The 57,671-nt window shown below is 41.0% G+C and carries 46 protein-coding genes (2 of these 46 cut by a window edge); 32 read left to right on the forward strand and 14 right to left on the reverse strand.

What is annotated here, in order from left to right; all coding sequences use genetic code 11:
- Positions 1-187 carry the 3' portion of a YtxH domain-containing protein gene (locus NRI27_RS01880; RefSeq protein WP_371389321.1) on the forward strand. The gene continues 452 nt to the left of window position 1, outside the view, so 187 of the gene's 639 nt are visible here — the last part of the coding sequence; its start codon lies beyond the left edge, outside the window; the stop codon is at positions 185-187.
- A 331-nt stretch (positions 188-518) separates the two neighbouring features.
- Here the strand turns inward: NRI27_RS01880 and NRI27_RS01885 are convergent, their stop codons facing one another.
- Positions 519-2,648 carry a cell division protein FtsA gene (locus NRI27_RS01885; RefSeq protein WP_371389322.1) on the reverse strand — a complete coding sequence of 710 codons (2,130 nt, stop codon included), beginning with the start codon at positions 2,646-2,648 and terminating at the stop codon, positions 519-521.
- Positions 2,649-2,807: 159 nt separating this feature from the next.
- Here NRI27_RS01885 and NRI27_RS01890 point away from each other — a divergent pair, with 159 nt between their 5' ends.
- On the forward strand, positions 2,808-3,890 hold the full coding sequence (locus NRI27_RS01890) for a bifunctional 3-deoxy-7-phosphoheptulonate synthase/chorismate mutase (protein WP_371389323.1): 1,083 nt from the start codon (positions 2,808-2,810) through the stop codon (positions 3,888-3,890).
- Positions 3,891-4,141: 251 nt separating this feature from the next.
- Positions 4,142-5,140 carry a catabolite control protein A gene (gene ccpA / locus NRI27_RS01895; protein WP_317942783.1) on the forward strand — a complete coding sequence of 333 codons (999 nt, stop codon included), beginning with the start codon at positions 4,142-4,144 and terminating at the stop codon, positions 5,138-5,140.
- A gap of 181 nt (positions 5,141-5,321) precedes the next feature.
- Here ccpA and NRI27_RS01900 read toward each other — a convergent pair whose 3' ends face one another.
- From NRI27_RS01900 to NRI27_RS01910, 3 genes are read right to left on the reverse strand one after another with little or no spacing between them, the layout of a single operon-like run.
- Positions 5,322-6,479 carry an acetoin utilization protein AcuC gene (locus NRI27_RS01900; protein ID WP_371389324.1) on the reverse strand — a complete coding sequence of 386 codons (1,158 nt, stop codon included), beginning with the start codon at positions 6,477-6,479 and terminating at the stop codon, positions 5,322-5,324.
- On the reverse strand, positions 6,476-7,123 hold the full coding sequence (locus NRI27_RS01905) for an acetoin utilization AcuB family protein (RefSeq protein WP_371389325.1): 648 nt from the start codon (positions 7,121-7,123) through the stop codon (positions 6,476-6,478). Before NRI27_RS01905 ends, NRI27_RS01900 begins: the two co-directional genes overlap by 4 nt.
- Before the next feature lie 16 nt (positions 7,124-7,139).
- Positions 7,140-7,772 carry a GNAT family N-acetyltransferase gene (locus tag NRI27_RS01910; RefSeq protein ID WP_317942788.1) on the reverse strand — a complete coding sequence of 211 codons (633 nt, stop codon included), beginning with the start codon at positions 7,770-7,772 and terminating at the stop codon, positions 7,140-7,142.
- Between the two features lie 326 nt (positions 7,773-8,098).
- On the opposite strand from NRI27_RS01910, the gene acsA reads away from it, so the two are divergent.
- Positions 8,099-9,817, forward strand: a complete 1,719-nt coding sequence (gene acsA / locus NRI27_RS01915; RefSeq protein WP_371389326.1) for an acetate--CoA ligase — start codon at positions 8,099-8,101, stop codon at positions 9,815-9,817.
- 739 nt (positions 9,818-10,556) lie between these two features.
- Here acsA and NRI27_RS01920 read toward each other — a convergent pair.
- Entirely contained in the window at positions 10,557-13,661 is a 3,105-nt protein-coding gene (locus NRI27_RS01920) for a transglycosylase domain-containing protein (protein ID WP_371389327.1), read from the reverse strand.
- Positions 13,662-14,024: 363 nt separating this feature from the next.
- On the opposite strand from NRI27_RS01920, the gene tyrS reads away from it, so the two are divergent.
- Positions 14,025-15,290 (forward strand): tyrosine--tRNA ligase, encoded by a 1,266-nt coding sequence (tyrS, locus tag NRI27_RS01925; RefSeq protein WP_371389328.1) that lies wholly within the window; start codon positions 14,025-14,027, stop codon positions 15,288-15,290.
- A 97-nt stretch (positions 15,291-15,387) separates the two neighbouring features.
- Here tyrS and ku read toward each other — a convergent pair whose 3' ends face one another.
- The gene (ku, locus tag NRI27_RS01930; protein ID WP_371389329.1) at positions 15,388-16,215 is read right to left on the reverse strand and encodes a non-homologous end joining protein Ku; all 828 of its coding nucleotides are present in this window, start codon (positions 16,213-16,215) and stop codon (positions 15,388-15,390) included.
- Between the two features lie 99 nt (positions 16,216-16,314).
- On the opposite strand from ku, the gene NRI27_RS01935 reads away from it, so the two are divergent.
- The 3 genes from NRI27_RS01935 (at position 16,315) to NRI27_RS01945 (ending at position 22,763) form a co-directional block, all read left to right on the forward strand.
- Entirely contained in the window at positions 16,315-18,156 is a 1,842-nt protein-coding gene (locus NRI27_RS01935; RefSeq protein ID WP_371389330.1) for a DNA ligase D, read from the forward strand.
- Between the two features lie 175 nt (positions 18,157-18,331).
- Positions 18,332-21,106, forward strand: a complete 2,775-nt coding sequence (locus NRI27_RS01940) for a sensor domain-containing phosphodiesterase (protein ID WP_371389331.1) — start codon at positions 18,332-18,334, stop codon at positions 21,104-21,106.
- 19 nt (positions 21,107-21,125) lie between these two features.
- On the forward strand, positions 21,126-22,763 hold the full coding sequence (locus tag NRI27_RS01945) for a thiamine pyrophosphate-binding protein (protein ID WP_371389332.1): 1,638 nt from the start codon (positions 21,126-21,128) through the stop codon (positions 22,761-22,763).
- 762 nt (positions 22,764-23,525) lie between these two features.
- Here the strand turns inward: NRI27_RS01945 and NRI27_RS01950 are convergent.
- From NRI27_RS01950 to NRI27_RS01960, 3 genes are all read right to left on the reverse strand, one after another.
- On the reverse strand, positions 23,526-24,227 hold the full coding sequence (locus NRI27_RS01950; RefSeq protein WP_371389333.1) for a hypothetical protein: 702 nt from the start codon (positions 24,225-24,227) through the stop codon (positions 23,526-23,528).
- A 388-nt stretch (positions 24,228-24,615) separates the two neighbouring features.
- Entirely contained in the window at positions 24,616-25,218 is a 603-nt protein-coding gene (rpsD, locus tag NRI27_RS01955) for a 30S ribosomal protein S4 (RefSeq protein WP_317942803.1), read from the reverse strand.
- A gap of 25 nt (positions 25,219-25,243) precedes the next feature.
- Positions 25,244-25,378, reverse strand: coding sequence for a hypothetical protein (locus NRI27_RS01960; protein ID WP_317942805.1), 135 nt, complete (start codon positions 25,376-25,378; stop codon positions 25,244-25,246).
- A 190-nt stretch (positions 25,379-25,568) separates the two neighbouring features.
- Between NRI27_RS01960 and NRI27_RS01965 the strand changes: the two genes are divergently transcribed.
- Positions 25,569-27,434 carry a sensor domain-containing diguanylate cyclase gene (locus tag NRI27_RS01965; RefSeq protein WP_371389334.1) on the forward strand — a complete coding sequence of 622 codons (1,866 nt, stop codon included), beginning with the start codon at positions 25,569-25,571 and terminating at the stop codon, positions 27,432-27,434.
- A 94-nt stretch (positions 27,435-27,528) separates the two neighbouring features.
- Positions 27,529-28,737, forward strand: a complete 1,209-nt coding sequence (megL, locus tag NRI27_RS01970; RefSeq protein WP_371389335.1) for a methionine gamma-lyase — start codon at positions 27,529-27,531, stop codon at positions 28,735-28,737.
- 94 nt (positions 28,738-28,831) lie between these two features.
- Here megL and NRI27_RS01975 read toward each other — a convergent pair whose 3' ends face one another.
- The gene (locus NRI27_RS01975) at positions 28,832-29,314 is read right to left on the reverse strand and encodes a GAF domain-containing protein (RefSeq protein WP_371389336.1); all 483 of its coding nucleotides are present in this window, start codon (positions 29,312-29,314) and stop codon (positions 28,832-28,834) included.
- 204 nt (positions 29,315-29,518) lie between these two features.
- On the opposite strand from NRI27_RS01975, the gene ezrA reads away from it, so the two are divergent.
- The 10 genes from ezrA (at position 29,519) to NRI27_RS02025 (ending at position 40,412) form a co-directional block, all read left to right on the forward strand.
- A complete protein-coding gene (gene ezrA, locus NRI27_RS01980) occupies positions 29,519-31,210 on the forward strand; it encodes a septation ring formation regulator EzrA (protein ID WP_371389666.1) in 1,692 nt (563 codons plus the stop codon).
- Between the two features lie 143 nt (positions 31,211-31,353).
- Positions 31,354-32,484: a cysteine desulfurase family protein gene (locus NRI27_RS01985; protein ID WP_371389337.1), complete on the forward strand. Its 1,131-nt coding sequence runs from the start codon at positions 31,354-31,356 to the stop codon at positions 32,482-32,484.
- Positions 32,485-32,487: 3 nt separating this feature from the next.
- Positions 32,488-33,696 carry a tRNA uracil 4-sulfurtransferase ThiI gene (thiI, locus tag NRI27_RS01990; RefSeq protein WP_371389338.1) on the forward strand — a complete coding sequence of 403 codons (1,209 nt, stop codon included), beginning with the start codon at positions 32,488-32,490 and terminating at the stop codon, positions 33,694-33,696.
- Positions 33,697-33,778: 82 nt separating this feature from the next.
- Positions 33,779-33,985: an alpha/beta-type small acid-soluble spore protein gene (locus NRI27_RS01995; RefSeq protein WP_317942814.1), complete on the forward strand. Its 207-nt coding sequence runs from the start codon at positions 33,779-33,781 to the stop codon at positions 33,983-33,985.
- A gap of 189 nt (positions 33,986-34,174) precedes the next feature.
- Positions 34,175-35,758, forward strand: a complete 1,584-nt coding sequence (gene mbcS / locus NRI27_RS02000) for an acyl-CoA synthetase MbcS (protein ID WP_371389339.1) — start codon at positions 34,175-34,177, stop codon at positions 35,756-35,758.
- Positions 35,759-36,238: 480 nt separating this feature from the next.
- Positions 36,239-37,144, forward strand: coding sequence for an EamA family transporter RarD (gene rarD, locus NRI27_RS02005; RefSeq protein WP_371389340.1), 906 nt, complete (start codon positions 36,239-36,241; stop codon positions 37,142-37,144).
- Between the two features lie 104 nt (positions 37,145-37,248).
- Positions 37,249-38,256 (forward strand): signal peptide peptidase SppA, encoded by a 1,008-nt coding sequence (gene sppA / locus NRI27_RS02010; RefSeq protein WP_371389341.1) that lies wholly within the window; start codon positions 37,249-37,251, stop codon positions 38,254-38,256.
- A gap of 12 nt (positions 38,257-38,268) precedes the next feature.
- Positions 38,269-38,853, forward strand: coding sequence for an RDD family protein (locus NRI27_RS02015; protein ID WP_371389342.1), 585 nt, complete (start codon positions 38,269-38,271; stop codon positions 38,851-38,853).
- Positions 38,854-38,886: 33 nt separating this feature from the next.
- Positions 38,887-39,393: a thiol peroxidase gene (gene tpx / locus NRI27_RS02020; RefSeq protein ID WP_317942822.1), complete on the forward strand. Its 507-nt coding sequence runs from the start codon at positions 38,887-38,889 to the stop codon at positions 39,391-39,393.
- Between the two features lie 101 nt (positions 39,394-39,494).
- Positions 39,495-40,412: a class I SAM-dependent methyltransferase gene (locus NRI27_RS02025; protein ID WP_371389343.1), complete on the forward strand. Its 918-nt coding sequence runs from the start codon at positions 39,495-39,497 to the stop codon at positions 40,410-40,412.
- A 57-nt stretch (positions 40,413-40,469) separates the two neighbouring features.
- On the opposite strand, the gene NRI27_RS02030 is transcribed toward NRI27_RS02025, so the two are convergent.
- Complete coding sequence (locus NRI27_RS02030) at positions 40,470-40,922, reverse strand: universal stress protein (RefSeq protein WP_317942824.1); 453 nt, start codon at positions 40,920-40,922, stop codon at positions 40,470-40,472.
- Positions 40,923-41,227: 305 nt separating this feature from the next.
- Between NRI27_RS02030 and ald the strand changes: the two genes are divergently transcribed.
- Complete coding sequence (ald, locus tag NRI27_RS02035) at positions 41,228-42,343, forward strand: alanine dehydrogenase (protein ID WP_371389344.1); 1,116 nt, start codon at positions 41,228-41,230, stop codon at positions 42,341-42,343.
- Between the two features lie 235 nt (positions 42,344-42,578).
- Here the strand turns inward: ald and NRI27_RS02040 are convergent, their stop codons facing one another.
- A complete protein-coding gene (locus tag NRI27_RS02040; RefSeq protein ID WP_371389345.1) occupies positions 42,579-43,679 on the reverse strand; it encodes a M24 family metallopeptidase in 1,101 nt (366 codons plus the stop codon).
- A 103-nt stretch (positions 43,680-43,782) separates the two neighbouring features.
- On the opposite strand from NRI27_RS02040, the gene NRI27_RS02045 reads away from it, so the two are divergent.
- Together NRI27_RS02045 and NRI27_RS02050 are read left to right on the forward strand one after the other, a co-directional pair.
- Positions 43,783-44,463, forward strand: coding sequence for a metal-dependent hydrolase (locus tag NRI27_RS02045; protein WP_371389346.1), 681 nt, complete (start codon positions 43,783-43,785; stop codon positions 44,461-44,463).
- A gap of 167 nt (positions 44,464-44,630) precedes the next feature.
- Positions 44,631-45,938 (forward strand): DRTGG domain-containing protein, encoded by a 1,308-nt coding sequence (locus NRI27_RS02050; RefSeq protein WP_371389347.1) that lies wholly within the window; start codon positions 44,631-44,633, stop codon positions 45,936-45,938.
- 24 nt (positions 45,939-45,962) lie between these two features.
- On the opposite strand, the gene NRI27_RS02055 is transcribed toward NRI27_RS02050, so the two are convergent.
- The gene (locus NRI27_RS02055) at positions 45,963-46,283 is read right to left on the reverse strand and encodes a YtpI family protein (RefSeq protein ID WP_317942832.1); all 321 of its coding nucleotides are present in this window, start codon (positions 46,281-46,283) and stop codon (positions 45,963-45,965) included.
- A 93-nt stretch (positions 46,284-46,376) separates the two neighbouring features.
- Here NRI27_RS02055 and NRI27_RS02060 point away from each other — a divergent pair, with 93 nt between their 5' ends.
- The 8 genes from NRI27_RS02060 (at position 46,377) to NRI27_RS02095 (ending at position 56,353) form a co-directional block, all read left to right on the forward strand.
- Positions 46,377-47,321, forward strand: coding sequence for a DHH family phosphoesterase (locus tag NRI27_RS02060; protein WP_371389348.1), 945 nt, complete (start codon positions 46,377-46,379; stop codon positions 47,319-47,321).
- Positions 47,322-47,340: 19 nt separating this feature from the next.
- Positions 47,341-50,403: a DNA polymerase III subunit alpha gene (locus tag NRI27_RS02065; RefSeq protein ID WP_371389349.1), complete on the forward strand. Its 3,063-nt coding sequence runs from the start codon at positions 47,341-47,343 to the stop codon at positions 50,401-50,403.
- Between the two features lie 183 nt (positions 50,404-50,586).
- On the forward strand, positions 50,587-51,231 hold the full coding sequence (locus NRI27_RS02070) for a FadR/GntR family transcriptional regulator (RefSeq protein ID WP_371389350.1): 645 nt from the start codon (positions 50,587-50,589) through the stop codon (positions 51,229-51,231).
- 1 nt (position 51,232) lies between these two features.
- Entirely contained in the window at positions 51,233-52,090 is an 858-nt protein-coding gene (gene accD / locus NRI27_RS02075; protein WP_317942837.1) for an acetyl-CoA carboxylase, carboxyltransferase subunit beta, read from the forward strand.
- A gap of 1 nt (position 52,091) precedes the next feature.
- Positions 52,092-53,045, forward strand: a complete 954-nt coding sequence (locus tag NRI27_RS02080) for an acetyl-CoA carboxylase carboxyltransferase subunit alpha (protein ID WP_371389351.1) — start codon at positions 52,092-52,094, stop codon at positions 53,043-53,045.
- A gap of 69 nt (positions 53,046-53,114) precedes the next feature.
- Positions 53,115-54,077, forward strand: a complete 963-nt coding sequence (gene pfkA / locus NRI27_RS02085) for a 6-phosphofructokinase (protein ID WP_371389352.1) — start codon at positions 53,115-53,117, stop codon at positions 54,075-54,077.
- A gap of 29 nt (positions 54,078-54,106) precedes the next feature.
- Entirely contained in the window at positions 54,107-55,867 is a 1,761-nt protein-coding gene (gene pyk, locus NRI27_RS02090; RefSeq protein WP_317942842.1) for a pyruvate kinase, read from the forward strand.
- A 102-nt stretch (positions 55,868-55,969) separates the two neighbouring features.
- Positions 55,970-56,353, forward strand: a complete 384-nt coding sequence (locus NRI27_RS02095) for an FxsA family protein (RefSeq protein WP_317942844.1) — start codon at positions 55,970-55,972, stop codon at positions 56,351-56,353.
- Here NRI27_RS02095 and NRI27_RS02100 read toward each other — a convergent pair.
- Entirely contained in the window at positions 56,343-57,317 is a 975-nt protein-coding gene (locus tag NRI27_RS02100; protein WP_371389353.1) for an AI-2E family transporter, read from the reverse strand. The two genes, NRI27_RS02095 and NRI27_RS02100, sit on opposite strands and share 11 nt — an antisense overlap.
- Before the next feature lie 177 nt (positions 57,318-57,494).
- On the opposite strand from NRI27_RS02100, the gene citZ reads away from it, so the two are divergent.
- Positions 57,495-57,671: the 5' end (the start) of a citrate synthase gene (citZ, locus tag NRI27_RS02105; RefSeq protein WP_371389354.1), read on the forward strand. It continues 939 nt past the right edge of the window; the window shows 177 of its 1,116 coding nt (coding positions 1-177); its start codon is at positions 57,495-57,497; its stop codon lies beyond the right edge, outside the window.

Consider the following 57,671-nt stretch of genomic DNA (forward strand, 5'->3'; position numbering starts at 1 on the left):
TGATGGTACAGTATCATCTGAAGGAGAAGAAGCTACTGATTATGTAGACAATTCAACTGTCCAAGATAAAAAGGCTGCAGACGACCAGACGACGAAAAACAGTGAAGTATCCTACGATAACAGTGACAATGTAGGAGAAGAAAAAAACATGAACCAAAATTACGTCTCTGACGAACAAAAGAAATGACCAAAGAGCCAGGCAACCCATAATGGATGCCTGGCTCAGCCTGTTGACAAACGCTCGCATCCGTTGTTGCTCGTCTCGCTCGTCCGCTCATGAACTTTAGTTCTATTCGCGTCTTCGCTCGACTTCGCGCGGGCCTGCACGAAGCAGGTCATGCAGTCGTTGGGACAGGACGTCCCGAACTTAGACTGCCTCCCACCTGACAAGCGTTTTCAATCAGGCTGAAGAACTTTCTTTCTATACAAATCTCATAAAATAAGTGTAGACAAAGTAAAAATCGACTTTGTCTACACTCTGAGCCAGGCAACCCGTAATGGATGTCTGGCTTTTCCTATTAAGGGGTATAAATGATTGCTAATTCGTCACCGTCAGTAATTGTATCGTTGAACCCTATCATCTGGCCATTACATAGCAGCTGATAAGAACTTGCACTACTCGGCAATGTATACTCAATGAACTTAAACACATCACTGAATACAGGCGCATGTTGTGGTAGTTGCGTAATAGTGAGCTCATCGTGACGACGGATCTTAGTTGCAAGAGAGACTTTTTGTCCATTTACTAAGACTGAAGCGTTTGTGTGAATGATTGTGACTGGGTCTCCATTAAATGTGACTTTTGTGATCGATTGATGTTTTTCACCTATTGTCTGAAGTAAATCATTGACAGTTGGCGGTTGCGGACAAACTGTATGAATACAATCACCATGACTGAGTTTGTAGTTGCCGCCAATTTGCTGTTCACCAATGAAAATCTTTGGTGTATAGTCATCTACGACTACTTTTTGGTCATTGATAGAGACCTCAAAAGGTTCATATAGAACTTCTTCCTGTTGTGATAAGAAGTCCTTAACGGTTGTCAGTGGGTGATAAATGATCTCATCACTATCATGAATCTGTTGTGAAAGGGAAGCTTGTTTACCATTCACAAGAACGTGAGGAGTTATCGTATGTAGGCGCCCATTCAGTTGCACTTCCAAGGATGACAGATCGCCAATAATCTTTTCAAGCGTTACTGAAGCATCTTCACCGTCTTTCCCAGGTTGTAGTGAAAATACATCTCCATTGGATATAGGATCTTTCGTACTAGCAGGTTGACCGTTCTGTAAAATGACGGATGGCTTCCCGTGTTCCCCTGGAATGATGAGTCGATTGCCATTTACAGTGATGGATATCCCCAATCCAGGTTTACCATATAATTGTTTAGCTTTAATATTTGCTGCTAGTAAGGCATCCCCGACAGTCATTTCTTTCAGCTCAAAAAGCCGAATTGTCCTTTCGTTCACTATGACAGTCATATAGTGAATCGGCGCACGTTTCGCAGCGATTGCAATTCCGATTGGCGTAATGAGTGCAGGTGAGGATGGGATCGCTTCTCCTAAACTGACAGAAGCAAGAGCATCCAAACCTCTTATGCCGACTCGATTTTCCGGTAAGTCCAAGTGCATGCTAAGTTCTTTTGTGAGTTGCGGAGTTAAACTTCCACCACCTACTAACATGATTGCTTGAGGAGGTTTACCATTGTTCAGTTTTTTAATTTCTGTTCCAATCGAATCCGCCAATTTTTCAATAGAAGGCTTAATCTTTGAGATTACTTCTGAGGCAGCAATTTGTTGTTCAAACCCTAATATGTCGTTGAAAGTGACGAATTCTTCTGTAGTTAATGCACGTTTTGCAAGTTCAGCGACAGGGAAGTCGAGTAAGTACTCATTGCTAAGCGCTTCAGTTATTTCGTCACCAGCGATTGGTACCATCCCGTAAGCTACCACAGTATTATTATCTGTTAGGGCAATATCCGATGTACCTGCCCCTATGTCCACAAGAGCGACATTCAGTCTTCGCATGGAAGGGGGGATGAGCACATTAATGGCAGCAATTGGTTCCAATGTTAAGGCTTCCATTTCCAAATCAGCCCGTTTTAATGCCGATAAGAGGGACTCGACTACGACGCGCGGTAGAAATGTGGCGATAACATGTGCTGAGGCAGTTCGTCCAGACTGATCAATTAAGCTTCCGATTCTCTCGCCGTCAAGTTCATAATGTAATACAGAATAGCCGACACAGTAATAATAATCGTCAGTTGTTGATGCAGAACTTAACAATTTTTGTTGAGCTTGTTGTACAGCCGCCAATTCTAATCGGTTAATATCTTCAATGGAAAACAGCGCTTGATTGGAAATATCTATCGCCATTGAACCGTTTTCGGTCTTCAATGCACGGCCTGCGGCAGCGACACTCACTCGCTCTAGTTTGCCATGGCGTTCTTCGAGTTGCTCTTTAATGTCCGTGATCACTTTTGCAACGCTTACAATATTATGTATTTGACCGTCAATCATCGAGCGTTCTTTATGTTCAATTATGAGGAGATCTTCCACATGAAAACAATCTTCCATTTCCGTGAGGATAATTCCGACAACTGAGCGCGTACCGATGTCCAGTGCAAAAAGTTTGTTAGACAGAATCATACACCCTTTCATCGTCAAATAATGCGAATCTTTGACAATTTGCAGAAATGACGTGACTTTTTAAATGGTATTCATTATACTTGGACTATTATATAAAAATGTATCATAGATTTCCCACTTCGAAAAGGGAATGACATGTGCGGGGAAGGAGTCATATTGATGAGACAAAATGAGCTAGATGAGCTAAGAGTTCAAGTGGATGCGTTAAATACGAAAATCTTGGACTTGATTAATGAACGTACTGCGGTTGTACAAGAAATCGGGAAAGTAAAAGAAAAGCAAGGTGTAAATAGATATGATCCGATCCGCGAGCGGGAAATGCTAAATGCGTTAGTGGAATCCAATAACGGTCCAATTCCAAATAAAATTTTGGAACAAATCTTTAAAGGTATTTTCATGTCTGCCCTTGAAATTCAAGAAGATGAACAACGGAATGCTTTACTCGTTTCCCGTACACGGAAGCCTGAAGATACAATTGTAGATGTGAACGGCGAAAAAATCGGGGATGGAACGCCAACATTTGTGTTCGGTCCATGTGCGGTAGAATCTTATGAACAAGTTTTGGCTGTTGCGCAATCCATTAAAGCAAAAGGGTTGACGATGATGAGAGGCGGGGCATACAAACCACGTACATCGCCATATGATTTCCAAGGACTAGGTCTTGAAGGTTTGAAAATTTTGAAGCGTGTTTCAGAAGAAACGGGCCTGTCGATTGTTACAGAAATCATTACCCCTTCGCATTTGGAAGAAGCATTGGATTACATTGACGTCATCCAGATTGGTGCTCGGAACATGCAAAACTTCGAATTATTAAAAGAAGCTGGTATGGTAAACAAACCTGTCCTCTTAAAACGTGGTTTAGCTGCAACGATTGACGAGTTCATCAATGCTGCAGAGTACATCATTTCTAAAGGGAATAGCCAAATCATGCTATGTGAACGTGGTATCCGTACATACGAGCGTGCGACACGTAATACATTAGACATTTCTGCTGTCCCGATTTTAAAACAAGAAACACATTTACCGGTATTTGTAGATGTAACACATTCTACTGGCCGAAAAGATCTGTTACTTCCGACAGCAAAAGCTGCGATTGCAGTAGGAGCGGACGGCGTGATGGCTGAAGTACATCCTGATCCAGCAGTGGCATTATCAGACTCTGCTCAACAAATGGATATTCAGCAATTTGATGAGTTCTATAAAGAAATTCAACGTTTCATGAAAACACATCAAACCGTTTGATGAATAGGTTATACAAAACTCATTCGATTTATTGAATGAACGTTTGTCTACATGAAAAGATACAGGACATTTGTATGAACCTACATGTCCCATTACAATGGTTTAAAGGGGGTAGCTCTTTCGTTACCTTCTCGTAAATTGACATAGGCGTAATTAAATTGTTCTGTAAATAACGCCGGACCTTTTAAGGTTCCGGTGTTTTGTTTATACTAAGAGTAAACGATTACATACGTAGGGAAGGAGATTCGACAATGTCAGTAACAATTTATGATGTTGCTAGAGAAGCGAATGTTTCAATGGCTACTGTTTCACGTGTCGTCAATGGCAATCAAAATGTCAAACCTGCAACACGGAAAAAAGTATTGGAATGCATTGAGCGATTAGGCTATCGACCAAATGCCGTCGCTAGAGGACTTGCAAGTAAAAAAACGACAACTGTCGGTGTCATCGTTCCTGATATTTCAAAAAGCTATTATGCGGAACTGTCTAGAGGGATAGCAGATATTGCTACCATGTATGAGTACAATATCATCTTATCGAATTCCGATAAACGACCAATCCGTGAAGTCGAGCTACTGGAAGATCATTTAGGGAAACAAGTAGATGGAATTATTTTCATGAGTGATTCTCTAACGGACGAAATCAAAAAAGAAATGGGAACGGCCAATGTACCAATCGTATTAGCTGGAACGTTGGACGCTAATACAAATTTACCGACCGTCAACATCGACCATGAACAAGCAGCATATGAAGCTGTGAAAAAGTTGATTGATAACGGACATAAACGGATTGCACATGTAGCTGGTCCAATGTCCAGAGATATTAATAAGTTTTGCAAAAAAGTAGGTTATGAGCGAGCACTCCAAGAAGCTGGCATTCCACTTCGCGAAGAATACTTCATCGAAACGGACAATACGTACGATGATGCGTATGATAAGTGGAAAAAATTAGCGAGCTTAGATGAAATGCCGACGAGTATTTTCGCTGGCAACGATGAGATCGCTGTCGGCATTATGAATGGAATTCGAGATGATGGCTACTCAATTCCGGACGATTTTGAAGTAATTTGCTTCCAACATACATTACTGTCACGCGTCGTTCGTCCACAATTGACAACGATTGTCGTACCGCTATATGACTTAGGTGCAGTTTCCATGCGCCTGTTAACAAAATTAATGAACGGTGAAGAAGTTGACGATACGAATGTCGTCCTTCCTTATCGAATGGAAGAACGTCAGTCTACGAAGTAATCCTTTGCATTCGGGCAATTAGAATACTTGCCTCAAAAGATAAATTGTCATTGCTGACTTTTTCAAAAAAATGGCGTTGCATCGTATTGACTGAACAGAGTAAAGACGAAGGGAGAGCGTGTATCCTTCGTCTTTTTTCGTTCATGTAACTTTCGAATGAGCGTAACAGGATGAGTACAAACTACTGTTGGTTTCGGATGAAATGCAAAGCACGTTCTAACATGTGTGCATTCTTTTCCGTAATTTCTTCCTTTCGCGGAATAGGCTCATATAAGGGATTTGGGTCCGACCACGTTTCAATGAATGGCACAGGTGCTTCTAATTGCCATGCTTGAAGCCATTCAACAGGCAGTTTCCCAGTCGGAGCGGGAAGTTGTTTCATTGCAAGCCAGATATGAGCCCAAGCTCGAGGCACAACCCTCCATATATCATAGCCGCCGCCTCCTACGGCAATCCAACGACCCTCACAATATTGTTCAGCAATGTCTCGTGCAAGACGAGGAATGTGCTCGTAAATTTTCATCGTTCCGTACAAATGCGTGAGTGGATCGAAATAATGCGCATCGGCACCATTTTGAGTCAAAATGACATTAGGTTTAAAGAACGCGGCAACTTCATGTAGAGCTGTCTCGTAAACTTCTAAAAATGATTCGTCTTCTGTGAAAGCGTCGATCGGAAAATTAAAAGAAGTGCCATATCCTTTTCCGTTGCCTCTCTCCGTAACATTTCCTGTTCCGGGGAATAAATATCGTCCTGTTTCGTGAATTGAAAATGTGCAAACATTTGGATCGTCGTAAAATGTCCATTGCACACCATCGCCATGATGTGCATCCGTATCAACGTATAACACTCTTGCATTGTATTTCTTTTGCATATATTTAATCGCAACAGAACTATCGTTATACACACAAAAGCCAGATGCCTTTCCTTGGAAGCCGTGATGAAGGCCACCGCCTAAATTCAACGCGTATTTTGCTCGTCCTTCCATCACTTCATCTACTGCTGTGAGTGTACCACCAACCAACATTGCACTCGCTTCATGCATATTTGGGAAAATTGGTGTATCTTCTGTGCCGATTCCATACACCGCTCCTGCTTCTTCAGTCACCAGTCCTTTACCTGCCCGTTTGACGATGTCAATGAATGTGGAATCGTGGACAAGTAATAGCTCTTCATCCGTCGCAGTCCTTGGTGCAATGATGTCCTCGTTGCTTAATGCCCCATATTTCTTAAGAAGGTCCATCGTCAAAACAATCCTTTTTTGGTTAAAAGGATGCGAATCTGAAAACGAATAACCAAGTTGTTTATCGGAATAAATGAATACTGCTTCTTGTTTCATTGGTCAATTCCTGGGACATTCGGCCATAAGACTTCAAATCCGGATGTCCGCAATCCTTTGATCACATTTAGCGGGTTCATCGTTTTAACGCGAATGACAAGTATTTTATTGTCTTCATGTTCCTTGTCGGGGTAGACAAGTACACTTAATATATTCATTTTGTGTTCATGGAACACTTTGGACACTTCAAATAAAATACCGGGGATATTAGGCACACGTACTTCAATTTGAGAGCCAGGTTGGTGTGCTCCTGTCAGTTCAATATATTTATAAAGTAAATCCGTTTCCGTTATGATGCCAACCAATTGTTTGTTCGAAACAATGGGTAGACATCCAATTTGATTGTCATAAAAGATGACAGCAGCTTCCTCTACAAAATCCATAGGGTGTGCATGAATTGGATTTTTTGTCATAATTGCGGATAGCGGTTGATTGTAAACGTTTTCATTAGATGCGTCGTTAAAAAGGGATGGGATGACTTCTTTAAGATCCCTATCGGAAACAATCCCAACGAGCTCACCCGTCAAGGATAAGATTGGCAAATGCCTGATTTTCTCTTCTTTCATGCGCGTGATTGCATCTGAAATAGTGTGTTCTTCAGTGAGTGTAATAACTTTTCTCTTCATAATTTCTTCAATTAGCATACATGAATCCCCCCTGTTAATACATGAATCGGTTCATGAAACGTAACTGGTCGAACTGTTGAATGGATTCTTGGTCGACCCTTTTGCCGATTCTCGCCATTAGGCAGTTTGCTGGATGTGAACTAATTTCCGGTTCATCGGTTGCGTAATATTCCAAGCCGCCAGCGTTCATCATTTTCTCCATCACTTTTCGGTATTCCCAAACATTCAGTTTTGTTCCTTTTAAATCCCAATGCCAATAGTATTCTGTTGTGAGAATAATATAGTCTTCCATCGCATCGTCCATCATGGAAACTTCGAGCAACGCTTTACCGACTCCTCCGCCACGAAACTTTGGAATCACTTCAATTGCTCCGAGCTCAATGAGATTCTCCATATTGCCTTGTGACCATCTTTCAAGAGGATCAGGATATAAATACGTGACATAGCCTACGATTTCATTAAGATGACGGACAATGAGAATTCTGCCTTCTGGAAGATTTGCGATCTCAATTAGGGCTTTGTGTTGTTGATTTGGTGGTCTAAATGATGTGAGATCTTCATGAAAATCAAATGTGGCTAAATCTGTGCTCGAAACCGGTCCTTCGATAAATAGATTGCCGTTCTTATGCTTGATCTCCATTGCATTATACGTTTTCTTATGTTCCACTTTTATCACCGCCTACAAGTAAGTCAACTTCCTCTAAGTATACATCAATTCATCTTCAAGTTGCGAAAATATTAGCGACAATTTACAGTTGCATTTTATGGTTGTTGTAAGAATGGATGTAAGTATGAGGTTTGACAATCCATTGATCATCATGTGACGAAAGATTTTTATTGTGATTAAGACTTATGGTATCTTAAGCAAAATCAATGGGTAAAACATGTCGAATTAAGTTGAATGATAATACGAAAGATAGTAATTTGTTAGCAAACACTGAAAAAATCATGTAAAATAGTAAGGGTTAATTGCTAGATGAAAGGATGATAGGAATGGAGACGAAAACGTTATCTGTAATTCAAGGGGATTACCAATTACAAGATTATGAGCAGACGGCAAAGAATTTCAACTGGTCGGATGTTGAGAAGGAATTCAGTTGGCATGAAACAGGACTCATTAACATCGCACACGAAGCGGTCGATCGTCATGCGAATTCCTATCGGAAAAACAAAGTGGCGTTATTTTATCAAGATGCCAATCGAAAAGAATTGTACACGTATAATGATATGAAGAGAATGACCAATAAAGCGGCGAATGTATTGTCAAATCGTTCTACAGTTGAAAAAGGAGATCGCATTTTTATCTTCATGCCGCGCTCTCCTGAATTGTACTTTGCTCTATTGGGCGCTTTAAAAATGGGTGCAATTGTCGGACCATTGTTTGAAGCATTTATGGAAGGGGCTGTGTATGATCGATTAGCAGATAGTGAAGCAAAAGCGATCGTGACTACACCAGAATTGCTTGAACGGGTTCCAGTTGACAAGTTACCGCATTTGGAGACAGTCTTTTTAGTTGGCGAAAACATTCAAGAAACTGATAAGTATGTTGACTTTTTAAAGCATCTTAAAGAAGCATCTTTTCACTATGAAGTGGAATGGTTGGAACGTGAATCGCCAACCTTATTGCACTACACGTCCGGTTCCACAGGGAAACCAAAGGGAGTCTTACATGTACAAGAAGCGATGGTGCAACAGTTACAGACGACTCGTTGGGTTTTAGACTTGAAAGATGAAGATGTGTTTTGGTGTACGGCTGATCCAGGATGGGTAACAGGAACTGCATATGGTGTCTTCGGACCGATGTTAGCCGGTGCAACTTCCTTGATTGTCGGCGGGCGATTCTCAACAGATAGCTGGTATGAAGCGATACAAAATTATGGCGTTACGGTATGGTACAGTGCACCTACAGCATTCCGGATGTTAATGGGAGCAGGCGTGGGACCAATTGAAAAACATGATTTGTCTACTTTACGCCATATTCTGTCCGTCGGAGAGCCCTTGAATCCTGAAGTCATTCGGTGGGGAATGGAAGTCTTTAAACTAAGAATTCACGATACATGGTGGATGACAGAGACGGGAGCACAAACAATTTGTAATTTCGGCTCTATGCCAATTAAATTAGGATCGATGGGTAAACCGGTACCAGGCATTGAAGCAGCAATTGTTGATCATCAAGGAAATGTTTTGCCGCCAAACCGGATGGGCAACTTGGCCATTAAAAAAGGTTGGCCAGCAATGATGCGTGCGATATGGAATAATTCCGAGAAATACGATTCGTACTTCTTAAACGATGAATGGTATGTTTCCGGTGATTCTGCATACATGGATGAGGACGGCTATTTCTTTTTCCAAGGGCGCGTCGATGATGTCATCATGACAAGTGGCGAGCGAGTTGGACCATTCGAAGTGGAAAGTAAATTACTGGAGCACCCTGCGATTGTCGAAGCGGGAGTCATTGGTAAACCAGATCCTGTTCGTGGAGAAATCATCAAAGCATTTGTTGCACTACAAGAAGGATACGAGCCTTCGGTGGAGTTGGAAGAAGAGATTAAACAGTTCGTTAAAAAAGAGCTTGCAGCACATGCAGCACCAAGAGAAATTGAATTCAAAGACAAATTACCAAAAACAAGAAGTGGTAAAATCATGCGTAGAGTATTGAAAGCATGGGAGTTGAACTTGCCAACAGGCGACTTATCAACGATGGAAGATTGATGGACTAAATTTAGAGTAATAGAAAGAAGCGGAGCCACTCGTTTGGTTCCGCTTCTTTGGTGTGTAGGAATGTAGGGGATTTTTAACTGAGATTAATCTAATTGCCCGCCAGAGCTGAAAACCACTGCTAGCGGTTCAATAGAAGTGCTCTAATTGCCCGTTAGAGTAAAAAAAGTAGGTAGCGGTCAAATAGAAACAGTCTAATTGCCCGATGGAGCTGAAATCCACAGCTGGCGGTTCAATAGAAGTGTTCTAATTGCCCATTGGAGTAAATAAACGTAGGTAACGGTCAAATAGAAACAGTCGAATTGCCCGTTAGAGTAAACAAACGTAGGTATCGGTCAAATAGAACTTAGAAGAACTATCAAGAGTCCTCTAAACACCTCTTATTTATATAGAAAGCCGCATAAACTGCTCAAACGCAGCATACTCCCGCCAAAAGGCTCATAAATCCATCATTCGCGGCATAACCTTCCCAATCGCCGCATACTTGCCCAAGACGCCTCATAACCCATTAAAGAAAGTAGCCACCTTTTGAAAACTTTTATTTGTTGTGAATAAAAAAGGTATCAAGCTAGATCCTTCTAACATCTTGCCTATAAGTAACATTTATTGGATGAATAGGTTAAAAAAGGAGTAACAGTTGTGAAACATAGAAAAACGCACGAACCGAGTGTAGCTCTCAGTTCATGCGTTTTACCTTTATTAATGATTGTTTATACCAGATGTACTTGGTTAATTAATCTTCATCATCGTCATCCGGTGGGTTCGGCTTTCCGCCGCCGTTTCCGCCGCCACTGCCGTTTCCGCTGCCGCTGCCGTTTCCGCCGCCACTGCCGTTTCCACCGCCACTGCCGTTTCCACCGCCGCTGCCGTTTCCACCGCCGCTGCCGTTTCCATCGCCACTGCCGTTTCCATCGCCACTGCCGTTTCCACCGCCGTTGCCGTTTCCACCACCGTTGCCGTTTCCACCGCCACTACCGTTTCCGTCTCCACTGCCGTTGTCACCGCCGCCATTGCCTGGTGGTTTTGGTTTCGCATCGTCATCGTCTTCACTAGGTGGTTCAGGAGTGGGCTCTGGCTTTTCAATCGTAATGACATTTGAACTGTCCGATTGGAGACCTGTAATGTCCACCGCTCGTACAGTATAATCTCCAGGTCCAATTTGCATGGATAGAGGGGAACCGTCCCGAATCGTTGCAACGCGCTCGTTACCTTTATAGACATAGTAACCAATTACGTCATTGGAAGGTGATTCTGTCCATGTCAGCGTTGAACCGTTCAAGGATGCTGACACCCCTGCAGGTGCAACATTGTCCGCTGGGAATTCCGCACCGGAGACAACATTTGATGAGAAAATCGAACCTGACGGGAATAGTTTTGACGGGTCCCCGCCCCATGGTCCGAGCATCCGATCGATGAATGCTTGATTTACACCTGTTCCGCCTCCAACAATAAATTCGCTTGGCGTAGAAGGGAGCGCCATATAACGACTGCCTTTAACAGAGACATAGGAAGCATTGATAATGCTATCGTCAGCCTTAGTTGGGAGCATCACTTTTGAGTTGAATAAATCAGATCGGACAAGTCCTGCCGCTGAACATGCAGCTGAAGGTGCAAGGCCTGAAATACCACAGAACGATCTCGTTACGACACCGTCCGGCTTCTTAAATGTATTCGATGCACCAACAATGTCCGGGCGTACATCATTCGCCGCATTCATGATCCGACCAAATAACATACTCGTCCTTGTTGTCGGGTGCATTTGTCCGGTTCCACGTTTATAAAGTTTACGTGAATGGTCATAGTAACCAAGCCATAGTCCCATTGAGATATTCGGATTGTAGCCTACGAGCCAAGCATCGCCGTAACCTTGCGTTGTTCCGGTTTTTACTGCCAAATCCGTTTTGAAATTCATATATTTTGGTACTTGTTGTCCAGTACCCCCAGCCTTAAGGACATCTCTTAGCATATCTGTTACGATATAAGACGTTTCTGGACTAAAGACTTCCACTGGTTCGACTTCATGTTGATACACGACATTGCCGGACATGTCTTCAATCCGTTCGATAATATACGATTCTACAAATTTACCTCCATTGGCAAATGTCGCAAAAGCATTTGTATTCTCTTGAACGCTTACACCGATATCCATTCCGCCATAAGAAGTTGATAAATTTACATAATCTCCGGGTGTCAGCTGAGAGAACTTCATTTTTTCCAAGAACTCTGCTGGGCGTCTATCGATAATATCCCGATACAATCGGGCGGTTGGTAAGTTCAATGACTCTGCTAGTGCTTGTCGTGCAGGAATGATGCCATTTTCCACTGAAGCAATATAGTTTGTAGGACTCCATATTTTTCCGTTATCTGGTATTTCGAATTTCACATCGACAACTGGACTTCCTGCACCAATATAGCCATATTCAATTGCTGGACCGTACACAAGTAGTGGCTTCATGGAAGAGCCGTTTTGTCTGTACGCTTGCGTAGCGTGATTGAGTGCAATCAGATCATGATCACGTCCACCGATGAAAGAAAGGATTCTACCTGTACTATTTTCCATCATAAAGCCGCCGACTTGGACAGGATCGTCTTTTAAAATCATCTCTCCTGTACTATAGTCTTTCTCTTCACGGGTGTACGTAAAGCCATAATGCTCAAACTCTTCAGCGACTTTATTCATTCGATCATATAAGTCTTTTTCAATCGTCGAATAAATTCGATAGCCGCCTGTCCGCATTTCACGTTCTGCTAGAATAGAATATTTCTCTCTTATTTTTTTCTCTTCTTCCAAACGTTCTGCATCGATGCCATCTTTCTCTGCTAGCATTTTCGCTAAGATTTCAATTGTGCTATTTTGAATTTCCTGCGTCAAATAGGGATAGCGCTCTTGCGCACGTTTTGTTTTTTCACGAAAATCTTTCTTGATGTCATACGCAATCGCTTCTGTATACTGCTCCTCCGTAATGTAACCCGTTTCTTTCATTCGGAAAAGTACGGTTTTCATGCGATCAATACCAGGTTTTATATTTTCGTCTTTTTTCAAACCGCCACCATAATAACTACTTTGGAATGGTGTGTAGGCGAATGGAGCTTGAGGAATCCCAGCGATATAAGCTGCTTGAGGCAAGTTCAAGTCTTTCGCCTTTACACCAAAGATTCCTTCTGCTGCTGTTTCAATCCCTGCAATGTTTTGACCAATTGCATTTCTACCATATGGAATAATGTTTAAATAGGCTTCAAGAATTTCATCTTTCTCCATGAAATGTTCAAGTCGCATTGCCAGAAGGATTTCTTTTGCTTTTCGTTCATATGAAACTTCGTTCGTTAAAATTTGGTTTTTTATAAGTTGTTGGGTAAGTGTAGAACCGCCCGTTTGGTTGGATGAATTCGAAACATCTTGAAATAGGCCTCTAAAAATAGCTTTTGGGACAATTCCTTTATGAGTTTCAAAATATTCATCTTCCGTTGCGTAGACTGCATCTATGACGAAAGGGGATACATCTTTTAATGTCGTTTCTTTCCGTTCAATATCTGCACTCACTCGTCCAAGATAAATGTCATTTGCAAAATAGATTTCAGATGTTTCTTCAAAGTTGAATATTTCATCGCGCATTTCTTTTGATGAGCGAAGTGGCTCTTTTGCAACGAGTGAAGCGAAATATCCTGCGCCAACAGATGTTGCGAACACACCGAATGTCAAACCTACTACTAGAAATAGTAGAAATAGGTTCCACATCACCCCAGAAGTGATACGCACACCTTTTGCCCATCGTTTCTTTTTCAGTTCTTCAAACTTCTCTTCTATTAGATCAATCCGATTTTTACGTTTATCGCTCAATTTGCTATCCCTCCTAAAAATCAATTTTATTATAACACATATCCTGGTAATCAAAATAATATGTTTGACAATTACTTAATTTACATTACAATATAGGGTATATAGCATCACATGTCGAAAAAGTCGCAGTAGTGACGGTGAATCCGTATAGAGAGGCAGCGGTTGGTGGAAGCTGTCCGGTACATCGTTTACGAATTACAACTTTGGAGTGTGACGCGTGCGCAGCGATAGAGCGCTTTGAGCGGAGAATTTTTAATTCTCAAGCCGGGTGGTACCGCGTTATGTAACTGTATATGACGTCCCTGCATGATTCTTTTTGAATCGTGTAGGGACTTTTTTAATTTTACTGGAGGGGATTTTGTTATGACGAATGCATTATTGGATGATTTAAAATGGAGAGGTCTGTTGTACCAACAAACAGACGAGGAAGGTCTTGCAAACGTATTAAATGAAGAAAAGATTTCATTGTATTGTGGTGTCGACCCGACTGCAGATAGTATGCATATTGGACACATCGTCCCGTTATTGACATTACGCCGCTTTGCCATGCATGGGCACCGTCCGATTTTGTTGCTCGGTGGGGCAACAGGTATGATCGGTGATCCTTCATTCAGAGCGGATGAGCGACAATTGCAAACAGAAGAACAAGTAGCGAATAACGTAGCAGGTCTTCGTAAGCAATTGGAAAGATTGTTTGATTTTAATGATGAAAATGGCGCACTTCTTGTAAATAATAAAGACTGGATTGGAAAGATGTCTGCAATTGAGTTTCTCCGTGACTACGGGAAGTTGCTAAGTGTCAACTACATGCTGGCAAAAGAAAACGTTTCTTCACGATTAGAGACAGGCATTTCCTTTACTGAGTTTTCCTACATGCTCATTCAAGGGGCGGATTTCAATCATCTGTACAATGAATACGGTTGCCGTGTACAAATCGGTGGGTCCGATCAGTGGGGGAATATTACAACTGGCCTTGAAGTCATTCGAAAAACACACGATGAAAATGCGAAGGCGTTTGGCATTACGATTCCACTTGTAACAAAAGCTGACGGGACGAAATTCGGAAAAACGGCAGGTGGATCAGTTTGGTTAGATGCGCAAAAGACATCGCCGTATGAATTCTATCAGTTCTGGATCAATTCCACGGATGCTGACGTTATTAAATACTTGAAAATCTTCACATTTATGGAGCGAGAAGCGATTGAAGCGTTGGAAGTGTCCGTTCAAGAAGAACCACATCTTCGCAAAGCGCAACAAGCGCTAGCTGAAGAGATGACTCGACTCATTCACGGACAAGAAGCACTTGACCAAGCAATCCGTATCTCTAAAGCTTTGTTCAGTGGTGACTTAAAGGCGTTGACTGTTGAAGAAATGAAAGATGCTTTCAAAGATGTACCAACATTCGAGACGACAAAAGAAGATAAAAATATCGTTGATTTCATCGTAGAAGCAGGTGTTTCTCCCTCAAAACGCCAAGCACGTGAAGATGTGACGAACGGTGCAATTTCTCTTAATGGAGAAAAAGTGACAGATACTGGATACGAAGTGACTGCTGCAGATCGATTGGAAGATGCGTTTACAATCGTTCGTCGTGGTAAGAAAAACTATAAAATGGTGAAATTTTCATAAGTCCTTTTCAACTAGTAAAGAACATAAAACCGCGTGAAACGGATGCATTGTCATCTTCGTTTCACGCGGTATTTTATTCTAGCCAATCCAGTAGCATTTACGCATTTTTCTTCGCAGCCGCTTTTTTTCGTGTTGTTGGCTTCTTTTTAGTTGTTTTATCCAAAGACGCTTGCAAAGCGGCCATCAAATCACTAGCATTTGACGGTGAAATGGGTTGTTTTTCAGTTGGAGATATTCCGGCATTCGCTGTCTTTTTCTCCTCAATGAGTTCCATGAGAGCAGTTCGATATTCGTCTGTATATTTTTCAGGATCAAAAACAGTTGTCAATTGATCAACGAGCATTAAAGCGGTATCAAGTTCTTTTTTAACGACTGTGTCCTCTTTCGGTAAGTTGGGTACGTCTTGCACATGACGTACTTCATCAGGAAAGTGAATGATCTCCATCAGCAAAGCTTCCTTGTAAACCCTAACGACAGCAAGTTGTTCTTTTGATCGGATCATTATTTTCGCGACTCCGATTTTTCCGGATTCCTGCAAAGCTTTCCGTAAAAGTGCATACGCCTTTCCGCCATTAGCATCAGGTGCCATGAAATAACTTCTTTCAAAATAAATCGGATCGATTTCCTCTAACTTTACAAAATCAATAATCTCAACCGCTTTATCCTCTTGTTCCTTTTTTAATTTTTCAAGTTCTTCTTCATCCAATACGACAAATTTGTTTTTTGTATACTCATATGCTTTCACGATGTCTTCACTTTGTACTTCTTTATCACATATTGGGCAAACTTTTTGGTAACTAATTGGTGAATGGCACTCTTTGTGCAGTTGGCGTAGTTTAATATCGTTATTTTCAGTAGCTGCGTGTAGTTTTATTGGAATATTGACAAGCCCAAAACTTATGCTACCTTTCCAAATTGTATGCATAGGACACCTGCTTTTTATGCTAGTATGGAAAATTTGATGCTTATTATGTATATGAAAGTGAATCCGATGAACACTAAAGAAAAAAAACGGAGAGACAAGATGAAACCTATGTTGTTAGCTGATGCAAATGAAATTCCTGTCGGTGAAGATTGGCTGTATGAAGCGAAATTTGATGGATTCCGCTGCATTGTGGAATGGACTGAGGAAGGGGTACAACTTTGGAGTCGAAATGAGAAATTGTTAAATGAGCAGTTTCCGGAAATCCTAACGTCCTGTAAAAGCGTCCACCCAGTAGTCGCGCCTTATACGCCATTAAGATTTGACGGAGAAATTGTTCATCTTACCAATCAATTCGTGAGTGATTTCTCCAGAGTGCAAACGAGAGGACGAATGAAGAACGGGAACAGTATTCATAAGCATGCGCAATCCTTTCCTTGTCAATTACTCCTATTCGATATCCTTATCAACAAAGGAAAAGATGTTACGACAAGTGACTATGTTGTAAGGAAGCAAATGCTTATTGATTTCTTTAAAAGAACAAAGCTTCCTGACAGTAGTGAAAAGCAACATTTGAACCCCATTCAACTTGTTAACAGTTACAAAGATGGTCAAAGACTTTGGGAACTGATTCGCGATCACAATGGTGAAGGGATAGTAGCTAAGAAAAACAATGGCGCATGGATTCCTGGGAAGAGGGTTCCCTATTGGCAAAAAGTGAAGAACTGGCGAACTGTGTCGGTCTTTATAAGAACGTACGAGCCGGTAAACGGCTATTTCACAGGTGCCGTTTTTAAAGGGGGTGAAATAGTTGAGATTGTATCATTTCGTCACGGGTTTACTGAAGATGAGATGAGGACATTGCGAACATTGTTCCTGACAAAAGGTACACAAACAAAAGATCAAAAGTGGGAGTTGCCTCCATCTATCTGTGTGAGCGTCCATTGTATCGGTATATTTGGGCAACAATTACGGGAACCACGATTCGTTGCTTTTACTCTCCATCATGAACCGATTTTGTGTACGTGGCGTTCCGTGATGCGCCAGTTGTATCCGATACCTCAAAAAGTACTCCTAACACATAGTGATAAGCCAATCTGGCCTAATAAGGGATTGGTAAAAGATGATTATTTACTCTATCTACAGACGGTTGCCCCTTATTTACTGCCATGGCTGCAAGATCGTTTGCTGACGGCCATTCGCTATCCGCACGGTGTTGGAAGTGAGAGTTTTTATCAAAAGAATCGCCCTGATTACGCTCCGGATTTTATTGCGACACACAATGAGGAGGGGATTGAATATATCGTTTGCAATGACGTGAACACTTTATTGTGGCTTGGCAATCAACTCGCTTTGGAATTCCATATTCCATTTCAAACAGTTAAGACGAAGTACCCAACGGAAATCGTGTTTGATTTAGATCCACCCTCAGTCACAGAGTTTTCTCTTGCGGTAGAAGGTGCGTTACGATTAAAGGACATTTTTGATAAATTTCAATTACGTTCTTATATTAAAACGTCAGGTGGGAAAGGGTTACAACTGTATATCCCGCTTTTTGGAGAAAGTTGTTCCTATGAAGATACGCGCGTTTTCACACAATTTGCATGTGAATTTTTATGTGAGCAGGAGCCGAATTGGTTTACGACAGAACGATTAAAGAAGAATCGCGGCGGTAAATTGTATTTGGATTACCTCCAACATCAACAGGGAAAGACAATTATTGCTCCTTATTCTTCTCGGGGAACGCTTAACGCAACTGTCGCAACCCCTTTGGAATGGGAGGAGTTGAACAAGAATTTACATCCAGAGCAGTTTACAATTGAATCAGTGCTTGCTCGACTCGAACAAAAAGGCGACTTATTTAGAGTTTGCAGAGTCAATAAAAAGACCCAGCAATTAACAAGTATTGTAGATAGGCTAAAAGAACTTAAACGATTTAGATAAATTAGCTCATCTCTGCTATGTGCCTTGCCATCTACGTTTTTTTTGCGTAAAATTCAGTAGATACTTTAGATACATGCGCAAGAACCGATGATAAAAGAAAGAAAGAGGCAATTGAGCTTTCGATTGTCATTTTAGTGAGCACAGAGAGACGACTTGATGAGTGGAGGTATGAACAATGAAGGAACAAACCCGCTATTCCAGACTTGCTAATTTAACCAAATTGATAAATACAAAGCTTGAACTTCGGGAAGTGTTGGAGTACGTCGTATCCGCAATTTCAGAGGAAATCGTCCAATGTGATTCAGTTGGTATTTATTTGCCACAAAAAGATGGTACATTTAGAGGTTTTGTTGGTAAACCGGAAATAATCAATGGAATGACATTGGATATGCATGTTATTGATTTGGAAATGGATTTGCTCGCTAAAGAAGTCATTGAAACACAAAGGACTATTTACATACCGGATACGTCAAAAGATAACAGGCCAGATCCCCGTGCGGTATCCAGTTTTCAAATAAAATCATTATTAGTATTACCAATATCATACGAAGAAGAGTTGTATGGGGTTGTTTTCCTGTTTGACTACGGAATTCCGATGAATCTCACGGAACTTGAAATACAAAGTGTGGAAGCGTATGTCAATATGGCAGCAGTCGCGATACAAAACGCAAACAATATGACGTATAAAGAAAATTTAATTGCAGAGAAACAGATGCTCTTGGATGCTATTAGAGACCTGTCGATGTGCTCTTCTCTGCAAGAAGTTGTCGAAAAATGCTTCTCATATATTTCAAAGACCATTAATAATATGAACGTCGGGATTCATATTATCGATCCGCTCGATGAAAAAAAGTTTAAGCCAGCAAAGCTCAGTGCGAGTAGTGACTGGTCTGAAGAGGACTGGTTAAAAACGCACGATGAAATCGCCATAAACCAGATAAATGATCTTGTATTCAAAGAAGTCGTCGAAACCAAGAAGCTGGTGATCATACCGGACGTTTCGTTGGATAAAAGACCTAACCATAAAATCTGCCAACATTTCGGCATTAAAGGCATACTCATGATTCCACTTGTCTCCATGGGTGAAGTATTAGGTGTAATCGCTGTTGTGAATCTTGAAAAAGCAGGGCACAACTATGAAGAAGTCGATTTACAGCTGGCACAATCCATCGCAGATGCTACTGCATCTACGTTATCCAATTTATTGTATATGGAAAAACAGGAATGTATCATTAATGAACGAACTGCAGAAATTCAAGTGAAAAACGATGAACTTGAAAAAGTTGTTACGGAAATACAATTACTTAGCAGAGAGAAAGAGTTGATCCTTAACTCAGCGGGTGAAGGAATTTTCGGATTGGATTTAAAGGGAAATATAACCTTTATTAATCCTGCAGGTGAAAGAATGTTAGGGTATACTAATAAAGGTGAGCTCATCGGTAAGTCATCAACCATAATCTTTAATGGAGAAGATAAACGGAACTTATTGACGTTAAGTGATCGTAAGTTGAATCATTACTACACAGATGAATATTTTTGCAGAAAAGACGAGACAAGCATTCCTGTTGAGTATGTCATTTCATTAATTCAAGAAGGGGAGCAGACGGTTGGGCATGTCGTTACGTTCCGGGACATTACTGAAAGAAAACGTATGGAAGAGGAAATAAAATACCATGCATACTACGATAGCTTAACGGACCTGCCGAATAGGATTCTATTGCAAGATAGACTTCATCAAGGATTGACTTACGCCCAATTGAATGGTGAGAGGGCAGCGCTTTTGTATTTGGATTTAGACCGATTCAAATACATTAATGATACACTTGGACATAGTTATGGAGATTTATTGCTTCGTGAAGTGGCCAATCGTATTAAGGCGTGTATGCCAAGAGGTGCAACATTATCACGACAAGGTGGGGATGAATTCACCGTCTTTCTGCCAACCGTGAAACGAGAAGAAGATGTCATGAGTGTCATCAATCTTGTCATCGATAGTTTTTCAAAACCATTTTTATTGAACGAGCATGAAGTGTACATTAAGACAAGTGTCGGTATCAGCTTGTATCCGGAACATGGGGAAACACCTGATATTCTCATCAAAAATGCAGATACCGCAATGTACAAAGCGAAAGAGATTTCAGGGAACAGTTACCATTTCTTTAGTGCAGAAATGGATACACGCTCATTTGAGAATGTGAAGTATGAAAATGCCCTTTACAAAGCTCTGGACAATGAAGAATTAGTGCTTTATTATCAGCCTCAAATTAACTATCATACGAAACAGGTAGTCGGTCTTGAAGCATTATTGCGATGGCATCATCCGACAGATGGCTTAGTACCACCGGATAAATTCATTCCATTGGCAGAAGAGACAGGGTTAATCGTTCCAATTGGGGAGTGGGTTTTAAAAGAAGCGTGTCAACAATTGAAAAAATGGCATGAGAAAGGCTATGGACATTTAAATATGGCCGTAAATTTATCCGTCAGACAATATGAGCAGGATAATTTGTTTTCCATTATTAAACATACGCTTGAAGAGGTTCAGTTATCTCCGCAGTGCTTACATCTCGAGTTGACAGAGAATCATATTATCAAAAATACGGATTTGACTTTGCAAACAATGAAGCAATTGAAAGAATTAGGTATTCAAATTGCAATTGATGATTTTGGTACGGGGTATTCATCGCTCGGTTATTTAAAGAATTTGCCCATTAATATGTTGAAAATTGATAAGTCGTTCATCCAAGATATGACAGTCGATGAAGCAGCCATTACCAAAACAATTATTATGCTTGCCCATAATCTTAAGTTGGATGTGATTGCTGAAGGGGTAGAAACGCAAGAACAAGCAGAGTTTTTATATGCGCAAAGTTGTCATTTAATGCAAGGGTATTATTTCAGCAAGCCACTTTGTGCGGAAGAAATCGAAACAAAGTATTTACACAAATAAGTTGCAAGGGGGAGTTCGTGTGAAAGCGGCACGTATGTTATTAGAATGTTTACAAGCAAATGGGGTCCAGTATGTATTTGGCATTCCAGCAGGATCGGTTAACGCGATTTTCAATGAACTGTACGATATGCCCGAAATTACACCAATTGTTTCAAAACATGAAGGGGCTGCGTCCTATATGGCTGCAGCTTATGCCAAGTATACAAACGGTTTGAGTGTAGCAATCGGTTGTAGTGGACCGGGAGCAACGAATCTAGTAACCGGTGCAGCGAATGCGATGCGCGAACATTTACCGGTTCTTTTCATAACGGGAGCGGTTCCTGTGAACACGCAAGGTTTGAATGCATCTCAAGAATTGGATGTTGCGCCAATCTTTGCGCCGGTTACAAAATATAGTGTATTGGTGAATGATGCCAATGAATTGCAAGATGAGTTGATGAAAGCGATGGAAATTGCACTGTCTGGCGTACCAGGACCTGTGCATATCGCAATACCAATCGACGTACAACATGAAATGATTGATGTGAAAAGTCATTCCTATATTGTAGCGAAACAGCAACATGTGCCCGATTCTGAAGGGATCGAACGTGTTGCAAAACAACTGGCTGAGCGGAATTCGGGAATCATATTCGTTGGACAAGGTGCAAGAAATTCAGTGAATGCTGTGATGGAGTTGGCTGAAATGCTGAATTGGCCGATTGTAACAACTCCTCAAGCGAAAGGCTATATCCCACAAAATCACTCACTTGTAAAAGGTGTTTTTGGATTTGCCGGTCATGCAAAAGCTTCGGAACTCATCGCTGAAGGTGAAGGCGATGTGTTGCTTGTTTTAGGTTCGAGCTTAGGCGAGACAGCGACGAATAATTACAATGGCAACTTAGCAAAAGACAGGTATGTCATTCAATTTGATTATGATGAAACAGTCTTTAACCGAAAGTACCCTGTTGACGAGCCTATGCTTGGCGACATCGATGTGTGCCTTCCGATGCTAGTAGAAAAATTAAAAGATTTAGGGTTTACTAGAAAAGCACACGAGCTAATTGAAGTAGACAATCTGTTAGAAAACCCGGATGAATTTAATACTAGGAACGTATTTGCCAAAATTCAAGCTGCTGTTCCAGCTTCAACAAGATATACCATTGATATTGGCGAATTCATGTCTTATGTCATTCATACTATGAAAGTGTACGATACTGATACGTATAACATCAATGTGCATTTCGGGGCTATGGGGACAGGAATTGGTTCCGCAATCGGCTCAAAGTTAGCGGATCCTGAAAGACCTGTCGTTTGTATTACGGGTGACGGTTGTTTCTTTATGCACGGCATGGAAATACTAACGGCTAAAGAATACAATCTACCAATCTTGTTTGTCGTCATGAATAATGCAAGACTCGGCATGGTGTACCATGGTCATTCATTGCAATTCAAGCGTACACATCCAACTTTTGAACAGGAAGCTGTAGACATTTCAGCAATGGCAGCAGCAATGAATATTCCGAGTGTCCGCGTGGAGAAACTTGAGGATCTCACCGAAGAGGTGTTACAGGACTTGATGAATAACAACGGCCCGGCACTATTGGAAGTGGCGTTAGTTGATCCGAACATTCCTCCGATGGGCGATCGCGTGAAATTTTTATCGTCTTTTGGAAAATAAGAAGTGCAAGATATTGAAAAGCATGAGGACAATTCGTCTTCATGCTTTTTTTTATGCTTCTTGATGATGGAGTGTTTATTCGTGAGAAACAAAGTCTTCCGGTCGAATAGGAAGTTCTGAATGCCCGCGGGAGTGAAAAACTCTGTCTGCCGGTCAAATAGAAGCGTTCTAAATGCCCGTGGGATCGAAAAACTCTGCCTACCGGTCAAATAGAAGTGTTCTAAATGCCCGCGGGAGTGAAAAACTCTGTCTGCCGGTCAAATAGAAGCGTTCTAAATGCCCGCAGGATCGCAAAACTCTGCCTACCGGTCAAATAGAAGTGTTCTAAATGCCCGCGGGAGTGAAAAACTCTGCCTGCCGGTCAAATAGAAGTGTTCTAAATGCCCGCGGGAGTGAAAAACTCTGTCTGCCGGTCAAATAGAAGCGTTCTAAATGCCCGCGGGAGTGAAAAACTCTGTCTACCGGTCAAATAGAAGTGTTCTGAATGCCCGCGGGAGAGCAAAACTCTGCCTGCCGGTCAAATAGAAGTGTTCTAAATGCCCGCAGGATCGCAAAACTCTGCCTACCGGTCAAATAGAAGTGTTCTAAATGCCCGCGGGAGTGAAAAACTCTGCCTGCCGGTCAAATAGAAGTATTCTAATTGCCTGGGGCATCGAAAACTAAATCACTAATTATGTTGCTAGTTTTAGTCTATTAATAAATAGTAGTTTAATAGATTTAGGTAAATGAAGGAATTCCCTTTTAGGCGATGAATGTCTACTATTAATCGATACAAGAAAGAATTGCGCGCATCGTTCTTCCTTTAAATGCGTCTTCAACCGCCTCTCCAGTAGGATTGCAGTAGTACATACCTTGAATATCCGAATTGTATTCGTAGCCGATTAAGGATAAATTCTGTTGCAGTTGTTCTGGTAACTCATTTAGTCCGGTTTGTTCAATATAATAGTCAGTTGGCAATACCCAAGCATCGATGTCGCCAATACCTGTATGTACGACAAATAAATCGCTTGCTTGTTGCACGATCCACTGTCCTTTTGAGTACAGTGAAATCTGTGTTTTTTCAAGTGAATCAATTGCATCCAAATTGATACCGAAAATGTTGTTAATGAGTAGTCGGATCTCCTGGCCAGTAAGCTGATTTTGTAATTCTTTTAAGTAGTTGTCGATTAGTCGTACATTAAATCCACACACATAGTCTGTTCGTAAATCTCTCTTTTTAGGCAGTACATATTTTGAGTCGATTTGAATTCCGAAAACCTCTTTGACACATTGACAAATCTGTTTGCCATCAATTGGTAACTCAAAAGTGCTGACGTATATGTCCATAATATTCACCTTTGACATGTCGTCTATCTTGGTGATTGTCCCGATTGCCCCTTGCTGCTCATGCACTTCTAGTTCTAAAACTTTTGCGACCGCTTCTACAACGTTTTGCGGATATTTATTTGTCTCGCTCTCTTTCAACAGTACCCCTCCTGTATCTAGTAGGAAAAATAGTATATTGTGACCGTTTGTGTATTTTGAATTCAGTCACTACTAGAATTATACAGGAAACTAGTTGTGTTTTGGATATATTTACTAATAAAATATACTTTCTCCTGTGGTGAGAGTTGTTTTGTGATCGAGTAGCTCGGTCTTTAATTAGCGCATTTCAAATTACCCCGAAGTTTATTATGACAAGGTTCAATAGCAATAGATGATGGCGAAAGACATTCACCTGAATAGCGATTCGCTCTATTAAGAAACACTTCACTATTGAAATCGTCTTGTGAAATAAAACAAAAAAGCCTTTGAAACCCTAGTAATAAGGGATTCAAAGGCTTTTTCTAGTTCACTTTGCAAAGTGAATTTATTAACGAGAGTAGAACTCAACGATAAGAGCTTCGTTGATTTCAGCAGCTAGTTCGCTACGCTCAGGCATACGTACGAATGTGCCGACTTTTGTGTCTGCATTGAAAGTAACGTATTCAGGTACGTAGTTGTTCACTTCGATTGCTTCGTTAACAGCTGTAAGGTTTTGAGATTTTTCACGAAGAGAGATCTCTTGACCTGGTTTTACGCTGTAAGAAGGAATGTCAACGCGTTTTCCATCAACTAAGATGTGACCGTGGTTAACAAGTTGGCGAGCTGCACGACGTGTGCGAGCAAGACCCATACGGTATACTAGGTTGTCAAGGCGAGTTTCAAGAAGGATCATGAAGTTTTCACCGTGCTTACCTGGCATTTTACCAGCTTTGTTGAACACAGTTTTGAATTGACGTTCGTTTACACCGAACATGAAACGAAGTTTTTGTTTTTCTTGTAATTGGATTCCGTATTCGGAAAGTTTTTTACGTTGTGTAGGACCGTGTTGTCCTGGTGCGTAAGGGCGTTTTTCGATTTCTTTTCCTGTACCGCTTAGCGAAACGCCAAGACGACGGGAAAGTTTCCAAGATGGACCTGTATAACGAGCCATGAAAGACTCCTCCTCTGTATTGGTTTTATTTTGTTGTAAAATAAGAACCAGATGTATTCAATTCTTGCGCCATTCCATTATCTTGCACCTTCGCCTCAGCAGCCTCAAGGTTACGCGATGCACCTTTTTGAAAAGGAATGAACTGGTCAACATGAATCATACAACTGCTGCAACTATTTTACACAAGCTTTATCATAACAATTCACATGAATGGAGTCAAGCACTAATCGTTTTAGGGCTAAAGAAGATAAATGAATAGTCCTATACAAAACACTGTTAAAAATAGGTTTTATGCATTAGAATAGTAAGAAAGATATTTAGTAGTGGAACGGGACAAATGGGGTGACAGGATGGATAATCAAGAATTACTAGTTTTTGAAATGAAATCGGCTATTTTTAATTTATTTTCCAAAAGGAATAGTAAACGCCCGTTGGAAGAAAACTTAACAAATTTTAAATTAATTTTCATGAATTTGTTTGATATAGAATTTGCGGATATATTGTTATACGACAATAACCGATATATACCGATTGTCAAGGAAGGCAAAACGCTAGAACGTTCTTGGAAAAGTGGCGAACCTCAAGTGAAAATTGAGCACCCGCTTTTGCTTGCATCGTTCATCTCTACTGTCGAGAGCAATGGATACGAATTTGCAGACGATTCCTTAATTATACGAGATGATCACCAATCTCCGCTAGGCGCACTGCTATTTAAAGCGTCAGAAAAATGGCATGATTTTGCGGCGACGCCCTATTTGAAGGACTTGAAAACTGTTTTTGGAACATATCTAGATCAAAGCATACGGATGTATCAAATTACTGAAAAAGAGATGACGTATAGACGACTTTTTGAAATTGCTGAGTTATTCAACTCTACAATGGAAAGTGCTGTCATTTTGAATGGTATGATGGAAGCGATTCAGGACTCTTTCCCACTCTTTGATGTGCAACTTTTACTGTCGCAAGAACAAAAGGGGACAATGAAAACCTATCGATTGTTTGACTATCTAAACGAACGAGCATCCGCTGTCGATGCGTTTTTATCGGGAGATTTGACGATTGAGAATGTGAAGGATCAAAGTGTCAGTCTAGTGAATGCTCCGATTCGTGGTAGACAAGGGATCTATGGCGTTGTACAAATTTCAGCACCCAATGATGCAGAATTCACAGAGACAGAAAAAGGTTTTGTTCGGATGATTACGAACGCAGCAGGGACTGCCCTTGAAAACGCAAGTTTATATGAGCAATCGCATCGACTGGTCAATGATTTGCAATTGGTGAATGAAGCGTCTAGGAAATTAAATAGTAATTTGGATCTTGTAGAGATGATTGCCTATCTAAAAGGCCAATTTATTACTGCTTTTCAGCCAACTGAGATTGCGTTTGTCCTACGGGATGATAGTGGAAATTGGAATATATCAGCTAGCAGTACGGATTTTTTTACAAAAGAAGTAGCGAAACAATACATTGAGATGGTAGTGCAACGGTTATCGAGTGGTGAAGAAGCAATATTTGATCCAAATGCGCCACAATCGTCTACAACAAATATTGTATTTAAATCACAAGTGGCACTTCCTATCATCGACCGTGATGAGATGATCGGCTTTGTCATCCTGCTGCATGAAGAGGAATACTTTTTCTCATTTGATAGCTTCAAATTAATGCGTTCGTTGATTAGCCATTCCTCGTTAGCCATTTCGAATATCTTATTGCGAGACCAATTGCAAGAATTAGTGAATAAAGATAATCTTACAAAGCTCTATACCCGAAGATATTTGGACAATGAAGTAGCGACTACCATTAATAATAAAGGAGAAGACTGTGTGTTTTTATTAATGGATGTCGATGATTTTAAACAAGTGAACGATACGTACGGCCATACGACAGGTGACGATGTACTTCAACAGATTTCAACCTATATACTTACAGCGATAGATGGATTAGGAATCGCATGTCGGTGGGGTGGAGAGGAAATTGCCATCTTCCTTCCGTCGGCAAGTGTGCACGATGGAGTCCAATTTGCGCAAATGCTAGTGAGCTATATACCGACAGTCACAACTCCTCAAGTGACCGTATCGATTGGGATGTCCACCTGGTCAAGTAAAGAGGGAAAATCATATAACGAACTGTTTCAATCGAGTGACAAAGCACTTTATTATGCCAAAAATAATGGAAAAAACCAATTTGTCATGGAAGGAGTGGCTTCAGCAAAGTAATGTTGCTGAAGTTGCTCTTTTTCTTTTAGAAGAAACAAGGTAAAATGAAAACAGGAAATGTAAGTGCTTACAAAACGGGAGAGGTGGTCGTGAAATGAAAAGGAATAATCTTCATCAAGATACGATTGTCATTCATGAAGGGTATGAGGATGCGCAACATCATGGAAGTTTAGCTGTCCCATTATACCAAACTTCGACTTTTTCATTTGACAATGCATTACAAGGAGAACGAAGATTTGCAGGTGAAGAAGCGGGAAACATTTACTCAAGACTTGGGAATCCAACGGTAAGTGTGCTAGAAGAAAGAATGACTGCTTTAGAAAATGGCGAAGGCGCACTCGCATTTGGATCTGGCATGGCGGCTGTTAGCTCCATACTTGTACATTTATCAAAAGCGGGAGATCATATTCTTTGCTCTAGAGGAATCTACGGCTGCACGTTTGGTCTACTCGGTATCATGAAAGAAAAATATGGTATTACACATAACCTAATTGCAATGAATACGGAGGAAGCGATTGAACAAGCCATTACACCAAAAACGGTTTGTATCTACGTGGAAACCCCTATTAACCCAACAATGGAGCTGGTAGATTTGCACGCAGTTGTGAAGGTTGCGAACAGGCATGGTTTACGTGTTGTCGTCGATAACACATTTACTTCGCCTTACTTGCAAAACCCACTAACCATCGGAGCAGATTTTGTATTGCACAGTGCCACGAAATATATAAACGGCCATGGGGATGTCATTGCTGGAATTCTGGTAGGGAAAGATCGGGAAGAAATGGAGAAAATCCGTTTGACGGTCCAAAAAGATTTTGGTGCAATCATGTCACCATTTGATGCATGGCTCCTACTGCGCGGGCTTAAGACATTGCCAATTCGGATGGAGAGGCACACGGCGAATGCAGAGAAACTGTTGGCCTATTTGCAATCGCAAAAACTTGTAGAGTCCATTTATTATCCATATGATATGAATAACCCACAATTTTCAATCGCACAGCGTCAAATGCGTGCTGGGGGTGGTCTCATTTCATTTACCGTACAAGGTGGTAAACAAGGTGCACAAACGTTCATGGATGCTTTAGAGTTAATTAAAATCGCAGTCAGCTTAGGAGATGCAGAGACACTCATTCAACACCCTGCAACGATGACCCATTCTGCAGTACCAGAACAGGAACGTTTAGAAATGGGGATTACAGATTCTTTACTGCGTTTATCGGTAGGGTTAGAGCATGCAGATGATCTTATTGCAGACCTGGATGCTGCGTTCACAACGCTGCATCAGAAATTAGTCGCACATTGAACAGTAAGTGATATACTTGGTGCATAAAAAAAGCGTGAGAGCAATGACGAATTTTGTCAACGCTCTCACGCTCTTTTTGACTATCCTTTAGCGCTTAAAGGAATTTAACTAACACGTCTGTAAACTTTTCCAATCCAACTCGGTCTTCCTCAGTAAATCGGTTGACTTCAGGACTATCAATATCAAGAACGCCAATTAACTGACCTTCTTTCACAATCGGCACGACAATTTCTGACCTGGAGGCAGCGTCACAGGCAATATGGCCAGGGAACTGATGGACATCCGCTACAATGATCGTTTCTTGCTTCAGTGCAGAAGTTCCACAGACGCCTTTCCCGAATGGAATGCGAATACATGCTGGCAGTCCTTGAAAGGGGCCAAGGACTAATTCTTTATTATTATCATTTAGATAGAATCCGACCCAATTGATGCGGTCGAAAAATTGATTGAGCAGCGCAGACGCATTGCTTAAGTTAGCATAGCGATTAGTTTCTCCAGTTAGCAAAGCATCAAGTTGAAAAGTCAGTTGTTCATATTTTTCTTTCGGGTCAGCTGAATAGCTTGTTGAAGTGAACATGTTGCACCTCCAAAAATTAGTACGTTCATTATAAGGTGTGGACAAGTATTCTACAAATTTCGTGCATGTTTTCTACATAATTCAACGTTTTCTCTATAAATCCGTCGTTTTCAGTATGAAAATACTTTAAACATGTTATTATATAAGATAATATTATTTTAACAGAGAATAGATGAGTGACTTCGGAATAGGGGGATCACAATGATGAAATATTTCATCATTCCAATTATTATAGTACTTATACTTGTAACCATCGCCTTTTTGTTTAGGCGTAAACATATTCGAGAAATTGGTAGATTAGAACACGAGAAGCTCCAAATTCAAAACAAGCCGATTTTTGAAGAGATGATGAAAGTTAAACAATTGAATATGACTGGAGAAACCGAGGAGAAATTTGAGCGGTGGCGCAATGAATGGACGGAAGTTATTGACGTCTTTATGCCTGAAATCGATTCTATGTTATTTGACGCAGAAGATATGATTGATCGTTTTAGATTCAAAAAAGCGACTGCTGCTGAGAAAGTAATTCAAGAAAAAATCCGTCACTGTGATAAACGTAAAAATGCCATATTAGATGAATTAAATGAGCTGATTGGTAGCGAAGAAAAGAACCGAATTGAAATTGAAAAGTTACGGGAACAATACCGTTTGGCAAGAAAGACAGTTTTAGCTCACCAACATGCTTTTGGCATGACGGTCAAGCCGTTGGAGAAAGAATTAGAAGCATTTATGCCGAAGTTTGAAGAGTATGATGAATTGACTGCGAATGGAAATTACTTGCTTGCGCGTGAAATAGTCATTACACTCGCTGCAAAAGGTGATCAATTGTCTAAACTGATTCAAGAAATTCCTTCTTTATTAACGGATCTTCAAAACAAAATCCCCGCGTCTATTCGTGAATTGCGTTATGGAAGTAGGGAGATGGAAGAACAAGGATATAATCTGCATCACCTTGAAATTACACGGAAACTTCAGGACATTGAAGTCTCAATTGAAGCGCAGATGAACCGGCTTGTAGAACTTGAAATTGACACTGTTCAACAACAAGTTACGGAAATGCTTGATATCATCGAGTCATGTTACGATGCTTTAGAAAACGAAGTGAACGCAAGACATTATGTGGAATTGAATTTCGATACGCTGGAAACGGCCCTTGAACAAATTACAAAGTTGACGAGAGAAACTTCTGATGAAGCAGCTTATGTCCAACAAAGTTATCGCTTGGATGAAAAAGAAGCGAAATTACCTGAAATTAGCAGTAAAAAACTCGAGTCTTTGCAAAAGAAATATGACACATTAAAAATACTCGTTGCAGAAGAGGAATCTGCATACTCCGCTTTGCAACTGGAACTTGCGCAAATTACCGAGGAGCTTGAACTCATTGCTATGGAACAGGAAAGTTTAGCAAGTCGTATGAAAAATCTTCGCATTGATGAAAACAATGTGAGGAAAAGACTTGAGACACTCACGAGGGAATTGCAAAGTGTTGATCGCAAGCTGCATCGAGGAAATATTCCTGGCATTCCGGATGATATGGATGCACGATTAGAAGAAGCTGAAGAGCAGTTGTATTTAGTCAGTCAAAGTTTACAGGAAGTTCCGTTAAATATGGCAGTAGCAGAAAATTATCTTACAAACGCTGAACGTGTTGTCCATGAAGTGAAAGGAAAAGTGGAAGAGTTGTTAGAAAACGTCATGCTGATTGAAAGGATTATTCAATACGGTAATCGATACCGTGTGTCCAATCCTGAAATGAATGAACGTTTACTAATGGCAGAAGAATCGTTCCGACAATTCCGATATGCAAAAGCGTTGGAAGAAGCCGCGACTGCAGTAGAAGCGGTTGAACCAGGTGCAATGAAGCGAATTGAGGAAATGTTAAAAGAGCATGCATAACGAATGAATAGATATAGCCACCGGCATAATGAGTGCAGGTGGCTTTATCGTGTGAATTTACAAATTGTCAAGCAAATTCATTAATTTAAATGGAATAGAGTGACCCAAACACTGCACCAAGAGAAGTGGAAAGGAAAATACGAATGATTTATTTAGATAATAGCTCGACCACGCAACCGGATAATGCTGTACTGGAGTCTTTTATTGCTGCAAACTTGGAGTATTATGCGAATCCTGCTTCCTTACATAGAATGGGAAGAGAGACTGACGTGCTACTACGAAGAGCGAAAGAACAAATGTTGCAACTTGTCGATAATCGAGAAGGGGAAGTAGTGATTACTTCAGGTGGAACCGAATCTAATAATTTGGCGCTTATCGGATTTGCTATGGCTTATCGCTCCAGAGGAAAACATGTAATTACGACGAAGATTGAACATCCGTCTGTTTTACTCGCTTGTAAGCACTTGGAAACACTTGGCTTTGAAGTCGATTATTTATCGGTAGATGAGCAAGGTGTCATTTCAATAGATGAGTTAGATGAAAAACTTCGCAAAGATACAATTCTTGTCAGCATTATGCATGTCAACAATGAACTTGGCTCCATTCAGCCACTTGCTGCTTGTGCTGAACTCATTCATAAAAAGAGTAGAGCCGTTTTTCATTCTGATTGTGTGCAAAGTATAGGTAAACTGCCAGTTAACATGCAACATCTTGGGGTAGATGCAATTACCGTCTCCGCACATAAATTTAATGGGTTGAAAAATACGGGTGCGTTATTTTTGAAAAAAGGGATTAAACCTCAAGCCATCATGCATGGTGGTGGTCAAGAAAATGGTTTGAGGAGCGGGACAGTTTCGGTTCCGAATGCTGTCGCATTGGCGAAAGCGTTAAGGCTCAGTGTAGTTGAAAAAGAGAGAGCGGATTATCGAACGTGGCGGAATCGAGTGTTAGAAACATGCACGAAGTATGAAAATATTCAAGTGCTCTGTCCAGAGAATAGTGCACCGCATATCGTATCCTTGGCTTTCCGCGGCATTAAAGGTGAAGTTGCTGTAAACTATTTTCAAGAAAATGGATTAATTGTCTCTACATCTAGCGCATGTTCTTCGAAAAATGGTCAAGCTGGTCATGTAATTGAAGCGATTGGTCTACACAACCGTTTTAAAAACGGGGTAGTGCGAATCAGTTTTGGGAACACTACGACTGATGAGCATATCGAACAATTAGTTAGTGTCATTGAGCGCTTTATTGACGTTATTGAGAAAGGGATGTAATAAATGGATTGGAACGAAATATTAATACGTTATGGTGAGATTTCATTAAAAGGAAGGAACCGTAATCAATTTGTCCGGAAGTTGAGATCCAATATAAAAAATGCATTACGAGATATAGGCTCAATCCAAATTCGAGCTGAACGTGATCGAATGTTTTTGCAAACTGAAAAGCAAGAAGAAATGAAAGAAGTAATCGAGCGTCTTCCGTCTATCTTTGGTATTCAATCTTTCAGTCCAGTTGCTCAATGTGAAGCTACCTTAGAAAGTATTAAGCAAAAAGCAATTGAAGTTATCGGGTCTGGTGAAACTGTAGGATGTACGTTTAAAGTGGAAATAAAACGTGCAGACAAAAGTTTTCCTTATGTAACAAGTGAATTGCAACAAGAAATCGGCGGACATGTCCTTCGCCATTTTCCTGAGTTGGTCGTTCAAATGAAAAAGCCCGATATTCTTTTACTTGTTGACATCCGTGAGGAAGGCGCATTTCTGACAGCTAAAGTATATAAAGGTGCTGGTGGCATGCCTGTAGGTTCGAATGGTCATTCGTTGCTCATGTTATCAGGTGGAATTGACAGCCCGGTTGCAGGCTATTTAATGATGAAGCGTGGCGTATCAATTGATGCCATCCATTTTGCGAGTCCGCCGTACACAAGTGAGTTAGCGCAGCGAAAAGTGATGGATCTCGCCGAAAAATTATGTTCTTTTGGTGCATCCGTGAGGTTACATGTCATTCCTTTTACTGAATTGCAGCAAGCTGTTGTCCAACAAGTTCCAGACAACTTATCGATGACGACAACACGACGTATGATGATGCAAGTCGCAGATCGTGTGAGAGCAGAGATCGGTGCAATGGCCATTATTACGGGGGAAAGTCTTGGACAAGTTGCGAGCCAAACATTAGAAAGCTTGACAGCTATAAATGAAGTAACGTCAACACCGATTCTACGACCGTTAGTCGCAATGGATAAGCTCGAAATCATTGACATCGCTCAACGAATTGATACGTATGATATTTCGATTAGACCTTATGAGGACTGCTGTACGATTTTTACACCATCTAACCCTAAAACGAAACCGAAAATTGAGAAGGTAAATCGTTTTGAGAGCTACTTTGACTTTGAGCCGCTTATTCAACAAGCTGTAAATGAACGTACAGTAATTGAAGCAGCCGAGTTGCGCGTAAAAGAAGAAGGATTTATGAACTTGTTGTAAGTTGGTAACAATTACCGTTTAAACCTCCTGTATGATTTTTCGGATACAGTCCATTCTATAGTCACAAGGAGGTGACAACGACATGGCTAACAACAACAACAGCTCAAACCAACTCCTCGTTCCAGGAGTACAACAAGCTCTTGACCAAATGAAGTACGAAATCGCACAGGAATTTGGTGTACAACTTGGACCTGATGCATCATCGCGTGCCAACGGATCCGTCGGCGGAGAAATCACTAAGCGATTAGTGCGTCAAGCTCAACAACAAATGAACGGTTACCAAAAATAACAAAAATGTAAAGAGGAGCTGTCCCGAATTTATTCGGGGCAGTTTTTCTGTTTAAGCGACATAAATTCTTTCTAGTATGTCCAACAATCATGTCACTTATACTTCTATTACGTTAGAAAAATGAATATGTTTTGAAATTTCCGCTTTAGCTTTGTATAATGAATGAAAAGTCGAAAAGGGGCGATCATTATGAAGCGTGAACAACTACTTGCACCAGCTAACTATAATTTAGTATCTGAATTCGAAAAGTACAAAGATACAAACAAAAATGCATTAATTTATGTGGATGAAAAGGAGCAAGAAAGAACGATTACATACGAGGAATTGTTAGCTTCAGCAAACAAAGTGGCAAATGTACTAACGGATAGCGGCTTGCAAAAAGGGGATGTCATACTCATCATGGTCCCACGCCTCCTTGAAGCCTACAGCACATATATCGGTGCCATTAAAGCGGGGATTATTGTCATTCCGAGTTCTGAAATGCTTCGGGCTTCAGATATTGAATATCGACTAGCGCACAGTGGTGCAAAAGCGATTGTGGCATATGAGTCATATATGGAACAGCTTGAGGCAGTGGATTCAATTGAAGATGTCCAATTGTTTGTCATCGGTCAAGCGAAAGCTGGCCAAAAATCACTAACGCAGTTAATGGAAACGGCTTCGACAGACTTCAATACCGTTGAAACAAAAAGTTCCGATATGGCGTTTTTATCGTACACATCCGGAACAACGGGTAAGCCGAAAGGTGTAGTCCATACACATGCATGGGCGTATGCACATTTGCGGACTGCTGCACCAAACTGGCTTGGCATTCAAAATGATGATATTGTCTGGGCGACAGCAGCACCGGGGTGGCAAAAATGGATTTGGTCCCCTTTCCTATCTGTGCTCGGCAGTGGAGCGACAGGACTTGTCTATAATGGAAAGTTTAAAGTGCAGACATATTTGCAGTTGATAAAGAAGTATGCAGTTAATGTGTTATGTTGCACACCGACTGAATATCGATTCATGGCAAAAGCTGAAGACCTTCAGAATTATGATCTTTCTTCCATTAGAAGTGCGGTATCGGCAGGAGAGCCGCTAAATCGTGAAGTCATTGATATCTTTGAGAAAACATTTAACTTCAGCGTCCGCGATGGATATGGACAAACTGAAAATACGTTGCTCGTCGGTACAATGCTTGGTATGGAAGCAAGACCAGGGTCCATGGGGAAACCGACACCAGGAAACAAAGTTGATATTGTGGATGATGAAGGAAATCCAGTCCGACCTGGTGAAGTGGGTGACATTGCAGTACACGTTTCTACACCTGCTTTGTTTAAAGAATATTTACATGATCCTGAGCGGACGAAGATGCAATTTAGAGGAGAGTATTATATAACGGGCGATCGAGCGAAATTGGATGAAGATGGCTACTTCTGGTTTGAGGGACGTGGTGATGATATCATCATTAGTTCAGGTTACACAATTGGACCATTTGAAGTGGAAGATGCGTTAACTAAACATCCAGCGATACGCGAATGTGCAGTTGTCGGGAGCCCTGATGAAGTGCGAGGGACTATCGTTAAAGCGTTCGTTGTGTTGCGTGATCCATCAATTCAGCAAGACGATCACCTCGTTAAAGAGTTACAAGAACATGTGAAACAATTGACCGCACCTTATAAGTATCCCCGGAAAATTGAGTTTGTAGAAGAGTTACCGAAGACTGCGTCTGGAAAGATTATGCGTGTTGAACTTCGCAAACTTGAACAAGCGAAAGAAACGGCAAAATAGTTCTGTTTGAAGTAAATTAAAGAGAAGCGAAGTTGATTCCGATCACTTTCGCTTTTCTTTTTTGTTAGAGGCAAGAGAATCAGACAGAGTAAAATATGTGTGGTAAGGAATTTGCTGTTTGGTAAAGGGATTCGCGTCTAAGTTGTAATGTATTGAAAGATAAGTTCTCTTTATATACTCATTCTCGCGACAATTATTGGTGGAAGATGGTTTGTATCGCGCATTATGGGGTTTGACAAATTGACGGTTTTGTTGGGTGGCGGTTATGCTGTGTTTGGTGCGAATATGCTGGGTTTGTAACGAATATGCCGCGTTTGAGTAGAATATGCGGCGTTTGGCGGAAATATGCTTTGTTATAGAGGATCGAGGTGTTCACGTAGAATACATAGGTATGTGGAAAACCTCTTAGAACTCCTTTACGGAATGAAATGGAAGGTCTATAATTGGACTATTCTTTTTTGGTGTAAAGGGGGTTTTTTGATGCAGACGGATAAAGGTGGAGTTTTGTTTGTCGTGGGTTCTTTTTTACTGTGGGGATTCATGCCGATTTATTGGAAACATCTGGAGCACGTTGCGAGCGAAGAAATATTGTCAGGTAGAGTTGTTTGGGCATTCGTTTCCACTTTTCTTGCGGTCTTGTTGATGAAGAATGGTAAGCAATTGTGGTCGGATGTGAAAGAGTTATGGTCGAAGCAAAAGCAATTTTGGAGTTTATTTTTGGCGGCTGTTTTAGTGACAGGCAATTGGTTTATTTACATATGGGCAGTTAATCATGATTTTATTGTCCAAACAAGTCTAGGATATTACATAAACCCTCTCGTTTCGGTATTGCTCGGTCTGTTTTTCTTGAAAGAAAAATTATCTACTGCCCAAATGATTGCATTTTTGTTAGCCGTTATCGGTGTCGTGCTTTTGACGATTTCTTATGGGTCAATTCCTTGGATCGCTTTAAGTTTAGCGTTAACTTTTGCGTTTTATGGTTTCATTAAGAAAAACATTCAGTTGGATGCGTTGAGAGGTTTAGCGATTGAGACGGCTTTCATTGTGCCGGTTGCTGCTGGCTATTATTTCTTCATTTTTGCAAAAGGGCAAGTTGCTTTTTTGCATGGCGATTTTAAGACAGATCTGTTACTTATCGGTACAGGTATTGCAACTGCACTACCACTTCTTCTGTATGCGAAAGGGATTCAAAAAATCCCTTTATACATGGCGGGTTTCATTCAATACATTGCACCGACGATGATGTTGTTTATTGGTGTTGTGATTTATAACGAGTCGTTTGGGAAAATGGAATTGTTATCTTTCTCAATCATTTGGGCAGGCTTGATTTTGTTTACTGTTTCCAAAGTGTATGAATCGGTTGTTACGAAAAGAAGTGTGCAATAACCGTTGTTTCCAGTAAAAAAGCATGGTTTCTTTTTAGAAATAATGAAACATTTTATCTCGGTTATTCGTATACAGTGTTGGAAAGAGAGAAGGAGGTATACAAAATGGCAATGAAACGATGGATTGCAATCATCGTAGCAACCGTGCTTATCTTTATATCGATAGGCATTAATGCACTTTCGTACATATTTACGAGAGATTTTAATTCGATATTTGAAGAAATGACAGCAAGTGGTGTTGGCTATAGCGAATCAGTAATTGAGCCTGGTGTGGGGATGGATCGTATTGCTGTCTTGTCGTTGGACGGTGTCATCCAAGATGTTCAAGCAAGTTCGTTTTTAGGAACAGTCGGGTATAATCACCAAGCCTTTATGTCACAATTACAAGATGTTTTGGACGATCCAACTGTCAAAGGTGTTGTATTAGCTGTAAATACACCAGGTGGTGGTGTGCTGGAGTCTGCTGACATTTATGATGCCATTCGAGCAATTCAACTGGAAAAGGAAATCCCGATTTACATATCAATGGGAGGGATGGCAGCGTCAGGCGGTTATTACATTGCAGCACCTGCGGAAAAGATTTTCGTTCATCCTGAAACCATCACAGGTTCAATTGGCGTAATCATGGAAAGTGTCAATTTTTCGAAACTGGCTGAAGAAATCGGTATTGATTTTAACACAATTAAGTCAGGACCTTATAAAGACATGATGAGCGGCTCTCGTGAAATGACGAAAGAAGAACGAGCAATGCTCCAAGAAATGATTGATGACTCATATAATCGATTTGTCGATATCGTAGCGGAAGGCAGACAAATGTCTGTCGAAGAAGTGAAAAAGGTTGCAGATGGCCGAATTATGAACGGCAGGCAAGCAATTGAAGCCGGTTTGGCTGATGAGTTTGGTAAAACCGGAGATGTCATTGATGCATTGAAAGCAGATTATGAACTGGAAAATGCAACGGTGTTTGAATATGCCACACTCGACAATTTCAGTTCGCTATTTAGTATGAAAGTGCAAAGTCTTTTCGGTAGAAATGTTGAAGCGGAGCTCATCGGAAAAATCCTAACAGATTATCAAGCGCCGCGAATGATGTATTTATACGGTGAAAGATAAGGGGGGATCGCATTGGCAGATTCATTTGAAGAGAATCAAGAACGGATGAATGTGGAAGCAGCTAGCCATTCCCCTGTGTTTGAAATTGTTCAAACGGAACGCTTTCGGAAACAATATGCAGGTTTTTGGACGCGCTTTTGGGCATATGTCATTGATTTGCTCATTGTGTCGGCTATTAGTGGGATAATCATTAAGCCCATTTTTAGAGTTGTTGATGCAACAATTTCAAATCCACCATTTTTGTTATTTAGCCCATATAAAATCATTGTGCTCGTTTTGTTCCTTGCTTATTTTACAGTAATGACGAAAATATTCAGTCAAACAATTGGAAAGATGATCATTGGCATTAAAGTAGTTCGAAAAGATGGTGAGAAGTTGACGTGGGGTACGGTTTTATTTAGAGAAGGAATCGGACGGTTTATCTCTAAGTTGCTTTTGCTCCCTTATTTGCTTGTCATCTTCATGCCGAAAAAAGAAGCACTGCATGATCTGTTCGCTGATACAATTGTCATTCACGAGCAATCCTATGAAAAAGAAGTGATTGAAGTGAGACAATTACGTGAGGGTGAACAGTTGCAAGGCAGAACGATTGTCTAGTAAAATGAACAGAAATGAAAAGGAGGCGTCGTAATGGCTAATGTTACATTCAATCAGGAGCCTGTTACATTGCTAGGCACAGCGTTAAAAGCAGGGGACAAAGCTCCTGATTTTACTGTGCTTACAACGAATATGAAACCTGTTACGTTAAACGATTCAAAAGGGAAAGTACGCTTAATCAGTGTTGTACCTTCCATTGATACAGGAGTTTGTTCTCAACAAACACGCACTTTTAGTGAACAAGCGACTTCACTTGGTGAGGACGTAGAAGTCTTAACTATTTCTGTAGACCTTCCTTTTGCGCAAGCGAGATGGGGAGCGACAGAATGCATTAAGAATGTGCAAACTTTATCTGATCATAGAGATTTGTCTTTCGGAGAAGCTTATGGAGTAGTGATGAAAGAATTACGCCTATTAGCTCGGTCGATTTTTGTCATTGATAAAGATGACACGATTGCGTATGTCGAGTATGTAAGTGAAGTTACCAATCACCCGGACTACGACAAAGCATTAGAAGCGGTAAGAAATCTAATAGCATAATATGCTGTCAGTAGCCCACTCGGAAAACGGGTGGGCTTTTCTAACCTTGCTAAGAATTGAAGGTGCAGGGAAAAAATGTTGAGTAAGGTAGAGGAGTAACCATGGCGACAAACACAGAACAAATTTTCACATTTATTGATGCATATGCTGCAAACGATCAAGATGGAATCTATTTAGAGGCTGTCATTCAAGCTTGTAATGAATGGTTGTCCGGCGAAGCAGAGCCGGATGTTTCGGATAGTGTAACAAAAGAAGATATTCGAAGAGGTATCCAACTTGCTGTCTTAAAAGGTATGAAACAGCAAGTGCAACCGAATCATCAAATGACACCGGATGCAATTGGGATGCTTATTGGCCATCTGGCTACAAAGCTTATGCAAGCAAAAGATGAAGTGCAAGTTTTGGATCCTGCAGCTGGGACAGGGAATCTCTTATTCACTGTCATGAACGCGTTTGGACAAAAGGCATCTGCTTCATCTGTTGAGATTGATGAATTGCTTGTCCGATTAGCTGCCGTTTCTGCAGATTTGATTGAACAACCTGTACAGTTCTTCGTACAAGATGCATTACGCCCATTATTAATCGATCCAGTGGACCTTGTCATTTGCGACTTGCCGGTAGGCTATTATCCAGACGATGACAATGGATTGAACTTTGAAATGATGCCGGCTGAAGGTCATGCCTATGCACATCATCTTTTTATCGAACAATCAATGAAACACTTAAAAGAAGGCGGTTATGGGATTTTTCTTGCACCTGCAACACTATTTGAATCAGACCAAGCATCAATCTTCCATCAATATGTGAAGAAAAATGTACGGATCCGTGCAGTCCTACAGTTGCCAGAGTCGTTGTTTAAAAATCGTGCTCATGAGAAGAGTATTCTTATTCTACAAAAGCCAACCGAAAATATGAAAGTGACACCTGATGTATTGCTTTCAAAAGTACCAAATATGTCTAACAAGCAAGCCATGTCGTCTTTCTTACAAAAAGTTGATGAATGGGCAAATGACATGTAAAGATGTATGAAAAAAGGCAACCCCAGCATTCTGGAGTTGCCTTTTATAATTGATAAATTATACTTCATCTTCAGGAGTACGAACGACTAATACATCGCAAGTTGCTGATCGTACAATATTTTCAGATACACTGCCGATGAGGAAGCGTTCAACAGTATTCAAACCAGTAGCTCCACAAATAATAAGATCCGCTACAAGTCTTTTGGAGAGGTCACGAGAAATCATTGTTTTCGGGGAACCATATTCAACGAGAATATTCACTTTCTCTAAACCTGTTGCTTCTGCTTCTTGCTTATATTCTGTCAGTAACTCTTCCGCATATTTGTGCGCGCGTTCTGCAATTGATCGATCATAAGCTTCGACAGCAGCGTATGAGCGTGTATCAATGATGTTGACAAGATTCAACACTGCATTGTTTCGCTTAGCAATTCCTACTGCTTTTTTAAATGCCCATTTGGATTCTTTAGACCCGTCGACGGCTACAATAATTTGTTCATATTTTAATACCAAGATTACCACTCCATTTCAGTGAGATTGGTCTTTCTATATACTATCTTCTAGTTAATGTTCAAATCTCCTGCTATCAAATAAAAAACCTTCAAAAAAACTTATTGAATTTGACGAAAATGTTACAACGCCACGGAAATTGTCGAGTGAGTAAGTAGAAAATTTCAATATAGTAAAAATTAAAGTTACATAATGTAAATAATTGAAGCAAATCTCTCATATATCTGATAGAATTGGACTGTACGTTGGTCAAATCGAATACTATTCGAAGCAATCAACCAATTTTCATTTATTTAGGAGGATCAGTTATGCGTATTGGGGTTCCAAAAGAAGTGAAGAATAATGAAAATCGAGTGGCGATGACACCAGCAGGTGCTTTTAACTTGAAGTCAGCTGGTCATGAAGTCCTTATCGAAACAGGCGCAGGATTAGGGTCAAGTTTCACAGATGAGGATTATGTTGCAGCAGGTGCGAAAATTGTCAGAACAGCGAAAGAAGCATGGGATGCCGACATGGTCATGAAAGTGAAAGAACCACTTGCGTCTGAGTTTGGATACTTCAGAGAAGGGCTAATTCTTTTCACATACTTACATCTAGCGCCAGAGTTGGAATTGACAAAAGCGATGCTTGATAACAAAGTTGTGGGAATTGCTTATGAAACTGTCCAAGTGAACAACACACTTCCATTGTTAGCTCCAATGAGTGAAGTTGCTGGCCGTATGGCAACACAAATTGGTGCACAGTACCTTGAGAAAATCCATGGTGGTAAAGGAATTCTTCTTTCAGGCGTTCCAGGGGTATCTCGTGGGAAAGTTACAATTATCGGTGGCGGACAAGCAGGAACAAATGCTGCGAAGATTGCGATTGGTATGGGAGCAAAAGTAACTGTGCTTGATCTTTCGGTTGATCGTCTTCGTCAGTTGGATGAAATGTTTGGAAACGATGTGCAGACGCTCGTTTCAAATCCATTCAACATTGCTGAGTCGGTAAAAGAATCGGATCTTGTCATCGGATGTGTATTGATTCCAGGTGCAAAAGCGCCGAAACTGGTCTCTGAAGAAATGGTGAAATCCATGAAGCCAGGTTCTGTTCTTGTCGATATTGCAATTGACCAAGGCGGAATTTTTGAAACGTCTGATCGAATTACAACACATGACAATCCTACTTATGAAAAACACGGCGTGGTTCATTACGCAGTTGCGAATATGCCAGGAGCTGTTCCACGTACGTCGACAATGGCATTGACGAATGTAACCGTACCTTACGCTTTACAGATTGCAAACAAAGGCTACAAGCAAGCTTGCTTGGACAACCTAGCTTTGCAAAAAGGTCTGAATACCCTTGAAGGCCATGTAACGTATCAAGCGGTTGCTGATGCACAAGGGCTCGAATACGTTGCAGCAGAAACACTTTTGAATAAATAATAATAACGCTGTCCGTCAATAGCGGACAGCGTTTCAGACTGTAGACATACACCTTGAATTTTGGTGTTGGCCTACAGTCTTTTTTAAAAAAATAGAGATAAGTTTAACAGTGTTGAAATCCGCCAGAAACGGAAATTAACGCTATATTAGTCCATTAACCGGTAAAGTTTACCTGTTTAAGCAAAAGGGTTGGAAATTTACGATTTCCAACCCTTTTGTCGATAATTCGGTTTTATTATTTTGCTTCGATGATTTTTAACTCTTTCGGGAATTTCGTTAGTACTTCTACTCCATTAGCCGTCACGACAACATCGTCTTCGATTCGGACACCAGTGATGTCGGGGTTGTAAATACCTGGCTCGATTGTGAAGACCATTCCTTCGACTAATTCCATCTCATTTGTTCCTGTAATGGACGGGAATTCATGCACGGAAATGCCTAAACCGTGGCCGAGGCGATGAGTGAAGTATTCACCGTAGCCTGCTTCCGTAATGACGTCTCTTGCAGCCTTGTCCAATTCTTTCGCTTTTACTCCTGGACGGACAATGTCGATCGCTGTCTGTTCTGCTTTTTTGACAGTTTCATAAATCTCACGTTGTTTTTCTGAAGGCTCGCCAAATGCGACCGTTCGTGTAATGTCGGAGCAATATCCTTCATAAACGACACCAAGGTCAAATAAAACGAAATCGCCTTTTTGAATTTTTCGATCACCTGGTGTTCCGTGTGGAGAGGCTGTTTTAGGGCCAGATAACACCATCGTATCAAATGCCATTTTTTCGGCGCCTTTTTTCTTCATTTCAAATTCAATTGCCATTAATATTTCAAGTTCAGTCTTGCCTTCTGCAATTTCTTTACAGCCAACTTCAATTGCATAATCCGCTAATTCCGCAGCCTTACGTAGTTTGTTTAGCTCATCTTCACTTTTAATATTCCGCATATTATTTAATTGTTCATCTAAACGAGGGAACTGCGCACTTTGGAAAATTTGCTCCATACGTTCCAGTCTTTCAACGGTTAAATGTGATTTTTCAATCGCGATTTTTTCCAACTCTACCCCTCTTTTGGCAACTGCAGAAGATAGAATATCCCAAGCGTCATCTGTATCAGCATGACCGACAGCTTCAAAAGCCCATCCAGATGCTTTAACATCGGGCACTTCCATAAGCGGGCAGATTAAGAAAGGTTCAGCTTCCTTGAAAATCATTACGCCTAATAACCGTTCATGTGGTTCGCTGGCGAAACCTGACACGTAGAACACGTTGTCCGGTGTAGTAATAAATGCAGCATCCACATCGTTTTTTTGTAAGTATTCTTGAATCGCTTTAACTTTGGTCACAAATATCCCTCCTAAATTGGGTATTGTTATCATATCAAAAAAAGGGGTATTGTGGTTGCGTGAAGAACTAGATACTAGAGAAAACATATGGAGGGATTTTTACATGAAAGTATCGTACCACGGACATTCGATTGTCAAAATTGAAACAGGTGGGAAGACAATTTTAATTGATCCGTTCATTACTGGCAATGAGTTGACGGATTTGCAAGCTGCTGACCAATCACCGGATGTTATTTTACTAACACATGGTCACAATGACCATGTAGGTGATACGATCGACATTGCAAAACGGTGCAATCCACTAATCATCGCCCCGAATGAACTAGCGGTTTATCTTGGTTGGCAAGGATTGAATACACATGGCATGAATATTGGTGGTGCTTGTGAGTTTGAGTTTGGAACTGTCCGTTATACACAAGCATTCCATAGTTCGTCTTATACGACGGAAGCGAATGAAATCATCTATACAGGTATGCCGGCTGGAATCATTTTTCAAGCTGAAGGGAAAACAATCTATCATGCAGGGGATACCTCATTATTCGGGGACATGGCACTGATCGGCAAAAGGAATGAGATCGATGTTGCCTTTCTTCCAATCGGAGATAATTTTACAATGGGACCAGAAGATGCAGCAATGGCTGTAGAATTACTTCAACCGAAAATTGTTGTTCCGGTCCATTATGATACGTTCCCACCTATTAAGCAAGATCCCGAGGACTTCAAAAAACTTGTCACTGCCCATGAAGTGAAAATCATGAAAGCAGGCGACGTATTAGAAATGTAAGTACAGAAACCGAGTCCCTCCAAGTCGTGAGGGATTCGGTTTTTTGAAGGATGCAGTTGGAGAAGTTTTATCGGTCAACAAACTACACGACAATAACTTCTTCTTACGCTATTTTCAAGGAACTATGCTAAAATGGTTGTAGGTGAAATAAGGAAAAAGGTGAAAACATGTCGACAAAACATGAATTGATATTACGCTATATCGAAGGGTTGGCAGTCGGCGAAAAAATTTCTGTCCGGCAAGTTGCTCGAGCGCTCTCGGTCAGTGAAGGAACAGCTTATCGAGCAATCAAAGAAGCTGAAAATCAAAAATTGGTCAATACGATTGAACGCGTGGGCACCATTCGGATCGAGAAGAAGAAAAAAGAAAATATTGAGCGACTGACATTTGCCGAAGTTGTCAATATCGTGGATGGTGTCGTTCTCGGTGGACGAGATGGCTTGCATAAGACGTTGACAAAATTTGTTATTGGTGCGATGCAGTTAGAAGACATGAGACGCTATATTGATGCAGGAAGTCTGCTAATCGTCGGAAACCGTTTGAAAGCTCATGAGCTTGCTTTACGAGAAGGTGCAGCTGTACTCGTGACAGGCGGTTTTGATGCTGCTGAAGAAGTGAAGCAGCTCGCAAACGAATTAAATCTTCCAATCATCTCTTCAAGTTATGATTCTTTTACCGTTGCAACGATGCTAAACCGAGCGATTTATGATCAGCTTATTGAAAAAGAGATACTTTTAGTAGAAGACATTGTAACACCGCTGGCAGAGACGATTACTTTTTTTCCGAAGGACAGTGTTGCGCATTTTAACGAAGTGAATCGCCAAACCGTCCATTCAGGCTACCCGGTTATCGAAAAAAACGGTAAATTAGTTGGTATTGTCACGTCTCGTGATGCTGTTGGTAAGCATGAGTCAGAACTAATAGAGAAAGTGATGACACCCCATCCAATTACGGTAAGCGGTAAGACAAGCGTAGCGTCAGCTGGTCATAGTATGATTTGGGAAGGCATAGATTTAATGCCGGTTGTAAGTGAAAGCGGCTTATTGGAAGGGATCATTAGTCGGCAAGATGTGTTGAAGGCCTTCCAGATGACGCAACGTCAACCTCAACAAGGGGAGAAAATTGACGACATCGTCAAAAACCAAATGAAAACCGTTCCGGAACACCCACAAAACATTGAGTTTACGGTTGCTCCCCAAATGACGAACCAATTCGGGTCGTTATCGTATGGTGCATTGACAACTTTGTTGACAGATGTCGGTAACCGAGCGATTAAAATGAGGAAACGCGGGGAATCTGTTCCAGAGAACATGACGATTTACTTCATTAAACACGTACAACTTGGCAGTACGGTTGTTGTCGAACCTCGGATTTTACAAATGAGCAGAAGGTTTGTCAAAGTGGATTTCGATTTATTTACGGATTCCGAGCTTGTTGCCAAAGCAATGGTCATGTACCAATTGTTTGAGCGATAAATAAAAAAAACTGATGCAAACACATCAGTTTTTGTTTAGACTCGTCTCTTCATCAACGAATTGTTTATAATGCTTTGATGCTTTGTAGTTAAACGTTATAATGTATGCACCAAAAATGATAAAGAGGCCAGCGATTACATATGTAGCGGTTCCTCCAAAGAGTAAGACTTGATTCAAACCGAAGAAGAAAAGCAAAGTCCCTAAAAAAATACCGGCCTGGCTAGCAAACATTTTTTTGCGAATAGGGAATACTTGACTCGTTCTGAATTGTCTTGTTTTGAAATAAAAATAAAAGACGCCCGAAGCGACAATGAAAAAGACAAGAAAGAAATTTAGAGTTTTCATATGTGTGAGCCTCCATCAAAGAACTTCTTCCATTGTAGCGGCTTTTTGATCGGAATGCGAACAGAAATCATCGAATAATGGAGGATTCAAAATTTGAAAAGACAAATCATCGACACAATTGAAAAATATGACAAAATCATTATTCATCGTCATGTCAGACCAGATCCTGATGCGTACGGTTCACAAGTAGGCTTAAAAGAACTTATTTTAGCGAATTACCCTGAAAAGCAAGTTTTTGCCGCTGGAGTACATGATGAGCAACTCACTTACTTGGCAAGTCAAGATCAAATTGACCCGTCCGATTATGAAGGTGCACTCGTTATTGTGACAGACACGGGTAACACTGAACGAATCGATGCTGCTTCATGCTACCAAGAGGCTGCTTGTCTATGTAAAATTGATCATCATCCGAATGTTGACCCATATGGTGATATTAGGTGGGTCGATACAGAAGCGAGTTCTACTTCTGAAATGATTTATCTGTTGTTTGAAGCAGGACGGGATCATTATGACTGGAAGATGTCCGACGCATGTGCACGGTTGCTCTTTGCAGGAATTGTCGGCGATACGGGTCGATTTATTTTCCCTAGCGCGACGGTGAGGACTTTTGAAATTGCTAGCGCGTTAAGTAGGTATGCGTTTGATCGAACTAAATTGTATGCAGATATGTATGAGGAAGATCGACGATTGTTGCATTTAAAAGGGTATATTTACCAAAACTTTACGATGGATGAACACGGAACAGCGTATATTAAGATTAACAAGTCGCTTTTACAAGAGTATGGTGTGACAGCGAAAGAGACGTCGCAGCTTGTTGGCGTCCTTGGGGATGTAAAAGGCATTTGTGCATGGGTCATTTTCGTTGAAGAAGAAGATCAGATTCGTGTTCGTTTACGCTCAAAAGGGCCAATCATTAATCAGCTTGCATCACAATATAATGGTGGTGGCCATCCGTTAGCGTCCGGTGCATCGATCTATAAATGGGAAGAGGCGGATGAAATCATTCGGAAATTGAGGGACTTATGTGTGACACATTAACAAGTCGGAGGGATGCGCTGTGACACTTGTCTATCCGCAAATTGTAACCGGCGCTGATCTGCTGCGCGGAATTATTAAGCTTGATGAATTGGCCCCGCTTCTAAAAAGAAGAGGGGCTCGAGCTGTTGGTATCGTCAATTCTAAAATGTACGGTGTCCGATCGTTTACGAAGGTGATGAAAAAATATGACATTCATGCAGTCATCGGTCTATCGATAACACTTGAGCTTCCAGATGAGCGTGAAGTACTTCTTTACGTTTATGCAAAAGATGACAGCGGGTATAAGAATTTGTTGAAAATCAGCAGTGCGAGCTCGATTCGAAATCAAGAGACATTCCCGTTAAAGTGGTTGCAGGCGTACAGTGCGGGCTGCGTTTTTGTTTGTCCAATGACAGATGCTTCATGGGATGGATTGCGAAATAGTGAAACAGTAAAACTTTTACAGGATGCTTGTCAAACGATTTTCATCGGAATTTCCCGTCCGGGTGGACAGGTGCATTCAGAAGAACAAGTAATTACAGCGATTGCCAAAGAAATAGGTGCCCCAATCTGTGCGGTGCAAGAAGCAAGGTATATTCATCGCGAGGAAGCGTTCACATATGAGATAGCGACTGCCATTCGCCTAGGGTACAAATTGAACGAACCGACGCGACCGAAGATGGACTTTACGCATGCCTATTTGCCTGATGCACAAACGTTTGCCCAATGGTTTGCTGATTGCCCTCAATGGCTGGAGAACATGCAAGACCTTTTGCTAGCTTGTAATGCTGAATTACCGCCTGGCGAAAAGCTCATGCCCACTTTTCCGATTGAGAACGGTATGTCTACGGTCGACTTGTTAAAAAGGAATTGTGAAAAAGGACTGAAAAAGAGGATCGGGCATTTACGTGAACAGTATGTAGTTCGGTTGCAAAAAGAATTAGATGTCATCGGCTCAATGGGGTATGCTGATTACTTTCTCATCGTTGAAGATTTTATGCGCTTTGCGCGAGAACATGGAATTTTAACAGGACCAGGAAGGGGGTCCTCAGCTGGTTCGCTTGTCGCGTTCTCATTAGGAATTACAGATGTTGACCCGTTACAATATGGTTTAATCTTTGAACGGTTTTTGAATCCTGGACGTATTACAATGCCGGATATTGATATTGATTTTGCAGATAACAGACGTTCGGAAGTCATTGCGTATGTTGCAAAGAAATACGGTAAAGCACATGTCGCCCAAATTATTACTTTTGGTACATTGTCAACAAAAGCGGTAGCTAGAAATGTTGCAAGGGTATTTGATTTTTCATCAGAGGAAATGTCTTTCATCTCTAAACAAATTCAAGAAGGACAGACGAAATCTTTGGAAGAAGCCGTGCAACAATCTAAGCCGCTACAAGACTGGATTGCAATGGATGAGATAAGAAATAAGTGGTATGAAGCGGCGGTGAAATTGGAAGGATTGCCAAGGAATGCATCGACACACGCTGCAGGTGTCATATTGTCTCCGGTGGCGTTAGTTGAAACGGTCCCTGTCCAAAATGGAGGAGATGAGCTCTATTTAACACAGTGGGCTATGGGAGATGTGGAAGAAGCCGGCTTGTTGAAAATGGACTTCCTAGGTCTCCGGAATTTAACATTAATGGATCGTATTAAGTCCATGATTGAGCATGACAAAAGCATAACCATGGATTTTCAAAAGATACCTTTAACGGATCGACGCACGTTCGATTTATTCAAAGCTGGCGATACGACAGGCGTGTTTCAATTTGAATCAGCTGGTATGCGTGATGCCCTCCGACTCATACGACCTGAAACATTCAGTGATTTGTATGCAATTAACGCCTTGTATCGTCCGGGACCTATGGATAATATTCCGTTATATAGCAAAAGGAAAAATGAGTGTCAGCCTATTGAGTATGTGCACCCTCAATTGAAGCCGATTTTAGAGGAGACAAAAGGAATAATCGTCTATCAAGAACAGATTATGCAAATTGCTGTACATGTTGCTGGTTTCACTTTTGCAGAAGCAGATTTACTTCGACGTGCTGTCAGTAAAAAAAATAGGGATGTATTAGAAAAGGAAAAAGCTCACTTTGTAGAAAGTGCGGTTGCTAACGGGTTCCCTAAGCAACCTGCAACAATAATTTATGAATTGATTGTAAAATTTGCTGATTACGGTTTTCCGAAAAGTCATGCCGTTGCTTATTCGTTGATTTCTTATCAATTGGCTTTTCTAAAGGCAAATGAACCGACGTATTTTTATGCTGCGCTTTTGTCAATGGTAGCAGGAAGTCCAGAAAAGACGACGGAAATCATGCAAGAAATCAGAAAAAAAGGTATCCATGTACTTCCTCCTTCCGTAACAAGAAGTAAATACTTACATATTGTTGAAGGGCAATCCATTCGAATAGGATTAGGAGCTATTAAAGGCATTTCCTTTGCATTTTATCAACAGTTGAAAACTGCTAGAACCGCTCAAAAATGGGATTCCATGTTTGACTTTGCTGCGGCAATAGGAGGACAACACTTTACAGATAAAACAATCCAACCACTGATTAAAGCAGGAGCATTGGACGAATTCCATGAGAATCGGGCAGTTTTACTCGCTTCCGTGGAGGCAGCAAAAAACCATGCAATGTTTATCGGGGCAGAAGATGACTTGCTTCATGAAGTCATGAACGCTGTTGCAAAGCCGAAATATTCACCAGCTGGAAAGATGCCGAGATTGGCATTGCTCGAATATGAGCGGGAAGTGCTAGGTTTCTACTTATCAGAACATCCTGCTACCGAGATGAAAAAGCGGTTGAAGCATCATGTATTGGACATAGTGGACGCTCAGACTTCGGGGAAACGTTCGGTTGTGAATTTGCTTGGAATGATTATGGAAGTGAAAAGAATCCGGACAAAAAAAGGCGAAGCAATGGCATTCTTTACATTACAAGATGAGACTGGCGAAGTATCTTGTACGCTCTTTCCAAAGCAATATGCTTCCTTGAATGTCCATTTGCAAGAATTGATTATCGTCCAGGCGAAAGGAACGGTAGAGAAGAGAAATGGACAACATCAGTTGATCATTCAAGACATTTCACCAATATGAAACTGTCGACAGCACATTTGTAAGGATGATGAAGCGGAGTAGGTTCATCCTCAAAGTGCTGGGTGGCAGTTTTTTTGTGAAATTTTTCACGTTATACTTTACGGCTTGGTTTCTTTTCTGTATGCTTATAAACAATAGTGGTCTGACCACTTTTCAACAAAAGACGTCCAAAGGGGCACCAAAATGGAAACTATAAAACCATCATCTAAAATGTTTCTTGATATTGTTGGAGAACTACGTCTGATGATCAAGGCGGAAGGCATTGCTGTTGGTGATAAACTCCCGTCTGAACGCGTGTTAGCTGAACGGCTTCAAGTTGGGAGATCCACGATTCGCGAAGCGCTTAGAAGTTTGGAGTTATTAGGTTTAATTGAAACGAGGCGTGGAGAAGGGACATTTTTATCGGATTTTAAAAAGCATCAACTTGTCGAAGTGCTCTCTACTTTCATTATGCAGCAACCGAATTCGGCGATGGATGTAAAGCAGACGAGGATTATCCATGAAAAAGCGGCAATTCGTTCAATATGCAAACAGGAAGAGAAGCGACAATTACCTGTTTGGCAAAGCCTTTTAGTAAGGCTTGAGGAAGACGGAGCGGTTTTGAGAGAGGACATCATCCGTGAGATGATTGTAGTGACTGATAACCGGTTGTCATTAAAAATTTGGTTTTTGTTGAAGCGATATAGTAGAGTTCCCTATGAAGAATTGACAACTGCTGCAGAAAAAGAAACTGTAAAAGCGTTGTTGGAAAATATAGTAAGTGGTCTTGAGGAAAAAGCAATTACTGCCTATGACAATTGGATTGAAATAATTGAGGGGGAAGTATGATATGATTCGTGATTTGTTTAAGAAAAATAGCCATAAAGCTGTGACCATACCTTCTGAAGAGGCTAAAAACGATGTGCCTGAAGGGTTAATGACAAAATGTCCAGCGTGTAAAGAAATCATTTTGACGAAAGATTTGATGAAAACTGCAAAAGTATGTCCAAAATGCGATCATCACTTCAAGATGACAGCTTGGGAGCGTGTTGATTGTTTATTTGATAAAGATACTTTTGAGCCAATGGATAGCCATTTACAAACGGAAAACCCATTACGTTTCCCATCTTATACAGAAAAGGTGAAATCGGATGCAGCGAAAACAGGCCTAAATGAAGCTGTTCTTACGGGTGTCGGAAAAATTGGCGGTTGCGAAGTTGCAGTTGCCATTATGGATTCGCATTTCAGAATGGGTTCTATGGGTTCGGTAGTCGGTGAAAAAATAACGAGAGCGGTGGAGAAAGCAACAGAGAAGAATATCCCTGTTCTTATCTTCTCAGCGAGTGGTGGCGCACGCATGCAAGAAGGAGTCCTATCCTTAATGCAAATGGCCAAAACGAGTGTTGCATTAAAAAGACATTCGGATAAAGGCTTGCTATTTATCTCCATTATGACGTATCCAACAACTGGTGGCGTGTCTGCGAGCTTTGCATCTGTTGGGGATATTAACCTTGCAGAACCAAAAGCACTGATTGGATTTGCGGGAAGAAGAGTTATTGAACAGACTGTAAGAGAGAAATTACCTGAAGATTTCCAAACCGCGGAGTTCCTTCTGGAGCATGGCCAAGTAGATGCAGTCATTCATCGTTGTGATATGGCTGAAGAACTTGCAAAATTGCTCAAGTTGCATGAAAGAGAGGGTAATTAAAATGAGTAAGACATTAGCCTTTGAAGAACCAATTGTTAAATTACGTGAGAAGATTGCTGAGTTGGAAGAATTCACTTCATCCAATGATGTCGACCTCACAGCAGAAATCACCAATTTGAAAACACGTTTAAGCAATTTGGAAACTGAAATTTATACAAACATGGAACCTTGGGATCGTGTTCAAGTAGCAAGACATCCTCAACGCCCGACTACAAAAGAGTACATAGAAGAGTTGTTTGAGGATTTCTTTGAACTACATGGGGACCGCTGCTTCGGTGATGATGCTGCGATTGTGGCAGGAATTGGATCATTTGAATCCAAACCAGTTACAATTATTGGTCACCAACGTGGAAAAGATACAAAAGAAAATGTGAAACGGAATTTTGGAATGCCTCATCCTGAAGGCTATCGGAAAGCTCTTCGTTTGATGAAACAAGCTGAAAAATTCGGTCGACCAATTATTTGTTTCATTGACACAAAAGGTGCGTATCCCGGTAAAGCAGCTGAAGAACGTGGTCAAAGTGAGGCGATTGCACGTAATTTGGTCGAAATGGCTGGCTTGAAAGTCCCTGTCGTTTCAATTGTGATCGGTGAAGGTGGAAGTGGTGGAGCGCTTGCGCTAGGGGTTGCCAACCATGTCCACATGCTAGAACATTCCACTTACTCGGTTATTTCGCCTGAAGGTGCAGCTTCAATTCTCTGGAAGGATTCAAGTTTGTCGAAGCAAGCGGCTGAAGCTATGAAGATAACTGCTCAGCATTTGAAACACATGGAGATTATAGACGAAATCATTCCTGAAGTATTAGGAGGCGCGCATCGTGATGCAAAAGCGCAAGCTGAAAATATGAGAAATGTTTTACGCGATTCATTAGAAGTGCTTTGCAAGATGGATGAAAATGAAATCATAGAAAATCGTTATAAAAAGTTCCGGAATATAGGGGTATTTACTGAATAAGTCGAGGTGCGGGCAAGTCCCCGCATCTTTTCGTGTTTTCCACAACTACTTGTAAAGGATGTGCTCGCGTTGAAGAAAATAGCTGTTTTGACAAGTGGCGGTGACGCGCCTGGAATGAATGCTGCAGTCCGTGCTGTTGTTCGTAAAGGAATTTATGAAGGTCTTCAAATAGCAGGAGTGTATAATGGCTATCAAGGATTGATCCAAGGGAAAATTGAACAGTTGGAACTTGGTTCGGTAGGAGATATCATTCAACGTGGAGGAACAATGCTCCGGTCAGCGCGCTCGCCTGAATTTATGACAGAGGAAGGTCGAGCAGAGGCTGTCAAACAACTTCATGCAAATGGGATTGATGGACTTGTTGTAATCGGTGGTGATGGATCTTTCCGTGGGGCGTATGAATTAGTCAAGTTGGGTATTCCTTGTGTATGTGTGCCTGCGACAATCGATAATGACATCAATGGAACGCAGTTTACAATTGGTTTCGACTCGGCATTGAATACAGTCATTGATGCAATTGACAAAATACGGGATACGGCGACTTCACACGAACGTACTTTCATCATTGAAGTGATGGGTAGGGATGCGGGTGATTTAGCGCTTTGGTCAGGTCTTGCAGGGGGAGCAGAAACCATTCTGATTCCTGAAGAAGGCTTTGCAATTGATGAAATCATTACAAGATTACAAAGCGGTTCTGGTCGTGGAAAGAAACATAGTATCATCATTGTTGCTGAAGGCGTGATGACTGGATCAGCCCTCGCTGAAATCTTAAAGGAAAAAGCAGGGATTGAAACACGTGTATCTGTACTGGGACATATTCAAAGAGGCGGCTCTCCTTCAGCGAGAGATCGTGTCATTGCGAGTCAGTATGGTGCGAGAGCTGTGGAAGTGCTTTGTGAAGGACGAAGTGGCATCGCGATTGGAATGCAGAACAATATGGTGGTAGACTATGACTTGGATGTAGTTTTTAACCCTTCTGACCATACATTTGACAAACAATTGTATAAGTTGTCGAAAGAGTTATCAATTTAAAGAAGAGTAGACGAAAGGGCGTTGAAATGATGAGGAAGACAAAAATTGTATGTACAATCGGACCTGCTAGTGAATCACCAGAAACTCTGGAACAATTGATGGAAGCAGGTATGAATGTAGCGAGGCTTAACTTTTCACATGGTTCACATGAAGAGCATAAAGCGAGAATTCTAGCCATCAGGGAAGCGTCTAAAAAGACAGGTAAAGTAGTAGGGATCTTGCTCGATACGAAAGGACCCGAGATTCGAACGCACTCCATGAAGAACGGGCTTGTTGAACTCGTGACAGGACAAAAAATTGCGATTTCCATGTCTGAAGTTGAAGGGACAGAGGAGATGTTCTCTGTTACCTACGACAAGCTGATTGATGATGTGGATAAAGGCTCTGTCATTTTATTGGACGATGGCCTCATTCAACTGGAAGTCATCGAGAAAGATGTGGCAAATGGACTGATTCATACACTTGTTATCAATTCAGGTCCTTTGAAAAATAAAAAGGGTGTAAACGTACCAGGTGTTTCTGTTCAATTGCCTGGTATTACCGAAAAGGATAAGGAAGATATTTTATTTGGTATCGACCAAGGTGTTGACTTCATTGCGGCTTCTTTTGTCAGAAGAGCATCTGACGTGATGGAGATTCGTGAATTGTTGGAGAAAAACAGCGGTGGCCATATTCATATCATCCCGAAAATAGAGAATCAGGAAGGCGTCGACAATCTCGATGATATCTTAAACGTTTCAGACGGTTTGATGGTCGCTCGTGGAGATCTCGGTGTGGAGATTCCGGCAGAAAAAGTTCCTCTCGTTCAAAAGAACATGATTGAGAAATGTAACCAAGTCGGAAAACCCGTTATTACAGCAACTCAAATGTTAGATTCCATGCAACGCAATCCTCGTCCAACGAGAGCGGAGGCGAGTGACGTAGCGAATGCAATTCTAGATGGTTCTGATGCCATTATGCTATCTGGTGAGACAGCTGCTGGACTATACCCGGTAGAGTCAGTACGCACAATGGATCGAATTGCACAAACTGCAGAAAGTGCTGTTGACTATCGAGCTGTCGTTTCTACACGTCGGAAAGAAAAACAAGGCAATATGACAGAAGCAATTGGTCAAGCCGCAGCATATACAGCCATTAATTTGAATGTAAAAGCTGTTTTAGCACCTACTGAAAGTGGTCATACTGCCAAAATGATTGCGAAATACCGTCCAGGTTGTCCAATTATTGCAATGACTTCATCAGAAATTTGTTCACGTAAACTTTCACTTGTTTGGGGAATTTATCCGATCATTGGTGAACGAGTGCATTCGATTGATGAAATTTTACAAGAATCTGTAGAAGAAAGTGTGAAACACCAATATGTGACGCACGGTGATGTCGTCATTATCACTGCAGGTGTTCCTGTTGGTGAAGCGGGCACGACGAATCTGATGAAAATCCATGTCATTGGTGATATGCTTGCCAAAGGTCAAGGAATCGGAAAATCAGTTGCTTTCGGTCAGGCAGTCATTGCGCATAATGCACAAGAAGCATTGGCACACGATGTCGACGGTAAGATCATCGTCACAAACTCTTCTGACCGTGACATGATGCCGGCAATTGAGAAGTGCGCTGGATTAATTACCGAAGAAGGTGGATTGACGAGCCACGCAGCGGTTGTCGGTTTAAGTTTAGGCATTCCGGTCATTGTTGGAGTGGAGAAAGCGACCGAATTGATTATCCACGGAAAAGACATTACAATGGATGCGGAGTCTGGAGTCATTTATAATGGACATGCAAGTGTCCTATAAGTATTTACGAAACGATTACAGGAAAATGTAGTCGTCACATTTCAAAAGGCTGTCTTTCGTTCAATCGGAAGCAGCCTTTTCAGGATTGGAGGAAATGCAGAATTGAAATGGCTAATTGCAGCGTTTATCCTCGTACCAACTGCAGAAATTGCGCTTTTGTTATATTCCGGAAATCAATTGGGCGTTATGCCGACTGTCCTCCTTATTTTGCTAACTGGTTTAGGCGGCGCTTATCTTGCAAAACGACAAGGGTTAAAAGCGTGGAAGGAACTGCAAATAAGAATGTCGTCCATGGAAACACCAGGTAATGCAATTATTGATGGCCTATGTATTTTCATTGGAGGAATTCTTCTCATGATGCCTGGCTTTTTGACAGACTTCGCCGGCCTGTTGCTATTGTTCAATGGACCAAGAAATCTCATTCGACCATTCATCGTGAAATGGATATACAATAAAATGAAAAAAGGCCAGATTATTATTCGATGAAATAAGGATGCTTCTTTAACTTTAACGCAGCGAACAAAAGAAAAGGTGTTAGTAGGATTCCGGGAAGTCCGAACAAATAGAAAGAGCAAACGGTTATGAAAAACGCATGAATCGGTTGTACACGAAAAGCAGATGCCCACATGAGCGACTCGGCCATCTGTCTTGCGATGATGACAAAGATGTATAAGAGCAATAATGCGATCGCGACAATCATTTTATTTGAATAAAAGAAGAAAGCAGCCATTGGAATGAGGAAGAGACCAATTCCAAGTAATGGCAAACTGTCAACGAGTGATACAAGGAAAGCGCTTCCGATTGGAGAGCTGAAATCCAGAAGTGTAAAACCAATCCCCAAAATGATAAAGGTCAACAAAAATAGTCGAGCTTCCACAAAAACAAAAGTTCCGATCAGTTCCCCCGCTTTTGTAAAAATCTTTTTGGCTGGTTTCTTCATGCTGATAGGGAAATAGACTAGAAACCAGAATCGATTCTTTCCTGATTCACGCAACGCAAAAAAATAGGCGACAAGAAAAATGAAAAGGCTAAATAATCGTTGGAATAATGTAGTCGTAAATGCAATGGCATGTTCGAGTAGTGCGTGTCCGTATTCGACAACTTTTTCTTCTAGGAACGTAAATACTTTTCCTGAAACATCGGAGTTGGCAGTGTACGGAGCAAGGTGCTTTTCTACAATCGGGACGGTATCAATGAGCCCGTGAATGGCAATGAACGAAAACGTGCTTACAATAAATATGATAGATAACATAACAAACAAAGTGGCAATTGTTAGCGGTAGCTTAGTGACGGTGCGTAGTGCAGTCAATATTGGAGCTGTGAAATAGGCAATAATGATTGCAATGCCAACTGGCGGGACAAAGTAAATGAAAAGGATTGCGAAGATTGCAGGAAACCAACTTAGTGACAACTGTTTAATCGACTCATGTTGTACGTGTTTTTTGATCAAATTTCCACCCTTTTTCACTTTTTTACAATGAAAACAAGCGTTTTCATTCACAAAACTGTAATATTTGCTTATAATGGTGAATGTAAGCGTTACACACTGAAGTAAATAAGTAGATTTGTCTATGTTTACAAGGTTTTTGTAGATATATAGACAAAATTGAGTGAAGGAGCGATTCAAATGACAGCAACAAAAGGATTAGAAGGAATCGTAGCGACACAATCTGCCATCAGTTCTATTATTGATGACACCCTTACATATGTCGGTTACGATATTGATGATCTTGCTGAAAATGCAAGCTTCGAGGAAGTTGTGTATCTACTTTGGCATCAACGTCTGCCAAAAGCAGATGAACTT

This window comes from Sporosarcina sp. OR05 (assembly GCF_041414805.1).
GTDB lineage: Bacteria > Bacillota > Bacilli > Bacillales_A > Planococcaceae > Sporosarcina > Sporosarcina saromensis.

Excerpts from the sequence above, each read along its gene's own strand:
- NRI27_RS01885 (WP_371389322.1), bottom strand. The coding sequence starts at position 2,648 with ATGATTCTGTCTAACAAACTTTTTGCACTGGACATCGGTACGCGCTCA.
- NRI27_RS01890 (WP_371389323.1), top strand. The coding sequence starts at position 2,808 with ATGAGACAAAATGAGCTAGATGAGCTAAGAGTTCAAGTGGATGCGTTA.
- ccpA (WP_317942783.1), top strand. The coding sequence starts at position 4,142 with ATGTCAGTAACAATTTATGATGTTGCTAGAGAAGCGAATGTTTCAATG.
- NRI27_RS01900 (WP_371389324.1), bottom strand. The coding sequence starts at position 6,479 with ATGAAACAAGAAGCAGTATTCATTTATTCCGATAAACAACTTGGTTAT.
- NRI27_RS01905 (WP_371389325.1), bottom strand. The coding sequence starts at position 7,123 with ATGCTAATTGAAGAAATTATGAAGAGAAAAGTTATTACACTCACTGAA.
- acsA (WP_371389326.1), top strand. The coding sequence starts at position 8,099 with ATGGAGACGAAAACGTTATCTGTAATTCAAGGGGATTACCAATTACAA.
- tyrS (WP_371389328.1), top strand. The coding sequence starts at position 14,025 with ATGACGAATGCATTATTGGATGATTTAAAATGGAGAGGTCTGTTGTAC.
- ku (WP_371389329.1), bottom strand. The coding sequence starts at position 16,215 with ATGCATACAATTTGGAAAGGTAGCATAAGTTTTGGGCTTGTCAATATT.
- NRI27_RS01935 (WP_371389330.1), top strand. The coding sequence starts at position 16,315 with ATGAAACCTATGTTGTTAGCTGATGCAAATGAAATTCCTGTCGGTGAA.
- NRI27_RS01940 (WP_371389331.1), top strand. The coding sequence starts at position 18,332 with ATGAAGGAACAAACCCGCTATTCCAGACTTGCTAATTTAACCAAATTG.
- rpsD (WP_317942803.1), bottom strand. The coding sequence starts at position 25,218 with ATGGCTCGTTATACAGGTCCATCTTGGAAACTTTCCCGTCGTCTTGGC.
- NRI27_RS01960 (WP_317942805.1), bottom strand. The coding sequence starts at position 25,378 with ATGATTCATGTTGACCAGTTCATTCCTTTTCAAAAAGGTGCATCGCGT.
- NRI27_RS01965 (WP_371389334.1), top strand. The coding sequence starts at position 25,569 with ATGGATAATCAAGAATTACTAGTTTTTGAAATGAAATCGGCTATTTTT.
- megL (WP_371389335.1), top strand. The coding sequence starts at position 27,529 with ATGAAAAGGAATAATCTTCATCAAGATACGATTGTCATTCATGAAGGG.
- NRI27_RS01975 (WP_371389336.1), bottom strand. The coding sequence starts at position 29,314 with ATGTTCACTTCAACAAGCTATTCAGCTGACCCGAAAGAAAAATATGAA.
- ezrA (WP_371389666.1), top strand. The coding sequence starts at position 29,519 with ATGAAATATTTCATCATTCCAATTATTATAGTACTTATACTTGTAACC.
- NRI27_RS01985 (WP_371389337.1), top strand. The coding sequence starts at position 31,354 with ATGATTTATTTAGATAATAGCTCGACCACGCAACCGGATAATGCTGTA.
- thiI (WP_371389338.1), top strand. The coding sequence starts at position 32,488 with ATGGATTGGAACGAAATATTAATACGTTATGGTGAGATTTCATTAAAA.
- NRI27_RS01995 (WP_317942814.1), top strand. The coding sequence starts at position 33,779 with ATGGCTAACAACAACAACAGCTCAAACCAACTCCTCGTTCCAGGAGTA.
- mbcS (WP_371389339.1), top strand. The coding sequence starts at position 34,175 with ATGAAGCGTGAACAACTACTTGCACCAGCTAACTATAATTTAGTATCT.
- rarD (WP_371389340.1), top strand. The coding sequence starts at position 36,239 with ATGCAGACGGATAAAGGTGGAGTTTTGTTTGTCGTGGGTTCTTTTTTA.
- sppA (WP_371389341.1), top strand. The coding sequence starts at position 37,249 with ATGGCAATGAAACGATGGATTGCAATCATCGTAGCAACCGTGCTTATC.
- tpx (WP_317942822.1), top strand. The coding sequence starts at position 38,887 with ATGGCTAATGTTACATTCAATCAGGAGCCTGTTACATTGCTAGGCACA.
- NRI27_RS02025 (WP_371389343.1), top strand. The coding sequence starts at position 39,495 with ATGGCGACAAACACAGAACAAATTTTCACATTTATTGATGCATATGCT.
- ald (WP_371389344.1), top strand. The coding sequence starts at position 41,228 with ATGCGTATTGGGGTTCCAAAAGAAGTGAAGAATAATGAAAATCGAGTG.
- NRI27_RS02045 (WP_371389346.1), top strand. The coding sequence starts at position 43,783 with ATGAAAGTATCGTACCACGGACATTCGATTGTCAAAATTGAAACAGGT.
- NRI27_RS02050 (WP_371389347.1), top strand. The coding sequence starts at position 44,631 with ATGTCGACAAAACATGAATTGATATTACGCTATATCGAAGGGTTGGCA.
- NRI27_RS02055 (WP_317942832.1), bottom strand. The coding sequence starts at position 46,283 with ATGAAAACTCTAAATTTCTTTCTTGTCTTTTTCATTGTCGCTTCGGGC.
- NRI27_RS02070 (WP_371389350.1), top strand. The coding sequence starts at position 50,587 with ATGGAAACTATAAAACCATCATCTAAAATGTTTCTTGATATTGTTGGA.
- accD (WP_317942837.1), top strand. The coding sequence starts at position 51,233 with ATGATTCGTGATTTGTTTAAGAAAAATAGCCATAAAGCTGTGACCATA.
- NRI27_RS02080 (WP_371389351.1), top strand. The coding sequence starts at position 52,092 with ATGAGTAAGACATTAGCCTTTGAAGAACCAATTGTTAAATTACGTGAG.
- pyk (WP_317942842.1), top strand. The coding sequence starts at position 54,107 with ATGAGGAAGACAAAAATTGTATGTACAATCGGACCTGCTAGTGAATCA.